This window comes from Pseudomonas sp. EB271-G4-1 (assembly GCF_058791355.1).
The window spans coordinates 1-56925 of record NZ_JBYTEO010000028.1 but is presented as its reverse complement, the minus strand read 5'-3'; the positions used below and the strand labels follow the sequence as shown (position 1 = coordinate 56925).

The 56925-nt window shown below is 60.6% G+C and carries 57 protein-coding genes and 1 pseudogene; 8 read left to right on the top strand and 50 right to left on the bottom strand.

All coding sequences use genetic code 11. The annotated features are described in order from the left end of the window. Positions 1-104 precede the first annotated feature (104 nt). Both AC3WWR_RS15865 and AC3WWR_RS15860 read right to left on the bottom strand, forming a co-directional pair. Positions 105-1034, bottom strand: a complete 930-nt coding sequence (locus AC3WWR_RS15865; protein WP_492598866.1) for an electron transfer flavoprotein subunit alpha/FixB family protein — start codon at positions 1032-1034, stop codon at positions 105-107. After that, positions 1035-1784 carry an electron transfer flavoprotein subunit beta/FixA family protein gene (locus AC3WWR_RS15860; protein ID WP_008017740.1) on the bottom strand — a complete coding sequence of 250 codons (750 nt, stop codon included), beginning with the start codon at positions 1782-1784 and terminating at the stop codon, positions 1035-1037. Positions 1785-2331: 547 nt separating this feature from the next. Between AC3WWR_RS15860 and AC3WWR_RS15855 the strand changes: the two genes are divergently transcribed. After that, on the top strand, positions 2332-3996 hold the full coding sequence (locus tag AC3WWR_RS15855) for an electron transfer flavoprotein-ubiquinone oxidoreductase (RefSeq protein ID WP_020799964.1): 1665 nt from the start codon (positions 2332-2334) through the stop codon (positions 3994-3996). Between the two features lie 184 nt (positions 3997-4180). Here the strand turns inward: AC3WWR_RS15855 and AC3WWR_RS15850 are convergent, their stop codons facing one another. The 6 genes from AC3WWR_RS15850 to AC3WWR_RS15825 form a co-directional block, all read right to left on the bottom strand. Then, positions 4181-4984 (bottom strand): IclR family transcriptional regulator, encoded by an 804-nt coding sequence (locus AC3WWR_RS15850; protein ID WP_020799963.1) that lies wholly within the window; start codon positions 4982-4984, stop codon positions 4181-4183. 60 nt (positions 4985-5044) lie between these two features. Then, entirely contained in the window at positions 5045-6355 is a 1311-nt protein-coding gene (locus AC3WWR_RS15845) for an MFS transporter (RefSeq protein ID WP_020799962.1), read from the bottom strand. Positions 6356-6508: 153 nt separating this feature from the next. Further along, positions 6509-7657: a galactonate dehydratase gene (dgoD, locus tag AC3WWR_RS15840; RefSeq protein WP_020799961.1), complete on the bottom strand. Its 1149-nt coding sequence runs from the start codon at positions 7655-7657 to the stop codon at positions 6509-6511. A 48-nt stretch (positions 7658-7705) separates the two neighbouring features. Further along, the gene (locus tag AC3WWR_RS15835) at positions 7706-8326 is read right to left on the bottom strand and encodes a 2-dehydro-3-deoxy-6-phosphogalactonate aldolase (protein WP_020799960.1); all 621 of its coding nucleotides are present in this window, start codon (positions 8324-8326) and stop codon (positions 7706-7708) included. Positions 8327-8345: 19 nt separating this feature from the next. After that, positions 8346-9338, bottom strand: coding sequence for a 2-dehydro-3-deoxygalactonokinase (locus AC3WWR_RS15830; RefSeq protein WP_168758790.1), 993 nt, complete (start codon positions 9336-9338; stop codon positions 8346-8348). A gap of 191 nt (positions 9339-9529) precedes the next feature. After that, on the bottom strand, positions 9530-10012 hold the full coding sequence (locus tag AC3WWR_RS15825) for a GNAT family N-acetyltransferase (RefSeq protein WP_008065853.1): 483 nt from the start codon (positions 10010-10012) through the stop codon (positions 9530-9532). Between the two features lie 196 nt (positions 10013-10208). Here AC3WWR_RS15825 and AC3WWR_RS15820 point away from each other — a divergent pair, with 196 nt between their 5' ends. The 4 genes from AC3WWR_RS15820 to AC3WWR_RS15805 all read left to right on the top strand — a co-directional run bounded on the left by AC3WWR_RS15820 (position 10209) and on the right by AC3WWR_RS15805 (position 12538). Further along, complete coding sequence (locus AC3WWR_RS15820; RefSeq protein ID WP_492598865.1) at positions 10209-11414, top strand: MFS transporter; 1206 nt, start codon at positions 10209-10211, stop codon at positions 11412-11414. An 86-nt stretch (positions 11415-11500) separates the two neighbouring features. Further along, complete coding sequence (locus tag AC3WWR_RS15815; RefSeq protein WP_033044175.1) at positions 11501-11836, top strand: hypothetical protein; 336 nt, start codon at positions 11501-11503, stop codon at positions 11834-11836. A gap of 39 nt (positions 11837-11875) precedes the next feature. Further along, the gene (locus AC3WWR_RS15810; protein WP_020799956.1) at positions 11876-12130 is read left to right on the top strand and encodes a hypothetical protein; all 255 of its coding nucleotides are present in this window, start codon (positions 11876-11878) and stop codon (positions 12128-12130) included. 27 nt (positions 12131-12157) lie between these two features. Next, positions 12158-12538, top strand: a complete 381-nt coding sequence (locus AC3WWR_RS15805; RefSeq protein WP_033044174.1) for a Rho termination factor N-terminal domain-containing protein — start codon at positions 12158-12160, stop codon at positions 12536-12538. 130 nt (positions 12539-12668) lie between these two features. Here the strand turns inward: AC3WWR_RS15805 and AC3WWR_RS15800 are convergent, their stop codons facing one another. From AC3WWR_RS15800 to AC3WWR_RS15670, 27 genes and pseudogenes are all read right to left on the bottom strand, one after another. Continuing rightward, the gene (locus tag AC3WWR_RS15800; protein ID WP_020799954.1) at positions 12669-13598 is read right to left on the bottom strand and encodes a PfkB family carbohydrate kinase; all 930 of its coding nucleotides are present in this window, start codon (positions 13596-13598) and stop codon (positions 12669-12671) included. Next, positions 13591-15045, bottom strand: coding sequence for a purine-cytosine permease family protein (locus tag AC3WWR_RS15795; protein WP_492598864.1), 1455 nt, complete (start codon positions 15043-15045; stop codon positions 13591-13593). Before AC3WWR_RS15795 ends, AC3WWR_RS15800 begins: the two co-directional genes overlap by 8 nt. A gap of 175 nt (positions 15046-15220) precedes the next feature. Beyond that, positions 15221-16219, bottom strand: coding sequence for an ADP-ribosylglycohydrolase family protein (locus AC3WWR_RS15790; protein WP_492598863.1), 999 nt, complete (start codon positions 16217-16219; stop codon positions 15221-15223). Beyond that, a complete protein-coding gene (locus AC3WWR_RS15785) occupies positions 16216-16929 on the bottom strand; it encodes a GntR family transcriptional regulator (RefSeq protein WP_020799951.1) in 714 nt (237 codons plus the stop codon). Before AC3WWR_RS15785 ends, AC3WWR_RS15790 begins: the two co-directional genes overlap by 4 nt. A gap of 160 nt (positions 16930-17089) precedes the next feature. Next, positions 17090-18058, bottom strand: a complete 969-nt coding sequence (gene araH, locus AC3WWR_RS15780; protein ID WP_032832152.1) for an L-arabinose ABC transporter permease AraH — start codon at positions 18056-18058, stop codon at positions 17090-17092. Positions 18059-18070: 12 nt separating this feature from the next. Continuing rightward, entirely contained in the window at positions 18071-19627 is a 1557-nt protein-coding gene (gene araG / locus AC3WWR_RS15775) for an L-arabinose ABC transporter ATP-binding protein AraG (protein ID WP_033043754.1), read from the bottom strand. 64 nt (positions 19628-19691) lie between these two features. Beyond that, entirely contained in the window at positions 19692-20696 is a 1005-nt protein-coding gene (locus tag AC3WWR_RS15770; RefSeq protein ID WP_020799949.1) for a substrate-binding domain-containing protein, read from the bottom strand. Positions 20697-20795: 99 nt separating this feature from the next. Then, the gene (locus tag AC3WWR_RS15765; RefSeq protein WP_033043753.1) at positions 20796-21614 is read right to left on the bottom strand and encodes an SDR family oxidoreductase; all 819 of its coding nucleotides are present in this window, start codon (positions 21612-21614) and stop codon (positions 20796-20798) included. 268 nt (positions 21615-21882) lie between these two features. Beyond that, on the bottom strand, positions 21883-22758 hold the full coding sequence (locus AC3WWR_RS15760; protein WP_020799947.1) for an SMP-30/gluconolactonase/LRE family protein: 876 nt from the start codon (positions 22756-22758) through the stop codon (positions 21883-21885). 100 nt (positions 22759-22858) lie between these two features. Next, positions 22859-23575: a FadR/GntR family transcriptional regulator gene (locus AC3WWR_RS15755; protein WP_083349644.1), complete on the bottom strand. Its 717-nt coding sequence runs from the start codon at positions 23573-23575 to the stop codon at positions 22859-22861. Positions 23576-23685: 110 nt separating this feature from the next. Beyond that, the gene (locus AC3WWR_RS15750; RefSeq protein WP_033043579.1) at positions 23686-24246 is read right to left on the bottom strand and encodes a DUF1285 domain-containing protein; all 561 of its coding nucleotides are present in this window, start codon (positions 24244-24246) and stop codon (positions 23686-23688) included. Positions 24247-24262: 16 nt separating this feature from the next. Next, complete coding sequence (locus AC3WWR_RS15745) at positions 24263-24871, bottom strand: DUF4823 domain-containing protein (RefSeq protein WP_168758794.1); 609 nt, start codon at positions 24869-24871, stop codon at positions 24263-24265. A gap of 155 nt (positions 24872-25026) precedes the next feature. Then, positions 25027-25995, bottom strand: a complete 969-nt coding sequence (locus tag AC3WWR_RS15740) for a GTP 3',8-cyclase MoaA (RefSeq protein ID WP_020799943.1) — start codon at positions 25993-25995, stop codon at positions 25027-25029. Between the two features lie 138 nt (positions 25996-26133). Continuing rightward, positions 26134-26772: a TetR/AcrR family transcriptional regulator gene (locus AC3WWR_RS15735; protein WP_007945721.1), complete on the bottom strand. Its 639-nt coding sequence runs from the start codon at positions 26770-26772 to the stop codon at positions 26134-26136. Between the two features lie 342 nt (positions 26773-27114). Then, positions 27115-27900 (bottom strand): TatD family hydrolase, encoded by a 786-nt coding sequence (locus tag AC3WWR_RS15730; RefSeq protein WP_020799942.1) that lies wholly within the window; start codon positions 27898-27900, stop codon positions 27115-27117. Between the two features lie 13 nt (positions 27901-27913). Next, positions 27914-27997: pseudogene (locus AC3WWR_RS15725) on the bottom strand (PilZ domain-containing protein); the annotation flags it as partial. Between the two features lie 36 nt (positions 27998-28033). Beyond that, positions 28034-29020 (bottom strand): DNA polymerase III subunit delta', encoded by a 987-nt coding sequence (locus AC3WWR_RS15720; RefSeq protein ID WP_020799941.1) that lies wholly within the window; start codon positions 29018-29020, stop codon positions 28034-28036. Beyond that, positions 29013-29645, bottom strand: coding sequence for a dTMP kinase (tmk, locus tag AC3WWR_RS15715; protein ID WP_020799940.1), 633 nt, complete (start codon positions 29643-29645; stop codon positions 29013-29015). Before tmk ends, AC3WWR_RS15720 begins: the two co-directional genes overlap by 8 nt. Positions 29646-29664: 19 nt before the next feature. Then, positions 29665-30954 carry an endolytic transglycosylase MltG gene (gene mltG / locus AC3WWR_RS15710; protein ID WP_492598862.1) on the bottom strand — a complete coding sequence of 430 codons (1290 nt, stop codon included), beginning with the start codon at positions 30952-30954 and terminating at the stop codon, positions 29665-29667. Positions 30955-30957: 3 nt separating this feature from the next. Next, a complete protein-coding gene (gene pabC / locus AC3WWR_RS15705; protein WP_020799938.1) occupies positions 30958-31773 on the bottom strand; it encodes an aminodeoxychorismate lyase in 816 nt (271 codons plus the stop codon). After that, positions 31773-33017, bottom strand: coding sequence for a beta-ketoacyl-ACP synthase II (gene fabF, locus AC3WWR_RS15700; RefSeq protein WP_033043585.1), 1245 nt, complete (start codon positions 33015-33017; stop codon positions 31773-31775). Before fabF ends, pabC begins: the two co-directional genes overlap by 1 nt. A 110-nt stretch (positions 33018-33127) precedes the next feature. After that, positions 33128-33364 carry an acyl carrier protein gene (acpP, locus tag AC3WWR_RS15695; protein ID WP_003175607.1) on the bottom strand — a complete coding sequence of 79 codons (237 nt, stop codon included), beginning with the start codon at positions 33362-33364 and terminating at the stop codon, positions 33128-33130. Positions 33365-33555: 191 nt separating this feature from the next. After that, on the bottom strand, positions 33556-34299 hold the full coding sequence (gene fabG, locus AC3WWR_RS15690) for a 3-oxoacyl-ACP reductase FabG (RefSeq protein WP_020799936.1): 744 nt from the start codon (positions 34297-34299) through the stop codon (positions 33556-33558). Between the two features lie 16 nt (positions 34300-34315). After that, positions 34316-35254, bottom strand: coding sequence for an ACP S-malonyltransferase (fabD, locus tag AC3WWR_RS15685; protein ID WP_033043587.1), 939 nt, complete (start codon positions 35252-35254; stop codon positions 34316-34318). Positions 35255-35380: 126 nt separating this feature from the next. Continuing rightward, positions 35381-36391 carry a phosphate acyltransferase PlsX gene (gene plsX, locus AC3WWR_RS15680; RefSeq protein WP_020799934.1) on the bottom strand — a complete coding sequence of 337 codons (1011 nt, stop codon included), beginning with the start codon at positions 36389-36391 and terminating at the stop codon, positions 35381-35383. 4 nt (positions 36392-36395) lie between these two features. Continuing rightward, complete coding sequence (gene rpmF, locus AC3WWR_RS15675) at positions 36396-36578, bottom strand: 50S ribosomal protein L32 (protein ID WP_003179396.1); 183 nt, start codon at positions 36576-36578, stop codon at positions 36396-36398. Positions 36579-36591: 13 nt separating this feature from the next. After that, on the bottom strand, positions 36592-37119 hold the full coding sequence (locus AC3WWR_RS15670) for a YceD family protein (RefSeq protein WP_008066540.1): 528 nt from the start codon (positions 37117-37119) through the stop codon (positions 36592-36594). A gap of 105 nt (positions 37120-37224) precedes the next feature. Between AC3WWR_RS15670 and AC3WWR_RS15665 the strand changes: the two genes are divergently transcribed. Next, entirely contained in the window at positions 37225-37803 is a 579-nt protein-coding gene (locus AC3WWR_RS15665; protein WP_033043589.1) for a Maf family protein, read from the top strand. Between the two features lie 86 nt (positions 37804-37889). Here AC3WWR_RS15665 and AC3WWR_RS15660 read toward each other — a convergent pair whose 3' ends face one another. The 3 genes from AC3WWR_RS15660 to rluC are packed head-to-tail and all read right to left on the bottom strand — an operon-like array spanning position 37890 to position 40515. Further along, a complete protein-coding gene (locus tag AC3WWR_RS15660; RefSeq protein WP_020799932.1) occupies positions 37890-38879 on the bottom strand; it encodes a S49 family peptidase in 990 nt (329 codons plus the stop codon). Positions 38880-38903: 24 nt separating this feature from the next. Further along, the gene (locus AC3WWR_RS15655) at positions 38904-39566 is read right to left on the bottom strand and encodes an HAD-IA family hydrolase (protein ID WP_492598861.1); all 663 of its coding nucleotides are present in this window, start codon (positions 39564-39566) and stop codon (positions 38904-38906) included. After that, positions 39553-40515 carry a 23S rRNA pseudouridine(955/2504/2580) synthase RluC gene (rluC, locus tag AC3WWR_RS15650; protein ID WP_033041019.1) on the bottom strand — a complete coding sequence of 321 codons (963 nt, stop codon included), beginning with the start codon at positions 40513-40515 and terminating at the stop codon, positions 39553-39555. The genes AC3WWR_RS15655 and rluC overlap by 14 nt, the downstream gene beginning before the upstream one ends. A 702-nt stretch (positions 40516-41217) precedes the next feature. Between rluC and rne the strand changes: the two genes are divergently transcribed. Further along, entirely contained in the window at positions 41218-44463 is a 3246-nt protein-coding gene (gene rne, locus AC3WWR_RS15645) for a ribonuclease E (RefSeq protein ID WP_492598860.1), read from the top strand. A 224-nt stretch (positions 44464-44687) separates the two neighbouring features. Here rne and AC3WWR_RS15640 read toward each other — a convergent pair whose 3' ends face one another. The 12 genes from AC3WWR_RS15640 to AC3WWR_RS15585 all read right to left on the bottom strand — a co-directional run bounded on the left by AC3WWR_RS15640 (position 44688) and on the right by AC3WWR_RS15585 (position 56150). Then, complete coding sequence (locus tag AC3WWR_RS15640; protein WP_020799927.1) at positions 44688-45278, bottom strand: nucleotidyltransferase family protein; 591 nt, start codon at positions 45276-45278, stop codon at positions 44688-44690. Further along, positions 45275-46258, bottom strand: coding sequence for an XdhC family protein (locus tag AC3WWR_RS15635; protein ID WP_454866247.1), 984 nt, complete (start codon positions 46256-46258; stop codon positions 45275-45277). The genes AC3WWR_RS15640 and AC3WWR_RS15635 overlap by 4 nt, the downstream gene beginning before the upstream one ends. Further along, on the bottom strand, positions 46258-48579 hold the full coding sequence (locus AC3WWR_RS15630; RefSeq protein ID WP_454866248.1) for a xanthine dehydrogenase family protein molybdopterin-binding subunit: 2322 nt from the start codon (positions 48577-48579) through the stop codon (positions 46258-46260). The genes AC3WWR_RS15635 and AC3WWR_RS15630 overlap by 1 nt, the downstream gene beginning before the upstream one ends. Then, complete coding sequence (locus AC3WWR_RS15625) at positions 48576-49046, bottom strand: (2Fe-2S)-binding protein (RefSeq protein WP_020799924.1); 471 nt, start codon at positions 49044-49046, stop codon at positions 48576-48578. Before AC3WWR_RS15625 ends, AC3WWR_RS15630 begins: the two co-directional genes overlap by 4 nt. 248 nt (positions 49047-49294) lie before the next feature. Further along, complete coding sequence (murB, locus tag AC3WWR_RS15620) at positions 49295-50314, bottom strand: UDP-N-acetylmuramate dehydrogenase (RefSeq protein ID WP_033044088.1); 1020 nt, start codon at positions 50312-50314, stop codon at positions 49295-49297. Then, a complete protein-coding gene (locus tag AC3WWR_RS15615; protein WP_020799922.1) occupies positions 50311-50775 on the bottom strand; it encodes a low molecular weight protein-tyrosine-phosphatase in 465 nt (154 codons plus the stop codon). Before AC3WWR_RS15615 ends, murB begins: the two co-directional genes overlap by 4 nt. After that, a complete protein-coding gene (gene kdsB / locus AC3WWR_RS15610; protein WP_020799921.1) occupies positions 50775-51539 on the bottom strand; it encodes a 3-deoxy-manno-octulosonate cytidylyltransferase in 765 nt (254 codons plus the stop codon). Before kdsB ends, AC3WWR_RS15615 begins: the two co-directional genes overlap by 1 nt. Then, positions 51536-51721 (bottom strand): Trm112 family protein, encoded by a 186-nt coding sequence (locus tag AC3WWR_RS15605; RefSeq protein WP_003179363.1) that lies wholly within the window; start codon positions 51719-51721, stop codon positions 51536-51538. Before AC3WWR_RS15605 ends, kdsB begins: the two co-directional genes overlap by 4 nt. Before the next feature lie 25 nt (positions 51722-51746). Beyond that, a complete protein-coding gene (gene lpxK / locus AC3WWR_RS15600; RefSeq protein ID WP_083349648.1) occupies positions 51747-52751 on the bottom strand; it encodes a tetraacyldisaccharide 4'-kinase in 1005 nt (334 codons plus the stop codon). Between the two features lie 5 nt (positions 52752-52756). After that, entirely contained in the window at positions 52757-53185 is a 429-nt protein-coding gene (locus AC3WWR_RS15595) for an ExbD/TolR family protein (protein ID WP_492598859.1), read from the bottom strand. Beyond that, positions 53182-53817 carry a MotA/TolQ/ExbB proton channel family protein gene (locus AC3WWR_RS15590; protein WP_020799918.1) on the bottom strand — a complete coding sequence of 212 codons (636 nt, stop codon included), beginning with the start codon at positions 53815-53817 and terminating at the stop codon, positions 53182-53184. The genes AC3WWR_RS15595 and AC3WWR_RS15590 overlap by 4 nt, the downstream gene beginning before the upstream one ends. A gap of 98 nt (positions 53818-53915) precedes the next feature. Next, positions 53916-56150 (bottom strand): DNA internalization-related competence protein ComEC/Rec2, encoded by a 2235-nt coding sequence (locus AC3WWR_RS15585; protein WP_020799917.1) that lies wholly within the window; start codon positions 56148-56150, stop codon positions 53916-53918. Positions 56151-56286: 136 nt separating this feature from the next. On the opposite strand from AC3WWR_RS15585, the gene AC3WWR_RS15580 reads away from it, so the two are divergent. Next, complete coding sequence (locus AC3WWR_RS15580) at positions 56287-56802, top strand: DUF2062 domain-containing protein (protein ID WP_033044086.1); 516 nt, start codon at positions 56287-56289, stop codon at positions 56800-56802. Positions 56803-56925 lie beyond the last annotated feature (123 nt).

Below are 56925 nucleotides of genomic sequence, written 5' to 3'. Positions count from 1 at the left end.
TGAGACCGTTTATATCCCTGTAGGAGCGAGCCTGCTCCTACAGGTACAGAGGCAAAAAAAAGCCCGACCAAAGGGTCGGGCTCTTTATAAGTGAAGCAGCCGGATTAGACCAGCTTCTCCAACTCAGGGATGGCTTCGAACAGGTCCGCCACCAGGCCGTAATCGGCCACCTGGAAGATCGGCGCTTCTTCGTCCTTGTTGATCGCAACGATCACCTTGGAGTCTTTCATGCCGGCCAGGTGCTGGATCGCGCCGGAAATACCGACGGCGATGTACAGCTGTGGAGCAACGATCTTGCCGGTCTGACCGACCTGCATGTCGTTGGGTACGAAACCTGCGTCGACCGCAGCACGCGAAGCACCCACGGCTGCGCCCAGCTTGTCGGCCAGGGCGTACAGGTGCTTGAAGTTGTCGCCGTTCTGCATGCCGCGACCGCCGGAAACGACGATCTTGGCAGCGGTCAATTCCGGACGATCGGACTTGGCCAGCTCTTCGCCAACGAAGCTGGAGATGCCAGCGTCGTGGGCAGCGCCAACGGCCTCAACAGCTGCGGAACCGCCTTCAGCTGCAACCGGGTCGAAACCGGTGGCACGCACGGTGATCACTTTCACTGCAGCGTTCGATTGAACGGTAGCGATAGCGTTACCGGCGTAGATCGGACGCTTGAAGGTGTCAGCGCTTTCGACCGAGATGATCTCGGAGATCTGGTCAACGTCCAGTGCAGCGGCAACGCGCGGCAGGATGTTTTTGCCGTTGGAAGTAGCGGCAGCCAGGATGTGGCTGTAGCCCTTGCCCAACTCTGCAACCAGAGGCGCAACGTTTTCCGGCAACTGATGCGCGTAAGCGGCGTTGTCGGCCAGCAGCACTTTAGCCACGCCAGCGATTTTCGCAGCGGCTTCAGCCACGGTGCCAGCGCCCTGGCCGGCAACCAGCACGTGGATGTCACCGCCAATCTTGGCAGCGGCAGCAACGGTGTTCAGTGTGGCCGGGGCCACTACTTTGTTGTCGTGTTCAGCAATAACCAAGATAGTCATTTAGATTACCTTCGCTTCGTTTTTCAGTTTCTCGACCAGTTCAGCCACCGACTTGACCTTGATACCCGCGCTGCGTGCAGCAGGCGCTTCGACTTTCACGGTCTTGTTGGTGGAGGCGGTGGAAACGCCCAAAGCGTCCGGAGTCAGCGTCTCGAGAGGCTTCTTCTTGGCTTTCATGATGTTTGGCAGGGACGCGTAGCGCGGCTCGTTCAAACGCAGGTCGGTGGTGACGATGGCCGGCAGCTTCAGGGAAACTGTCTGCGCGCCGCCGTCGATTTCACGAGTAACAGCTACGCTATCGCCGCTGATTTCGACTTTGGAGGCGAACGTGCCCTGACCGTAACCGCTCAGTGCCGCCAGCATCTGGCCAGTCTGGTTGTTGTCGCTGTCGATGGCTTGTTTGCCAAGGATCACCAGCTGAGGCTGTTCCTTGTCGACAACAGCTTTCAACAGTTTGGCAACGGCCAGGGAAGTCAGGTCTTCGGCGGACTCGACGAGGATGGCGCGGTCGGCACCCAGAGCCAGCGCGGTGCGCAGTTGCTCTTGAGCGGTGGACGGGCCTACGGAGACGACGACGATTTCAGTCGCAACACCCTTCTCTTTCAGGCGTACGGCTTCTTCCACGGCGATCTCGCAGAACGGGTTCATCGACATCTTGACGTTGGCAAGGTCGACGCCGGAATTGTCCGCCTTGACGCGAACTTTCACGTTGTAATCCACAACGCGTTTGACAGCTACAAGAACCTTCATGGATTCCTCGTTACTCTCCGGTGAAAAGAAAGTCGCCTAGGCGAACCTGGCGGATAATGCTCATCGGGCGCAAGGGCACCTCCAAAAACGCCGGCAAAAGTGTCAAGTGACCATCGTTCATGATGCTGATGACCGTTTGTCAGCAGCGACTGACGAGTCATTCAATATCGTGACGTGTAGACTGCGCATCAAACCCGCGCGGCGCATCACCTTCTACTGCCATCGCCCTGTCTTTAGAGGTGCTCTTGAAACCAACAGTCAGCCTACGGCGAGCGCAAAACCGCCCGTATCTTGACCGGAACACCTATTCCGGTCAATACGCCAAAATGGCCGTTCATAAGGCGGGTGACTTTGATTTCTCTGGCTTTGAGCCATTTCAAACAAACGTTTGTATTGGACGCTGAGAGTGGTGTAGATATAATGCGCCACCAAAGAGAAAGGTGGTTAATCGATTGTCCTCTCCCGGCGTTGCGCAGGGATTCATGGATGCGACACCCAACCTCCATATTAGAAAAAAAACTGTTGAGCCTTGAGTAGGAGATAACCTGTGGAACGCGAATACATGGAATTCGACGTGGTCATCGTCGGTGCCGGCCCCGCTGGTCTTTCCGCTGCCTGCCGATTGAAGCAGAAGGCCGCCGAAGCCGGTAAGGAAATCAGCGTCTGCGTGGTCGAAAAAGGCTCCGAAGTCGGTGCTCACATCTTGTCCGGTGCGGTATTCGAACCCCGCGCCCTGAACGAACTGTTCCCGAACTGGAAAGAACTCGGCGCGCCGCTGAACACGCCGGTCACCCGCGATGACATCTTCGTGCTGAAAAACGCCGAAAGCGCGCAAAAAATTCCAGACTTCTTTGTGCCCAAGACCATGCACAACGAAGGCAACTACATCATTTCCCTGGGCAACCTGTGCCGCTGGCTGGCCCAGCAGGCCGAGAACCTGGGCGTGGAGATCTACCCAGGCTTCGCCGCCCAGGAAGCGCTGTTCGACGAGAATGGCGTGGTCCGCGGGATTATCACCGGCGATCTGGGCGTTGACCGCGAAGGCAACCCAAAAGAAGGCCTGTACACCCCAGGCATGGAACTGCGCGGCAAGTACACGCTGTTCGCCGAAGGTTGCCGCGGCCACATCGGCAAGCAACTGATCAAGCGCTTCAACCTCGCCAGCGATGCCGACGCCCAGCACTACGGCATCGGCCTGAAGGAAATCTGGGAAGTCGACCCGGCCAAGCACCAGCCAGGCCTGGTGGTGCACACCGCCGGTTGGCCGATGGACATCATGGGCACCGAGAACACCGGTGGCTCGTTCCTCTACCACCTGGAAAACAATCAGGTGGTCGTGGGCCTGATCGTCGACCTGTCGTACAGCAACACCTACCTGTCGCCGTTCGACGAGTTCCAGCGCCTCAAGCATCACCCGGTGCTCAAGCAGTACCTGGAAGGCGGCAAGCGCGTCAGCTACGGCGCCCGCGCCATCTGCAAGGGTGGCCTGAACTCGCTGCCGAAGATGGTCTTCAAGGGCGGCGCGCTGATCGGCTGCGACCTCGGCACCCTGAACTTCGCCAAGATCAAGGGCAGCCACACCGCGATGAAGTCCGGCATGCTGGCGGCTGACGCCGTGGCCGATCGCCTGTTCGCCGAGTCCGAAGGTGGCGATGAACTGACCAATTACGTCGAAAGCTTCAAGAACAGCTGGCTGTACGAAGAACTGTTCGCGAGCCGCAACTTCGGCCCGGCGATCCACAAGTTCGGCGCCATCGTCGGCGGTGGTTTCAACTGGCTGGACCAGAACATCTTCGGCGGCAAACTGCCGTTCACCCTGCACGACACCAAGCCGGATTACGCGTGCCTCAAACTGGCGGCCGACTGCAAGAAGATCGACTACCCGAAACCGGACGGCAAGATCAGCTTCGACAAACTGAGCTCGGTGTTCATTTCCGGGACCAACCATGAAGAAGAGCAACCTTGCCACCTGAAACTGGCCGACGCGAGCATCCCGATCAGCAAGAACTTGCCGCTTTACGACGAACCGGCCCAGCGTTACTGCCCGGCCGGCGTGTATGAAGTGGTGACCAAGGAAGACGGTGAGAAGCGCTTCCAGATCAACGCCCAGAACTGCGTTCACTGCAAGACCTGCGACATCAAGGACCCTGCACAGAACATCACCTGGGTGACACCGGAAGGTGCCGGCGGCCCGACTTACCCGAACATGTAAGCCGAACCACTGAACATCAAGGCTCCCGAATGGGGGCCTTTTTGTTGCCTGCAATTTAGGCAACACCATTAAACCAATGTGGGAGCGAGCCTGCTCGCGAAAGCAGTGTGTCAGTCGATACCCACATCGAATGATAAATCGCTTTCGCGAGCAGGCTCGCTCCCACAAGGATTACCGCATACCGTCAGATTTTGGCGCCCAGCTCCGCCGAAAGTCGGGCCGTAACCCCTTTGATCAAAGGAATGAGCTCGGCCATTTTTTCCAGCGGCATGTACGGCACGGTACTGGCGATGCTGATGCCGGCGACAATGCGTTTGCTGGCATCGCGGATCGGTGCCGCCACGCAGCGGATCGACGGTTCGTTGTCTTCCAGGTCGAAGGCATAACCGCCGGCCACGTACTCGATCATGCGCTGCTGGAACTGTTCCCACGACTGTTCGGGGTGCTGCGGCCAGAACTGGTTTTTCCCACCCACCGGCAGGCTGATTTCGTACAAGCGCTGCCACTCTTGCGGCGAGTCATCGAGCATCAATGCCTTGCCGATTCCCGTACGCGCCAAGGGCATGCGATGGCCGACCCGCGAGCGCATCTCCGGACCGTTGCGCCCCGGGTTCTTGTGCAGGTACAGCACCTCATCGCCTTCGCGGATAGCCAGGTGAATGGTATCGCCGGTCAACGCCGACAGCTCATCCAGATATGACCCGGCCAGGGCCACCAGCGGCAACTCCTCACGCGCCTGAAAACCCAGTTCGATCAACTTGGGCCCCAACAGGTAACCGACCTGCGGCACCACCCGCAGATATCGCTCGTCCACCAGGCAACTGGCCAGGCGATGGGTGGTGCTGCGCGTGGTGCCGATCAACCGGGCGATTTCCTTGAGATCGCGGGCGCCACTGGCCACGGCCTGAACCACACCCAACCCGCGAAGCAGGGTCTGGGTGCCAGTCGGTGCGGCGTCCTTGGCGATTTTTGGGGCGTCTTCCTGCATATCCAGCCTTTACCGTTGAGCGAGTGAACGGGCGGCATTATGGTCGCCCGCGGGTCCCGACTACAACTTGATACGCTCGACCTTGCCCACCAGCAAGATGTAGGAAAGTGCACCGATCAACGCCAGGACCGAGATATAGGTAATGGCCGGGGCAAAGGAATCACCGCTGGCAAGGAAGCCGATGACGATCGGCGTGGCGATGGCCGACAGGTTGCCGATGAAGTTGAATACCCCACCGGTCAGCCCAAGCAGTCGCGCCGGAGCCAGGGTCGACACCAGCGACCAGGTGATCGAAGCCAGGCCGTTGCCGAAAAACGCCAGCGCGAGGAAGGCAATTACCAGCGGCGTCGACTCAACGAAGTTGGCGCCAATGATCGAAGTGGAAATCAGCAGGCCACTGATGATCGGCAACTTGCGGGCGAAGCCCACGGAGTAACCACGACGAATCAGAAAGTCCGAGAAGAAACCGGAGCACAGCACGCCGACGAACGCCGCGAGAAACGGCAGCGATGCCAGCAGTCCGGACTTGATGAAATCCATGCCGCGGTATTTCACCAGGTAGGTCGGGAACCACGTCAGGAAAAACCACAGGGTCGAGTTGAGGCAGAATTGGCCGAGGTAAATGCCCCAAAGTTTGCGCTTGGTGAGGACAATTCCCAGGTCGGTCCAGCTGAATTTGGCTTTGACCCTGGCTTGTTCGGCCTGGATGTCCACCAGCCCGCCGCCTTCGCGGATCAAGTCGATTTCGGCGTCGTTGGCGCCTTTGAAATCCCGGGGCTCGCGATACACCGCGTACCAGATCACCGCCCAGAGAATGCCCACTGCGCCGGTGGCCACGAACACCATGTGCCAGCCGAATTCATGCTGCAGCCAGGCCAATACCGGCGTCAGGAAAGCCAGGCCGACGAACTGTCCAGACGTGTAGAAACCGATGGCCGTGGCACGCTCACGCTCCGGGAACCAGGTGGTAACCACGCGACTGTTGATCGGATAGGCCGGCGCTTCCAGGGCACCGACCGCCATGCGCAATACGAACAGGGCGATGAAGCTGCCCGCGAAACCGAGCATGACCGTGGCAATCGACCATAACAGGAGTGCAGCGGTATACAGAATGCGCGGCGGCACCCGGTCCACCAGCCAGCCACCGGGAATCTGCATGGCGGCGTAGGTCCAGCCGAAGGCCGAGAAGATCAGGCCGACGTGTATTGGATCGATGCCCAGGTCGCTGGTCAGCGCTGGCGCAGCGATCGACAGGTTGCTGCGGTCCAGGTAGTTGATCACCACGGTGATGAACAACAGGACCATGATGAAAAAACGCTTGCGGCTGGGCGCCGCCAACGACGCCTGCCCGGTGAGGGTTTGCGGTTGCATGGGGAGTGCCTCTTTTTATGTTTATTGAGGTCGTGATCGTTCCCACGCTCTGCGTGGGAATGCAGCCAGGGACGCTCTGCGTCCCAAAAGCGGACGCAGAGCGTCCAGTGAGGTATTCCCACGCAGAGTGTGGGAACAATCACCGCGCAGGCATTACCACTCGGCAAAACTGCCGTCGGCATGGCGCCAGATCGGGTTGCGCCAGCGGTGGCCGACGGCGGCGCGTTCGATCACATATTCTTCGTTGATCTCGATGCCCAGGCCCGGGCCGTTCGGGATTTTCACGAAGCCTTGGTCGTAGTCGAACACCCGTGGATCCTTCACATAGTCGAGCAGGTCGTTGCTCTCGTTGTAATGGATGCCCAGGCTCTGCTCCTGGATGAACGCGTTGTAGCAGACAGCGTCCAGTTGCAGGCACGCCGCCAGGGCAATCGGACCCAGCGGGCAATGCAGCGCCAACGCCACGTCGTAGGCTTCGGCCATATTGGCGATCTTGCGGGTTTCGGTGATGCCGCCCGCATGTGAAGCATCCGGCTGGATGATGTCGACGTAGCCCTCGCTGAGCACGCGCTTGAAATCCCAGCGCGAGAACAGCCGCTCACCCAGGGCAATCGGCGTGCTGGTCAGCGGTGCCAGCTCCTTAAGCGCTTCGTAGTTTTCGCTGAGCACCGGTTCTTCGATGAACATCAGCTTGTACGGATCGAGTTCCTTCATCAGCACCTTGGCCATGGGCTTGTGCACCCGGCCATGGAAGTCGACGCCAATGCCGACGTTCGGCCCGACCGCATCACGCACGGCAGCGACGTTGGCCAGGGCCAGGTCGACTTTGTCGAAGGTATCGAGGAACTGCAGCTCTTCGGTGCCATTCATTTTCACTGCGGTGAAACCCCGACTGACCGCTTCTTTCGCCGCTCGCGCAGTGTCTGCCGGGCGGTCGCCGCCGATCCACGAATACACGCGGATCTTGTCCCGCACCTGTCCACCCAGCAGGTCACTGACCGACACACCCAGCGCCTTGCCCTTGATGTCCCACAACGCCTGGTCGATGCCGGCCAGGGCACTCATGTGGATGGCGCCGCCACGGTAAAAGCCACCGCGGTACAGCACGGTCCAGATGTCTTCGATATTGCGTGGGTCTTTGCCGATCAGGTAGTCGGACAATTCTTCAACGGCAGCCGCGACAGTGTGAGCGCGGCCTTCGACTACGGGCTCGCCCCAGCCGGTCACGCCTTCGTCGGTCTCGACCTTGAGGAAGCACCAGCGTGGCGGAACGATGAAGGTGGTCAGTTTGGTGATTTTCATCTGTCGGTCTCTCTTGTTAGATCCAGCGCTCGCAGCGCCAAAAAAGTCTTAGCGAAGGGCTTTCCAGGCAGCCACGTAGGCCTTGGCATTGGCCGCCACTTGCTCAGGGGTCATGCCCGGCTTGAACAACCCGGACCCGAGGCCGAAGCCTTTGACGCCCGCGTCGATAAACACCTGCATGTTGTCCGGGGTAATGCCACCGACGGGCGCCAGGATCGTTCCCGCCGGCAGCACCGCGAGCCAGGCCTTGACGACCGCCGGGCCCATTTGCTCGGCCGGGAACATCTTCAGCACATCAGCGCCCTCGGCCAGTGCCGCGAAGGCCTCGGTCGGGGTGGCGACACCGGGCGACAGATAAAGGCCAGCCGCTTTCGCCGCGCGCAAAACCTTCGGATCGCTGTGGGGCATGACGATCACCTGGCCGCCGGCCGCTTTCACTTGCTCGACCTGTTGCGGCGTCAGCACCGTGCCCGCGCCAATCAGGCAATCGGCGGGCAACGTACTGCGCAGGATGCGAATGCTTTCATACGGCTCCGGGGAGTTGAGCGGCACTTCGATGACGCGAAATCCGGCTTCATACAGGACTTCGCCGATAGCAGCGGCTTCTTGCGGGCGCAGGCCACGCAGGATCGCGATCAGCCCGTTTTGCGCCAGTGCGTGTTTGAGCATGTCAGGACTCCAGTCAGGGTTAACGATGTGGCGTGGGCGAGATCAGGCCGGCAGCCAGTGCCAGCTGCCACAACCCGCGTTCGGTGGCCTGTTCGGCCAACGTCACCCGCGCAAAACCGCAGGCATCGAGCGCGCGGCTGTAGCGGCTGCACAGTTGGGAATTGCCAATCAGGATGATCGAAGGCAGGTGCACGCTGTTGCGTCGACGCCGTTGCACGCAGGCCAGGGCCGACAGTTCATGGCCGATCAACAGGCCGGACAAGTAATCCGCTTGCGCCGTGGCGCTGAGCTCGCCGGTCAGGCCGAGGCTGCGGGCGCTGAACAAGGTCGACAAGGGGCCTATTTCGCCGTCTGTCGACAACGCCACCTGTACGCCGCGATCGAACGCATCGCCATCGAATGACGCGCCGCGCTGCTGGGTACGCCCCAGAATGCTGTGTTCGCTGAGCACGGCGAAGACTTCACCGGTCATGAAGGTATCGAAATGCACGATGCAGCCGTCGACCACTTCCACCCATTTCGAATGGCTGCCCGGCAGGCCGATCAGTAGATCGGCGCCCGCCTCGCCTGCGATGTTCTGCAGTACGCCGAGCACTTGGGTTTCTTCGCCGCGCATCACGTTCGGCAAGTGCGAACGCTGGATCACCCCCGGCACGATGTGTACATCGACACCGCGAAGACTGCGAACGGTTTGCAGGGAAGTGCCGAGATTGGCGACGTTCGCCGGCGTGTCGCGATAAGCCGCCTCGCGCCAGCCCTGGGCGCTGCCCACCATGCCGCAGGCGATCACTGGCAAGTCGGGCTGTTCGTCGAGCCAATCGCCACAGGCCTGGTCAAAAGCCAGTTCAAAACCATCGACGCACTCTCGGCCGTTGATCATTCGCGCAGCCTTGGGCAACTGCATGATCCCCGACGACAGCGAGCGCTGTTCGAGCACCTGGCCGCCCGCGGCAAGTTTGTAGGCACGTAATGAGGTTGTCCCCCAATCGAGCGCGATTAATTGCGCCTGCATCGCTTCACCTGTTCTGTTTTTGGCAGTGAGTGAGGCGGACTATAAACCTTGGTGCCGCAAGATCTCAATATATAAATATCAATCCCATATATTGAGACAAGACAAAAAAAGATCGCAGCCTTCGGCAGCTACAGAATCGGGTTTACACGCGATTCATGGCGCCGCCGAAGGCTGCGATCTTTTAAACGGTATCAATTACCCTCGGCAAAATCCCGCAAGACGGCCCCGTCCATGCGGTAGCGCACCCACTCTTCCTGCGGCTGCGCGCCCAGGGATTTGTAGAAGTCGATAGCCGGGGTGTTCCACTCCAGCACGCTCCATTCGAAGCGCCCACAGTCGTTGGCACAGGCGATTTTCGCCAGGTGACGCAACAAGGTTTTACCCGCACCGCCACCGCGCTGTTCAGGTGTGATGTACAAATCTTCGAGGTACAGGCAGTTGCTGCCCAGCCACGTGGAGTAGCTGAAAAAAAACACCGCAAAACCGATGGGCACACCCTCGCGCAGGCAGATCAGGCCATGGGCCGTCGCCCCTTCACTGAACAGGCTGCGTTCGATGTCGGCGACACTGGCGATGACTTCATGGCGAGCACGTTCGTAGTCGGCCAGTTCAGTGATGAACGCGAGGATTTGCGGCGCGTCACTGGGGGTTGCCGGGCGGATTTCGATCGTCATGGACGTGCCTTGTCAGAAGTTGAAAACGCCATACTAAGGCGCCGCGAGAATTGTGGCGAGGGAGCAGGCTCCCTCGACCCCCATGCACCTTACTCCGGTCCACGCTAACCCTGGCATCGCGAACCTGAGACCTAACATGAACGCCTTGCATGATAGATAGATGACCTGCGTATTTATCGGGTCAAGGAACCGCGACATGTCCACTGCCACACCCCCAGTCTCCAGCAAATTGTTCGGCCTCTTTTGCCTGGCCAGTTACCTGCTCTCGCTGTCCTACGGTTCGACCTTTTTGCTGTCGCTGCTGATCGGCTCGCGCGGCGGCAACGAACACGACGCCGGCAGTGTAATTTCGGCGGCGATGCTGAGCACCTTTGCTGCGGTGATTGCGTCCGGTCACTTGTCCGACCTGCTCGGTGCCGCACGTTCGGTCGCGCTGTTCGGCCTATTGCTGGTGGTGGCCAGCCTGGGCTTCGCCTTGACGCCGGGCTTGGGCCATCTCCTGCTGTTTTTCGGGCTATTGCTGGGGTTGGGTTGGGGGGTGTTCTACACCCTCGGGCCGATCATTGTCGCGAGCCTGGTCACTCCCGTGCAACGGGCCAAATACTTCGCACTGCTGTCGGGCAGCATGATGACCGGGATCGGCAGCGGGCCCTTGCTGGGTCGCGTCGCAAGCGCCCTCGGCTTCCCGGTGACAGCCGCGTTTTATCTCGCTGCACTGGCCAGCCTGATCGGGGTTTTGCTGCTCTGGCAGCTCGATCGGCATCTGAAAAATGCATCGCTGGAATCGACGGCGGTTTCGCGGATTTCCTGGCGTGCAACGGCCCAGGTGCTGTCCTCCAGAGCGGTGTTTCCAATCATCATGGTCGGCCTCGGCGGTTGCGTTTTCGGTGGCTTGTCGAATTTCCAGACCAGCTACGCAGCGGCGCGCTCGCTCGACTATTCGCTGTTCTTCCTGGGCTTCATGGGCGCGGCGATCAGCAGCCGCATGCTGATCGCAGGTTTCGTGGTCAAGCGTGATCCGTTGCGCGCTTCCTGCCTGCTGTCAGGCCTGATGCTGGGCTCGATCCTGCTGTTCGGCTTCGTGGTCGATGATGGCTTGAGCTACGTGGTCGCGGCGGCCATGCTCGGGGTCGGCTACGGGCTGACTTACTCGGTGATCAATGGCCTCGCCGCCAATGAAGCGCCGACCGGGACCACTGCGCAATCCTTGCTTTTGTTCAGCCTGTCGTACTTCATCGGCGTGTTCGGCTTTCCGTTGCTCGCCGGGAAAATCATCGTCGAACAAGGCATGGCCAACCTGCTACTTACCGTCATCGCGATCGCCCTGCTCAATTGGCTGATCACCCTGGGCCGATTGATCTGGCGTCACGTCTGCTCAACCCAGGCGATGCAACGAGTCTAGACCGTTCGTCGCTGATCAGGCACCAATTCAAAACGGGGGCGGACCAACATCAGGTAAGGACTCTTAATCAATGGAGACACCGCGCCATGCTCCCGACCAGGTTGACCGCCCTCGCCCTCGCTGTCCTGATGTCCCCGCTTGTCATCGCTGCCACGACCGCGTCCGGCACCGGCCCGACCAACCCGGTCGAAACACCCAGAGTTCCCGCCCTCCAGAGCGCCCCCGTGATCAACATCAACGGCACGGGCGTCGACAGCAACTTGCCGCCGTCGACCGGCACCGATCCGCGGATCCAGGGCAACGATGCAGGCCGCCAGGGCGGCCTGAACCTGCCCGATACCAAGACGCCCGATAAAGCCAGCCCCGGCATAGGTTCTACCACCACCGAAAGCCCGGGCTCAATAGGTGGCGCAAGCCAGTAGCTCGCCACTCTACCGACTCATCACAACGAAGAGGTAACCATGAACGCCGATAAAAACCTGGAAAAAGAAGTCCTGACCCGCCTGCTGCACGCCCACCCCAGCGGTCTGGGCAAGGAGGTGCTGGACAATTACCGTGGGGAGAAAGTCGTGGCCAGTACCCTCGCTGCACTGCAGGAGCGTGGACTGATCCAGCACGGCAACGTGCAATGCAACGAAGCCGGCGAACACTCGCTGAACCTGCCGATCAAACTCAGCGCTGCCGGCGTTGAAGCGGCACGCAAGCTGGATGTTTGAACCCACCAAGAAGCCAGGAGAAATCCCATGCCTCGTGGAAGCAAAGACAAATACACCGCCGAGCAGAAACGCAAGGCTGAACATATCGAAGACAGTTACGAGCGCAAAGGCGTGTCTAAGGACGAAGCCGAAGCGCGTGCCTGGGCGACCGTGAACAAACAGTCCGGCGGTGGTGAGCGTGCCGGTGGTTCAGGGCGCAAGAAGCCGGCCCGCGCCAAAGCGCAAGATCGAGAGGAATCGTCGCGACGTGCGGTGCTCAGCCGTGAAGGTCATTCGCGCAACAGCAAGGCTTCGCGCGAGGTGCAGACCGTCGAAAGCCTGATGAAAGAAGCCCGGGCGAAGAATATTCCGGGCCGGTCCAGCATGCGCAAGCAGGAGTTGATCGAGGCGTTGCGCAAGGCTGGCTGATATAGGTTGAATTCCAGGGCCTCTTCGCGAACAAGCCCGCTCCCACATTTGATCGCGTTTCTTCAGGTAGAATCCGGTCGAAATGTGGTAGCGAGCCTGCTCGCGAAGGCGTTCCGACGAAAGCGGTAGATCAGGCGCCGATACTCTTGCGGATCAACTCATCCACCTCAGCAGCCCCAGGCGAAGTCGCCGGCCCCCACCGGGTCACCGACAGCGCCGCGGCCGCATTGGCCCGTTGCGCGGCATCAAGCGCAGACAACCCCTGCGCCAACCCCGCCACGAACACCCCGGCATGGGCATCGCCGGCGCCATTGCTGTCTACCGCCTGCACCTTGAAGCCTGGTACATGTCGACGTTCGCCCGGCTGCTGAATCCAGCATCCTTGCGGCCCGTCGCGAACGACCATGAGCACATCGCGCGGCAAATATTCGACCAGACGATCCAACGCCTGGTCGATTTTCGTCGCGCCTGTAATCTTCAACGCTTCGGCGCTGTTACTGGTCCACACGTCGATGCGCGCCAGCAACGCCTGCATCAGCGGCGCATCCGGGGAATCCACCAACGGCCCCGGATCGAACACCACATTGATCCCGTTCGGCAACGCCAGCACCCAATCCACCAGCGCCCGCGCCTTCCCCGCCTGCAGGAGGCTGTAGCCGCTGACATAGACATAATCGCCCGCCTCGACCGGCACACTGCCCAGGTCTTGCGCAGTCAATTCGCCTTCGGCACCGATGTAGGAAACGAAACTGCGTTCGGCCGAGGCGTCGGTGATGGCGACGCATAACCCGGTATCGCGCTCGGCGCGCTCAGCAATGCCGATCCGGATGCCTTCGGCGTTCATTGCTTCACGCGCCAGGTCGCCGAATCGCCCGGTGCCGTGGCGACCGAGGTAGACCACCGAAAGACCATTGCGCTGGGCGGCTGCCATCACATTAAAACCGCCGCCAGCCTGGAAACTCGCGGACTGCGCCAATACATCGCCCCCCGCTTGCGGCAGTTTATCCACGGCCATCACCAGGTCGATGATGACCTGGCCGGTGTGCAGCAACTTAGGCATGAGCATTCTCGATCAACGCGGCCCGACGATCTTTCGCCCCGCCGAGCACCCGATAAATGCCACCGGCGACCACGAAGGTCACGATCCAGCCGAGACCGTTATGCCCCAGCCACGAGTCGGACAGGAAGCCTTTGAACCAGACGTTTTCTGCCGTGGTGCCGATGGTGGTGAAACTGAAACCGAGCACGATCGCCACCGCCCAGGCACCGAACGCGCGCCACTCGACGCCGCCGTGATACCAGTAGGCGCTACGCGGGCTGACGTCCAGCAGGTCCTTGGGGCTGTAGTAATGACGATGAATCAGATCGACCACGAAGATCCCTACCCATGCCGTGATCGGCACTGCCAACAGGGAAATGAAGGTGATGAACGGGCCGTAGAAACTGTCGGCGATCAACATGAAGTAAATCGAACCGGCGAAAATCGCCACGATGTCCACCACCACGGCGTAGACGCGCTTGACCTTCAGGCCGAGGGTCAGCGTGGTCAGGCCGGCGGAATACACCGACAGGTTGTTCGACAGCAGCAGGCCACCGAACGCGGTGATCAGGTAGGGCACGGCCATCCAGGTCGGCAGCATGTCGCGGATGGCGATGATCGGGTCGGCGGCCTGGGCCAGGTCGTTGTTGCCCACCGACAACAGGCCTCCGAGGGTGATCAACAGCACCAGTGGAATGCCCGCGCCGAACGCCGCTGACGCCACCAGGCGCACGGCCTTCACGCTGCGGTGCTGGTAGCGCGACATGTCCGCGCCAGCGTTGGCCCAGCCGATCCCGGTGCCGGCCGCCATGGTGCCGATACCGATGATCATCGCGCTCATCGGTGCCGGCGTGGCGTTGAACACCGCGCTCCAGTCGATGGTGGCGCAAAGGAAACCGCCGACCAGGATATTCAGTGCCCCGAACACATAGGTCGCCCATTTCTGGATCACCAGCAATGTGGCGTGACCGAGGCCGGACACCGACAAGGTCAGCAGCACGAAAATCGCGATGAACAGCAGGGTCAGCAGTGGCGCGCTTTTGGCCTCTACCGGCGAACCAAAGAGAATCGAGCACAGCGACAGCAGAACGAACGCGGCAGTGGTGGTATTGACGGTTTCCCAGCCCAGGCGCGACATCAGCGATACCAGGGTCGGGCCGATATTGCCGCGCACGCCGAAGATGGCGCGGGACAGGGTCAGGCTTGGCGCGCGGCCACGACGACCGGCGATGGATATGATCCCGACCACCGCGAAGGAACCGGCGGCACCGAGGATCGCGACGATGACTGCCTGCCAGATCGCCAACCCGCGAAACGCCACGAGGGTCGCGCCCAGCGGCAGGCCGAGAATGGAAATGTTGGCAGCGAACCAGACCCAGAACAGCTGCAGCGGATAACCATTGCACTCGGCCTCCGGCACCGGTTCGATGCCGCGGGTTTCCAGTTGCCCGGCGTTCGATGAACTCATGAAAAATGCTCCTGTTGCCATTTTTGTGGTTGTGGGCAATTCAGATATTGGGTGGCCCGCGACAATCCCCTGTAGGAGCTGCCGCAGGCTGCGATCTTTTGACCTTGATTTTCAGCGACCTCAAGGCCGCCAAGATCAAAAGATCGCAGCCTGCGGCAGCTCCTACCGGGGCTCCTCAGCGCAGGGTGAGGAGTCCTTTGACGAGGGGTTCAAGTTCCAGATCATTGACCGCCTTGACCTTCTCGATCATCACCACCGGCCAACTCTCCAACCCAAGGCAAGCCCCGAGCATCGCCCCCAGAATCGCCGCGATGGTGTCGGTGTCGCCACCCAGGCTGGCGGCCATGCACAGTGCATCAAAGGCATTCACTTCACCTATGGCCACTTGCTGGGCCAGGGCAAACGACACCACCACCGACTCCTGGGAAGCCACCGAGGTGCCGATCACGTCGTACAGCACATCGGCGAGCAACGCCTTGTCACTGTCGACGCTGATGCTGCGCGCCCAACTGATGCGCGAAGCGATTCGTCCGCCGGCTACCCAGTGACCATGGCCTTCGGCTTGCTGGGCGATTTGCTGGCCGAGGTTCAGCGCCTCGCCCAGGTCCATGCCGTTGATGCCGGCGGAAACCACCGCCGCCACCGCCGCCGCGCTGGAAATGCCCAGCGTGGTGTTGTGGGTGACCTGGCAGGCCTGCACCACGGCATCGATGAAGCGCTCGGCTTTGGACACATCCGCGGCAATCCCGACCGGCGTGATCCGCATCGCCGCGCCATTGGTAGTGCCGTACCGACCGGCTTCTTCGGGCGAGTGGCCGGCGAGGATCATTTCGATCGCGCGCTTGGTCGAAGGGCCGAGCAAGTCCTGCGAGCCCTTGGCCTGCATCACGGCTTCCCATTCGATCAAGCGCTGTGCGAGTACCGCGGGTTGGATGTTGCCTTGACCTTCGACCAACAATTGACCGACCAGAATGGCTTGTTCGGTGTCGTCGGTGATCGAGCCCTTGGGCATATTGGCGGCGATCGGCTGATCGGGACCGGCATCTTCAAGGCCGGTGATCTCGCCAAAGCGCGCCTGAATCTGGCTGCGGCTAAGGGATTGGGTCGGCATGCCAAGCGCATCGCCCAGGGCCAGGCCGTAAAACGCGCCTAGCGCACGATCGAGCGCAGTCATTTCGATGGTCCGAATTGCAGGTGCAGGCGAAAATGCACAGGATCGAGCAGGCTTTCCACCTGTTCCATGAAACGGTTTTTCCGGTCATAGGTGGTGCGCAAGGCCTTAAGGAAAACCGTGCCGACCGGCCGCCCCAACAGTTCGGCATCGGTGGCGTTCAACGGCTCGGCGCCGATCCATTGATCACCGCGCTCGCCGATATAGCCATAGGCGGCCAACGTGATGGTCAGCGAGTTATCGATCAAGCCAACCCGCGGCAGGCTTTCCAGGCCGCCGGTAGCAGGCATCAATGAGCGTTCAAGGGAGACCAGCGTGCCATCGTTGGAGCGGCGGCGACGGTCCAGGGTGATGAACTGGTCAGTGCCGAAACGCGGTAGCAGGTCGGGACGGCTCACGGCTTCCAGCCGCAACACTTCGGTATTGACCAGTGCGCCGCTGTCGGCAAGGGCCTGCGCCCAGCCGCTGCGCTGATCCAGTACCACCCCGTCGAAGGTGACGATGGAACCGACCCCGCTTTGCGTCGCAATGTAGTTGCGCCGTTTCAACTCGGCCAGCGCTTCACGCAAGGTTCCTCGGCTGACTTTGAATTCTTGAGCCAACTGATGCTCGCCCGGCAGATGAAAACCGTCCTCCATGAGGCCGCTTTCGATGCGCCGGATGAGTTCGTCGACCACCCGTTGTTTCTTGTCGAATCGTACCTGTCTAATCATGTACAAATTGATACCCGAAACGAGTTGCGACGGGCAAGGAATATTTACGGGAGATGACAGAAGGGATCGTTCCCTCGCTCTGCGTGGGAATGCAGCCCGGGACGCTCTGCGTCCCTTTCGAGAGCTGGAACGCGGAGCGTGGGAACGATCAGTTGTGGGGTTAACGCTGCTTGAGGCGGTCGATGACGACGGCCAGCAGTAGGATCGAACCGCGAATCACATACTGATAGAAGGTATCGATGTTCTTCAGGTTCATCGCGTTCTCGATGATCGCCAGGATCAACACCCCGGCAATCACATGCCGGATCATGCCGATCCCGCCACTGAGCGACACGCCGCCGAGCACGCAGGCCGAGATTACCGTCAGCTCGAAGCCCTGCCCGATCATCGGCTGACCCGAGGTCATGCGCGATGCCAGGATCACCCCGGCCAGTGCACCGATCAGGCCGTGCACGGCGAAGATGATGATCTTGGTCCGGTCAACGTTGACCCCCGCCAGCAGCGCCGCTTCCTGGTTGCCGCCGATGGCCATGGTGTTGCGCCCGTAGGTGGTGTAGTTGAGTAACCAGCCAAAGAACAGGAAGCAGACGATGGTGATCAGGATCGGCACCGGAACGCCGAACAACTGGCCGTTGCCGAACACGAAGAACGACTCCTGGGACACCCCCACCGCCTTGCCATTGGCAAAGATGTAGGCCAGGCCGCGCACGATCTGCATGGTCGCCAGCGTGGTGATCAGCGCATTGACTCGCAGCTTGGCAATCACGATGCCGTTGATCAGGCCGACGATCAGCCCCATCGCCAGCGCCGCGCTGACACCGAGAAAGACGCTGTCGGTGTCGCGCATCACCACGGCGGCAACCACCCCGGCGCAGGCGATCACCGACCCCACCGACAAGTCGAAATGCCCGGACGCCAGGCAGTACAACATGGTGCATGCCGCGATCCCGGTGGTGGAAATCGCCAGGCCCAGGCCGCGCATGTTCAATGGCGAGAGGAAGTTGTCGATCAGCAAGGTGCAGAGCACGAAGATACCGACGGCCGCCAGCAGCATCACCCAGTCATCGAGAAAGCGCCGCAGGTCCAGGGGTTTGCGTGCAGTCGGCAGGGTTTCGTTTTGGGTTGTCATCATAGTCACCTCTCAGTTCGCCACGCCGTCAGCGCGTTGGCGCGGCAAAGCCAGTTGCAGCAGGTTGGATTCATTGGCCTGTTCGCGGCTCAGTTCGCCGCGCAGTGCGCCTTCGCACAACACCAGGATGCGGTCGGAAATGCCCATCACTTCCATCAGGTCGCTGGACACCACGATCACCGCAATGCCGCTGGCGGCCAGGTTATGGATGATCTGGTAGATTTCGGCCTTGGCGCCGATGTCGATGCCACGGGTGGGCTCGTCGAGCAGCAGGACTTTCATTGGCATCGACAGCCAGCGACCGAGAATGGCCTTCTGCTGGTTGCCACCGGACAGGAACTTGATCTGTTGCCCGGCGTGTGGCGTTTTTACCTTCAGCGCCTTGATCTGCTTGTCGGCGTTGCCCTTCTCCCACAGGCCACGCAACAGGCAACCAAAGGTTGAATGCGCACCACGGGCGCTGATGTTGATGTTCTCGGCGACGCTTGCCAGCGGCAGGATGCCCTCCTTCTTGCGGTCTTCGGGACAGAGCAGGATCCCGGCCGCAATCGCATCCCGGGGCGAGCGCAGTTTCAGTTCATGGCCGCGCAGTTCAAGACGGCCGGCGCTGTTGCGTTCCAGCCCGCTAAGCAGGCGAAACAATTCCGTGCGCCCCGCGCCGACCAGGCCGAACAAGCCAAGGATCTCGCCCTTGTGCGCATCGAAACTCACCGGTTCGCGCAGGCCTGGCCCGAGCAGGCGGTCGACCTTCAACGCCACCGCGCCGCGCTGGCGCGGGCGGTAATCGTAGATGTCCTGAATGTCCCGACCGACCATACAGGTGACCAACTGATCATGGGTCAACTCGCTCATGTCTTCGAAGGTGCGCACGTAACGGCCGTCCTTGAACACCGTCACCGCGTTGCAGATGCGGAACACTTCCTCCATGCGATGGGAGACGTAGAGCACCACTTTGCCTTCATCGCGCAGCCGACCGATGATCGCCATCAAGCGGTCGATCTCCCGCGCCGAAAGACTGCTGGTAGGCTCGTCGAAAGCAATGACATGCGCGCCACGGGACAAAGCCTTGGCGATCTCGACCAGCTGCCGCTGACCGAGCGACAGGCGCCCGACTTTCTCCTGCGGGTCGATTTCGTCGGCCAGGCCCCTGAGACAGGCCAAGGCTTGCTGGCGCAAAGTTGCGCGATTGATCAAGCCGAAACTGGCCGGCAAGTGACCGAGAAACAGATTTTCCGCCACGGTCATTTCCGGCACCAGGTGCAGTTCCTGATGAATCACCGCGACCCCGCTGCCAATGCTGTCGGCCGTGGACTTGAACGCCATCGTCTGGCCGCCTATCTGCAGGTCGCCACTGCTCGGGGTGTAGGCGCCGCCGAGGATTTTCAGCAGGGTCGACTTGCCGGCACCGTTCTCGCCCATCAAGGCATGAACCTGCCCCGGATGGGCGACGAAGTTAATGTTGTCCAGCGCCTTCACACCGGGAAAGGTTTTGCCGATCCCGTTGAAGCGCAAGCTGCCACTGCCACTCAAAGAGCTGCCGGTGTGTTGTTGTACTTGTGTTTGCGCCATAACCACCTCATCGCACAGATCAGGCAACCCCGTTGCCAGGGTCACCGATGAAATCAACCGGCCCTCAGTTCCACAGGCCGATCTTTTCCAGTTCCTGCTTGAAGTTGTCTCGCGTGATCAGTGTCACGTCGTCCATGGCGGTGTATTTCGCCGGTTCTTTGCCGCTGGTGACCCACTCGTACATCATGCTGGCGGTGTTGTAGCCCTCGATGTGCGGGCTTGGCAGCATCGACCCGTAGAAGCCGCTGTCGGGTTTCTTAAGCTCGCCAATGGCGTCGGTGCCGTTGATGCCGATGCCGATCACGTTCGCCGCGGCAAAGCCGGCGGCTTCCGTGGCACGCACGCCGCCCAGCACGGTGTTGTCGTTCATGCCGCCGATGATCAGGTTCTTCGCCGCGCTCGGTAGCTTCACCAGTGCCGAGTTGGTGGCGTCCATGCTGCCCGGTACGTCGAGGGTTTTCAGGGCCGTGAACAGGATGTGGTCTTTGGGCATGCCGGCATCTTCCAGCGCCTTGACCGAGCCGTCGGTGCGTTTCTTGCCGGTGTCGAGCTCGTTGAAGGTGTTGATCACCGCATAGGTGTCTTTCCACTCCCAGCCGCGCTTCTTCGCCTCGGTGGCCATGGCGCTGCCCTGCTTCTGGCCGACTTCAAAGGCGGCCATGCCCAGGTAAGGGACGTCCTCCATGAACTTGCCGCTGGCATCGACGAAGCGGTCATCCACGGCGATCACTTTCAAGCCATTGAGCTTGGCCTTGGCCATGATTGCAGGGCCCAGGGACACGTCCGGCGGGCAGATCACGAAACCCTTGGCACCGTTGGCCGCCAGGCTGTCGATGGCCGACAGGGTTTTCTCACCGTCAGGCACGGCGATCTTGATCAGGGTGAAGCCCTTTTCCTTGCCAGCCTTTTCAGCGAAGGCCCATTCGGTCTGGAACCAGGGCTCCTCCGCTTGCTTGACCAGGAATCCGATTTTCACTTCCTCAGCCGCCAGCAGCGTGCTGCTCAGGCTGAACGCGCTGACCGCCACGGCGGCGCAGCATAGGGAACGGATGGCATGACGACGATTCATAAGCTGACTCCTTGTTGTTTTTGTTGAGCGTAGTGCCAATAGTCATATCGTATGATGATTGAATTTCAGGCGCAGTTTTGCACCTGAGACCCGGATGACCTAGTCGTGGTACATCACTGAGCGCCCGCCATCGATGGTGATGCACGAAGCGTTGATGAACGGTGCTTCATCACTGGCCAGGAACACCGCGGTCATGGCCACCTCGATTGGCTGGCCGATGCGCCGCGGCGGGTGCAGGTCGAAGGCGCGCTGACGTTCGGCATGGGGGTCGGCAAAGCCGTTCCAGTAGTCGACGTTCAATTGGGTTTCGATGTAGCCCGGCGCGATGGCGTTGACGCGAATGCCCTTGGGTGCGTATTCGATACCCAGGGCGCGGGTCAGGCCGAGCAGGCCGTGCTTGGCTACCGGATAAGGGAAGCAGCCTGGAATGATGTGGGTGGAATGGGTGGAAGCGATGTTGATGATGCTGCCGATGCCTTGCTCGATCATCTGCGGCAATACAGCCTTGCAACCGTACCAGGCACCGTCCAGGTCAATGGCGAAGCAGCGACGCCAGTCTTCCTCGGTCATTTCCAACGGATCTCGGAACACGTTGACCCCGGCGCAGTTGACCAGCACGTCGATCCGCCCGTGAAGCTCAACCGCCAGCCTGGCCATCGCCTGCAAGTCCTGCTGCTGGGAAACGTCGGCCTTGATCGCCACCACGTCAGCCCCTTTGCTCCGCCACTGTACCGCGACGTTTTCGACTTTTTCGGCCTGGATATCGCTGATGACCAGCTTGGCTTGCTGGGAAGCGAAGGTTGCAACGATCGCCTCGCCGATGCCCTGGGCGGCGCCGGTCAACAGTACGACTTTGTTTTTCAGGCGCTCGCCCTTGGGTGCCTCGGGCACCGGCGGTAACGAAAGAGGTTCAGCCATGGATCAGGACTCCTGTTCGAAAGCACGACGAAAACCGGACGTCAGGTCCGGTCAAAAGGGCGTTGAGGAAGAAACAGGCAGGCGCGAAACGTTTCAGCATCGGGGTGCTTTGAAACGCGGACTCCACGAGGGAGTGCGGGGGAATATCGCTGCATCACTTCACCTGTTTTGTTTTTGTAAGTGTGAATGCGTGTAACTGATGGCGCCGACTATAAACCCGACGCGCAGGAAATCTCAATATATATATTCGCATCCCATATTTAGGGATTTAACCTGAAAATCGGCTACAGGACTTTCCTGCAACGTCGACGCGAATCGCCAGCACTGCCCCATCCAGCGGATGCCCAAGGGGGCTCGCGGCGCTGGTGATGTACAGGGTTTTCAAGTCCGCATCGCCAAATACGCAACTGGTCGGACGGCTGACGGGCAGTTCGATTACCCGATCGACCTGCCCGTCAGGTGTCAGCCTGAGCAGGCAACTGCCGTCCCATCGGGCATTCCAGACAAAACCCTCGGCGTCCATTGCCGAGCCGTCCGGGCCGCCGAGTGGATGAGGACCGAACCAGGCCTGTGCCGGGTCAAGATGGCCATCGGCACGAATAAAGTATCTGCACAACGTGCCGTCGAGACTGTCACCGAAATAGACGGTAGTGGCGTCGTCGCTCCACAACAATGTATTGGGGATACCCAGTCCACGCAGCAGTGGCGTGACCCGCGCATCGCTATCGATTCGGAACAGGCAACCGCAACGCCGTTCGACGGGCAGGTCTTCGCCCTGCTCGCCGATGTTGTTCTGCATGGTGCCAAGCCACAGCCTGCCCTGGGCATCGCAGCGGGCTTCGTTCGCGCGGTTACCAGGCTGCGGATCCGCGACGCAAAACAAGCTCAGTCGCGGTTCCAACCCCGGGGAATCAAGGTCAAGCCGATACACGCCGCTGCTCAAGGTCACCAGCGCATCACCGCTCGCACAGGGGATGAACGCCGACACATGCTCCGGCATCTGCCAGATCTGCACGTTGGCGCCGATCAACCGCAGCGCCTGTTTGCCGGCAATGTCCACCCAGTACAGCGCCTGGGTCGGCGCATCCCAGAACGGACCTTCGCCGAGTTGCGCCCGGTGCTCGGTAACCGCAGTCAACGTCATGAAACCTCCTGCTTTTTTATTGTTTTTCGGTAGGAGCCGGCTGGCTGGCGATAGCGTCCTTCAAGAGCCGCATCGCCAGCAAGCCAGCTTCTACAGGTTGTCAGCCGGCTTTTTTTCCGGCCATGACCTGCGGGTAATAGCGCTTGATCGCCAGGTCGGCGTTATCGATCAGGGTCATGCAGGCCCACACACCCCGCGCGGTGTCCCGGGCGGCGATGGCGTCGGCCATGTCTTTATGAATGGGCAAGGTGCGGCGCAGCTCGTCGGGGTTGGCGGCGGACACTTCGAAACACACTGCCAACAGCGCGCCCAGGGCCGGGACCATTTGCTCGATGAATTGATTGTGGCTGGCAGCGAGAATGCACTCGTGGAAGAGCTGGTCGGCGCGGTTGTAATCGACTCCGCTGTCCACCGCTCGCGCCAATGCGTTGTAGGCTCGTAAAATGGCATCGAGCTGTTCGGCGGTCGCACGCTCGCAAGCCCAGCGCACGGCCATCGGTTCGATGGTGCGGCGCAAGTCGAGCAAGTCATCGACGAAGTTTTCCGGCAAGCCGCTGCGTGACAGCCAACCTACGACCTGTGGATCGAAGAGGTTCCAGCGCCGTACCGGCAACACCCGCGTACCGACTTTCGGCCCGACTTCGAGCATGCCCTTGGCAACCAGGGTCTTGATGGCTTCGCGGATAACGGTGCGACTGACACCCAGTTGTTCGCCGAGGTCAGCTTCGACCTTGAGCGTCTCCCCCGGCTTGACGTGCCGGGCAGCGATCCAGCAGCCCAGCCAATCGACCGTCGAGGCGTGAAAACTGCTGGACATGGACACCTCAAAACCGTTTGTGATGGGTGTCCACGCTAATCATCATATGATTGGCTGTCAATTTGATTTTGTGAGGAACTGCCGAAATCGAAATCATTGTGGGGGAAGTGTCAGGGCTCAAGGCCGATGGGGAAGAACTCTCCACCGCTCCACACGCCTAGCCATCGCTGCCCGTCGATCTCCCGCGTCACCGCCAGCTCTACCAGTTGGTAGAACACATTGCGATGGATCAGCGCTTCGAGATTGGTGCGCACATGCACGTAAGGCGCCGGCTCTTGAGTGGCTGGATCGATCACCACGCGAATCGGGTGCTCGGGACCGGCCTCGGTGGTTTCGTCGACATTGGTGGTGAAGCGCAACACCTGCGCCTCGCCCTCGCCGTCCACGTCCACCGCAATCGCCACGAAAGGCGCATCGTCGACCTTGATCCCGACCTTCTCGACCGGAGTGATGAGGAAGTAATCATCACCGTCGCGGCGAATGATGGTGGAGAACAGCTTGACCATCGGCTTGCGTCCGATCGGCGTGCCCAGGTAATACCAGGTGCCGTCGCGGGCGATGCGCATGTCGATGTCGCCGCAAAAATCGGGGTTCCACAAGTGGACCGGTGGCAAGCCTTGGGTCTTGGGGATTTGCCCCAGCAGGTCATTGGCTTTTTGCGGGCCACTCATGGTGCTCTCCTTGAAATTACTGGTCGCTGAGCCCCAACAGGCTACGCGCGTACTGCTGCAGCGGCGGGCCCATCAGGTCTTCGGGTTTTTCGTCATGGAATGTCAGTAGACCGCCACGACTGTTGATACGTGCAGTATCAATCAAATACTGGGTGCTGGTCTCGATCAACATGATCTGAATCACGCCGGTATCGATACCAAGGCGATCCACGGCCTCCTGATCCAGCCATTCATCCGAGTTGCCAATGCGGTCATCGGACTTGGCGAAACGGGTATAGAGCAGGTAGTGGGCACCGACGGCACGGGCTTCGCCCATGGCCTGGTCAAGGCCTTGCGGTGTGCGGGCGCGGCGGACCATCGGGAAATACTCGACGAAACCATCGAAGGCGACTTCGGCGATCACATTGGGGCGCGGGTAGACGGCGCTGCCCGGCGGCATAAAGGCGCCCTGGGCAATGTAGACGAACGAGTCTGGCTGGATACGCAGGTTATTCACCCGGCGGCTGTCGCTGTGGTCCAGCAGGCCGGCGTCACTCATGTGGTAGCGAGTCCCTTCGGCCATGTCGCTGACATTCATGCAGCCACCGAGCGCCATAATGGCCAGCAGCAAAACCAGGCTACGCATCCTATCCTCCAGGGGCCGGTGACGGAAAACCGGCGAATGGCCGTAGGATGCAGCTTTTGCGCCAGCTCAAGTGCGTCGCCGCTTGATAAATCGCATTCGCGAGCAGGCTCGTTCCCACAAGGGTTGGCGCCATACCTGCTCGCGAAGAGGCCGACTCAGCCGCCGATAATCTTCATGACGGTCGCACCACCGGAAAACGCCACTTCCTGCTTGTCGCCCAACGCCTTGACCAACAACCGCTGTAACGCCGGAAGCGCCTGATGACGCGGCTTGTCCAGCAGATCGCCAACATAGTGGCGATTGCTTGACGACAAACAGCCATGCAGCCAGCCCGTGGACGACAGGCGCAACCGCGAGCAGGTGCGGCAGAACGGCACGCTTTCATTGGCGATCACGCCGAAATGCCCCAGCCCCGGAATTTCATAACGCACAGCGGTGGCATCGACAGGCGCATCGGCCTGGAGATATTCATAGCGCTCGCCGATCAGGCCCAGCAGCTGTTGCAGGCTGACAAACTGCTGCAGGAAGGCATTGGAGTCGCTGGCCAGGTGGCCCATGCGCATCAACTCGATGAAGCGCAGTTCATAACCGCGTTCCAGGCAGTAATCGAGCAGCGGCATCACCTGATCGAGGTTCTGGCCGCGCAGCGGCACCATGTTGACCTTGACCTTCATGCCCGCTGCACGGGCCTGGTCCATGCCATCAAGCACCGTCGCCAGATCACCGCCACGGGCAATGCCGCGAAACGCAGAAGCGTCGAGGGTATCGAGGGAAACGTTGATGCGTCGAATGCCGGCATCCACCAGGATCGGCAGCTTCTTCGCCAGTAGCTGGCCGTTGGTGGTCAGGCTGATGTCCTGCAGCCCCATCTGGCCGACGGCCGCCATGAAGGCTTCGAGTTTCGGACTGACCAGCGGTTCGCCACCGGTGATGCGCAAGCGCTCGATACCCGCCGCTTCGATCAGGTACGCGACGCCACGCGCCATGGCTTCGGCCGACAATTCATCCTGCGCAGCCACCAGCCGCTTGCCGTTGGGCACGCAGTAGGTACAAGCGTAATTGCAGGCTGAGGTCAGGCTGACTCGCAAATTGCGAAAACGCCTGCCTTGTCGGTCAACGATCATGATCACTCCGGCGCAAGAATATTCGGGCTTGCTAAAACTTGACTCACAAATCAAGTTTTAGCAAGCCCTCTGCCTGAGTATATTCCTGCGCTGCTGCGCCATGTAGCGAAATAACGAGCAATAAGGTGGCTGAATGGCTCAGCTGCTCGGGGTATCGCTGTCCCGCTTGCGCTTGTTGCCCATGCGCACGCCGATGTCCATCAGGAACTGGAAGAAGCCTTCCTGGTCTTCCAGCACATTGCTCCAGAACGGCGAGTGGTAGAGCGCCACGGCTCCGTGCACCAGCGCCCAGGACGCGCAGTAATGGAAATAAGGTGGCACGTCTTCAAGCTTGCCTTCGCTGATCCGGCCCTTGATAAGCAAGGTCAAGCGTTCGAAGTTCGAGGCGCGGATCTTGTGCAGCTCCTCGACCATCTCCGGCACCTGGTTGCCCTTGACGACCTTTTCTTCCAGGCGGTCAAACAACCGGTACCGCTGCGGGTCGCGCATGCGGAATTCGAAATAGGCGCGGGACAGGGCCTCCTTGTCCTTGTCGACATCGGCCGAATGCAACAGCTCGTTCAAATCGCGCTCATAGTCGAGCATCAGGCGCAGATAGATTTCGGCCTTGGACTTGAAGTGCTTGTAGATCGTGCCTTTGCCGATACCGACAGCATCAGCAATCATCTCGACGGTGACACTGTCTTCACCCTGGTCGAGGAACAGCTTGAGCGCGGTATCGAGAATTTCTTGCTCGCGGCGACGAAACTCACGGACCTTACGAGGTTCTTTATGCATAAGAAAAGGTCTGTAGGGGTCAAAATTCGAAGCCGCGTATTATGCCTAAATTGCGCAAAAATGCACGGATCATCCGACCATATCTGTGTTTCTTGATGATTTCTCGCAACATCGTCTGTTGATGAGAACTCTTCTGAAGCGCCCGTATTCCAAATATGTTTAAAAACCACGGCCTACAAACTGGACGGTGCGAAATACTGATCAATACTTGAACTGTCGGCGGGGCATCTCCCCCAAGTGTCACGCCGATATTGGTACCAACGGACCGCGTGCCATTGTTTTACTCCTAATGGTCTTAACCCGGATTCACCCCCCAGAACCCGGGTTTTTTTTGCCTGCGATTTAGCCTTTTACATGCGCCAACGGAAACAACCGCTTGAAGTTCTCAGTGGTCTGCTCGGCAAATCGCTCGTAGGGCTCACCCCGCAACATTGCCAGAAATTCCGCTACTTCGCGCACGTACTGCGGCAGGTTCGGCTTGCCACGGTAAGGGATCGGCGCCAGGTACGGTGAGTCGGTTTCCACCAGCAAACGATCGGCCGGCACCTTGCTTGCCACATCGCGCAACGCGTCGGCGTTGCGGAATGTGACAATCCCGGACAGGGAAATGTAGTAACCCATGTCCAGGGCGGCTTTCGCCATGTCCCAGTCCTCGGTGAAGCAGTGCAGCACGCCTGCCTGGGGCAGCGCCGCCTCATGCAGCAGGTTCAAGGTATCGGCGCGTGCGCCTCGAGTGTGGATGATCACCGGCTTGCCGGTCTGCTGCGCTGCTTGCAGGTGCAATCGGAAAGATTGCTGCTGCAACTCCGCCGCTTCCGGCTCGTAGTGATAATCCAGACCTGTTTCACCGATCGCCACCACGCGCGGATGGTTGAGCTCGTGCAACAGCCAGTCCAAGGCAGGCGCCGCCCCCGGCTGCACATCCAGCGGATGCACGCCGACTGAACAATCGACATCGTCATAGCGCTCGGCCAGGGCTTTGACATCGGCCGCGTTGTCAGCGCTGACGCCGATACACAGGAAGTGCCCTACCCCACGCTGGCGGGCCGCATCCAGGGCGGCATCCAACGAGCCGTCATGGGCGGCAAGGTCGAGGCGATCAAGGTGACAATGGGAATCTACGAGCATAAAGGGCTGCAACTTACATCGTATGAGTGGGACGGTCGGATTTCAGTGGTCCGGCCAGGTAGGTTTCGATTCGACTGCATGCAGTATTATCGCCTTCAATGACGGCTGATGCGCAGACTCCAGGCGCAGGCGGTCACCTCTGGGCAGGCAGCGTCGCCCATTGCACCAGCAGCGCCTCCAGCAACAACACCCGGTTGAGGTTGGCTTTACTCAATACCTTCTGGCGCTGGGCGAGAATCCAGTCCTGGATATTCAGGACTTTGTCCTGAGCGGTTTTTTGCGCCAGGTACTGGATCACCTTGCGCATGTCCGTCAGCCCCAACCCTTCTTCATCCTGGGTCAGCTGATAGCGCAGGATCAGGCTCGACCAATCACAGAACCAGTCGAACAGCAGCAACAACGGAATCGCATTCCAGCCTTCGGCCAACTGTGTCGGCGATTGTTGCTGCTTGAGCAACTTCTTCACCCCATCGACCACTTGCGCGCGCTGCTCGCGCACGCCCTGGGCGCTCAGGTTCACGGCGGCCAGAGGCGAACCGGCTGCCAGCGTCAGCAACTCGATGCGCTCTTGCGGCGAACAGTCCGGCAAGGCCGTGGCCAGCCAGTCCAGACTCATGGCCTCGCCCGGCAGCGGACAGGCTTGCTGCACACAGCGACTCTTGATGGTCGGCAACAGCCGACTGGGCTGGTGGCTGACCAATAGTAATACCGTGTCGCCAGACGGTTCTTCCAGGCTTTTGAGCAAGGCGTTGGCGGCGTTGATGTTCATCGACTCGACCGGTTCGATCAACACTACTTTACGCCCACCCAGTTGCGCGGTCTGCACCACGAAACTGACCAGGTCGCGCACCTGGTCGACCTTGATTGCCTTGTCGGCTTCTTCCGGCTCCAGGATGTAGTTGTCGGGATGACTGCCGGCCTTGAGCAACAGGCACGACTTGCATTCGCCACAAGCGCCCTGCGGGGTCGGACGCTGGCACAGCAAACTGGCCATCAAGCGTTCGGCCAGGGCCCGCTTGCCGATTCCGGCCGGGCCATGCAGCAAATAAGCATGGGCGTGTTGCGCACGACCCGCCAGTTGCTGCCAGAGGCTGTCTTGCCATGGATAGGCTTCAGCCACGGCTCAGCTCCAACAGGCGTGGCAGCAGGGCATCCAGGGATTGCTGGACCTGTGCCAACGGTTGTGCGGCGTCGATCAGCACGTACCGCGCAGGCTCCGCTGCTGCGCGCTTGAGGAAGGCACTGCGCACGGCATCGAAAAAGGCCCGGCCCTCCAGCTCAAAGCGATCCAGACGTCCACGGGCACTGGCGCGCGCCAGCCCCACTTCCACCGGCAGGTCGAAAATCAACGTCAGGTCAGGGCGCAGATCGCCTTGGACAAAGGTTTCCAGCGTCGCAATACGTTCCAGCGACAAGCCGCGGCCACCGCCCTGGTAGGCGTAGGTCGAATCGGTGAAGCGATCACATAACACTACGGCACCGCGGGCCAGCGCCGGGCGTATGACTTCGGCCAAGTGCTGGGCGCGCGCCGCGAACACCAGCAACAGTTCAGTGTCCGGGTTCATGACCTCATCGACCGGCGCCAACAGCACTTCGCGAATGCGTTCGGCCAGCGGCGTGCCGCCCGGTTCGCGGGTCAGCAGCACCTCGATACCGGCAGCGCGCAGGCGTTCGGCCAGGTATTCGCGATTGGTGCTCTTGCCGGCGCCTTCCGGGCCTTCCAGCGTAATAAACAAGCCAGTCACAGGCAGTCCTTAGTCAGATTCATTGCGGGCTTTGCGGTGGTGTTGTGTTCGGTTCGGATTGCGGTTCCGGCGTTGCAGCAGGTTCAGGCACGGGATCTTGCGCGGGCACCGCAGGTGCAGCCTCGGGCGCTGAGTCTGGCGCTGAGTCGGGCGAAGCCGCCGGGACAGGGGGCTGGGCTTCGGAAGCCTCGGGCTGCGTCGTTTCGGTTTGCGGCACCTCCATTGGCGGTGCATCGGTTGGCGACGCCTCGGAATCCGGCGTTTCGGGCGAGCCCACCGGTGCCGGACTGGAGCGATAATCGGCGCGACGCTTGAGCTGGAACTCTCGCACGGCATTATTGTGCGCGTCCAGATCATCGGAGAACACATGGCTGCCGTCGCCGCGAGTGACAAAGTAGAGGCTGGTGCCTTCCACCGGATTGAGTGCCGCGTGGATGGCTTCGCGGCCGACCATGGCAATCGGTGTCGGCGGCAAGCCGGAAATCATATAGGTGTTGTAGGGGGTCGCTTCCTTGAGATGGGCGCGAGTCAGCTTGCCGTTGTAACGGTCACCCAGGCCATAGATCACCGTTGGGTCCGTTTGCAACAGCATGCCGATCTCCATCCGACGCACGAACACGCCGGCAATTTGCCCGCGCTCCTGTGGCACGCCGGTTTCCTTCTCCACCAGCGAGGCCATGATCAGGGCTTGATAGGGACCGGAGTAAGGCAGGTCGGCGGCACGCTGACTCCACTCCTTGGCCAGTACGTCGTCGAGGCGCTGGTAAGCGGTTTTGAGCAATTCGGCGTCGGTCATGCCACGCACGAAGCGATAAGTGTCGGGAAAGAATCGTCCCTCGGGAAAAATCCCGCTATGGCCGAGCTTGTCCATGACCTGGCTGTCGCTCAGGCCTTTCAAGGTTTGCTCGAGCTTTTCTTCCTTGGCCAGGGCCGCACGGACCTGATGGAAATTCCAGCCTTCGACCAGGGTCAGGCTGTATTGCACCATTTCCCCGCGCTTCCACAGATCGATCAGACCTTCGACGGTCATGCCGGGCGTCATGCGGTACTCGCCGCTGTGCAACGGCTGCTTGGGCAAATTGAAGCGCCAGTAGACGCGCAGCCAGAACGCGTCCTTGATGACGCCGTCGGCTTCCATTCGCAGGAAAGTGCGGTTCGGGGTAGTGCCCTTGGGCACCTCCAGCAATTCTTCCTGTTTGATATTCAGCGGCTGTACCAGCGCCGAATGAATTTTCCAGGCAGAAGCACCTAACATCAGCCCCGCCAGAACCAGTCCGGTTTCCAGCAGCAGCAAGAATTTACGTCTCACGTATCAAGCATCCAGTAGCGCGCGGGCAATGGTTTGGAGTTTACGGGTGAGCGGCCCAACCGGCCAGCTCAGTGCGGCATAGGCGCGCACCGGCCAAACGCCATACACGCTGTTGCAGACAAAAACTTCGTCAGCGCCTTGCAGCTGCTCAAGCGTGATATCGGTGATTTGCAGGGGGATACCTAAAGATTCCGCCTGAGACAATAATTCGGCACGCATCACACCTTCTACGCCGCAGCTGCTCAAATCTGCGGTGATCAACACGCCGTCATGCACCAGGAACACGTTACTGAACACGCCCTCGATCACGCGACCGGCTTGATCGAGCATCAAGCCTTCAGCATGTTCGGTGTCCTGCCATTCGGCACGCGCCATCACCTGCTCAAGACGGTTCAAGTGCTTGAGACCTGCAAGAAGGGGTTGAAAGGAAAGTCGCGTGGTACACGGGAACAGGCGAATGCCTTGCTCCGCATGAGCCTGCGGGTAAACCGCAGGAGGGTTACCCGTCAGGATACGACGGGCCTGGGCCGAAGGATCGAAAGCATAACCGCGCAGGCTGTCGCCGCGGGTAATGATCAGTTTGAGTACGCCGTCGTTCAGTTGCTCGGCATAGGTCAACACCTCCGAAACCACGGCAGCATGATCCAGATTGATTGCCAACCGCCGGCACCCCTTGGCCAGCCGCACCAGATGACGATCCAGCAGGACCGGAAAGCCATCATGCACGGCGATGGTCTCGAACAGACCGTCGCCGTAGGCCAGGCCGCGATCCTTCAGCGACAATGCGTCAGCCGGCTGACCGTCGACCCAGCTGTCCATCAGCCTGCAAACCGGCGAAACACCAGCGAGCCGTTGGTGCCGCCAAAACCGAAGGAGTTGGACACGACCACATCGATATCCATGTTGCGCGCGGTGTGCGGCACGAAGTCGAGGTCGCAGCCTTCGTCCGGCTCATCGAGGTTGATGGTCGGTGGCGCCACCTGGCTGTTGATCGCCAGCACGCTGAAGATGGCCTCGACCGCGCCCGCCGCACCCAGCAAGTGACCGGTCATCGACTTGGTCGAGCTGACGGCCAACTTGTAGGCGTGCTCGCCAAACACCGACTTGATCGCATTGACTTCAGCGAGGTCGCCAGCCGGCGTCGAGGTGCCGTGGGCGTTGATGTACTGCACTTGATCGCCATTGATCCTGGCATCACGCAGCGCATTGGTGATGCAACGTGCAGCCCCCGCGCCATCGGCTGGCGGCGAAGTCATGTGGTAGGCATCGCCACTGGTACCGAAACCGATCAGTTCGGCATAGATGGTAGCGCCACGGGCCTTGGCGTGTTCCAGCTCTTCCAGCACCAGCGCACCGGCGCCATTGGACAATACGAAGCCATCACGGCCCTTGTCCCATGGGCGGCTGGCGCGGGTCGGCTCGTCGTTGCGGGTCGATAGCGCGCGTGAAGCGCCGAAACCACCCATGCCCAGTCCGCAGGCTGCCATCTCGGCACCGCCGGCGATCATCACGTCGGCTTCGTCGTACATGATGTTGCGAGCAGCCATGCCGATGCAGTGCGTACCGGTGGTACACGCCGTGGCGATGGCATAGTTAGGCCCCTGTGCGCCCAGGTGGATGGACAGGAAGCCGGAAATCATATTGATGATCGAGCCAGGCACGAAGAACGGGGAAATCCGTCGCGGGCCGGTCTCATGCAAGGTACGACTGGTTTCTTCGATGTTGGTCAGTCCACCGATACCCGAACCCATGGCCACGCCGATGCGCTCGCGATTGGCGTCGGTCACTTCCAGACCGGCATTGCGCACTGCTTGAAAACCTGCGGCCAGACCGTACTGAATGAACAGGTCGAGCTTGCGAGCTTCCTTGACCGACAGGTAATCCTCGACTTTGAAGTCCTTTACCGAGCCGCCAAAACGGGTGGAATAGGCAGAAAGGTCGGTGTGTTCGATCAGACCAATGCCACTGCGGCCAGCCAGAATGCCCTGCCAGCTGCTCGGCACATCCGTGCCCAGTGGCGACAACATACCCATACCGGTGACTACGACGCGTCTACGCGACACAGCACTCTCCTTTTTTTCAAATGACGACTTTGCATCAGGCCTAAAGAAAAAACCGCACGCCATGATGGCAGTGCGGTTTTTCCATGACAGCGAGCAACGATTACAAACTATTACGCCTGGTGGCTAGTTACGTAGTCGATTGCAGCTTGTACGGTAGTGATCTTCTCAGCTTCTTCGTCAGGGATTTCGGTCTCGAATTCCTCTTCCAGAGCCATCACCAGCTCAACGGTGTCAAGGGAGTCAGCACCCAGGTCTTCAACGAAGGAAGCAGTGTTGACCACTTCTTCTTCTTTAACGCCCAGTTGCTCGGCAACGATTTTCTTGACGCGCTCTTCGATGGTGCTCATACCTTGTTTTCACTCCTAATGGACAAATTCAGGCAGCTGGCCAGTGGGTAAGTGTATAGAAAGACTTTTCAGCTTTTCAACTGAAAGCTTCACTCCTCAAACCCGGTGACCCACTGCCTATAAATAGATTGCAGCTTTATAACGGATTTTAGACAGCTCGTATGACATTTTTTTGAAACGATCCGTCACATTTAACTCATGTACATCCCGCCGTTCACCGGGATTGTAGCCCCAGTAACGTAAGCCGCACCGTCCGACGCAAGAAAAGCGACCACGGACGCGATCTCTTGAGCTTGCCCCAGACGACCCAGCGGAATCTGCGTCTGCAAGGCTTCACGCTGTGCCTCGGGCAGTTCGCGGGTCATATCGGTATCGATGAACCCAGGGGTTACCGAGTTTACCGTAATCGAACGCGAACCGACTTCACGCGCCAGAGAGCGGCTGAAACCTTCCAGGCCGGCCTTGGCGGCAGCGTAGTTTACTTGGCCTGCGTTGCCCATGGCACCCACAACCGAGCCAATACTGATAATTCGTCCCCAACGGGCCTTGGTCATACCGCGCAAAACGCCCTTGGACAGGCGGAACAGACTGTTCAGGTTGGTATCGACCACGTCATGCCACTCGTCGTCTTTCATGCGCATCATCAGGTTATCGCGGGTGATGCCGGCATTATTGACCAGGATCGCCGGGGCACCGAACTGCGCCTGAATGGTCGCCAGGACAGCCGCCACGGACTCGTCGCTGGTGACATTGAGCTCAAGGCCAGTGCCCTGAATGCCGTTTTCCTTCAAAGTGGCGGCAATGCGCTCGGCACCAGAAGCGGAGGTCGCGGTGCCCACAACGATGGCGCCCTGACGACCCAATTCCAGGGCGATAGCCTGGCCGATGCCGCGGCTCGCGCCGGTGACCAGTGCAACTTTACCTTGCAGACTCATGCAAGCTTCTCCTGATTCAGGCCAGCGCTGCACGGGCGGCAGCGAAAGCGTCTGGGGTATTGAGATTGGAAGTCGATACGCCTTCGGCGCAGCGCTTGTTCAGACCGGCCAGTACTTTGCCCGGGCCGCATTCCACTAGATTGGTCGCGCCCTTGGCGGCCAGGGTCTGTACGGATTCTACCCAGCGTACTGGCTTGTACAATTGCTCGAGCAGATCACGCTTGAGGGTTTCCAGATCCGCCGGCACCTGGGCGCTGACATTCTGTACCACCGGGATCTGCGGAGCCTGCCAATCGATCGCGGCGATCGATTCGGCGAAACGCTCGGCCGCCGGACGCATCAGTTCACAATGCGACGGCACGCTGACCGGCAACGGCATGGCGCGCTTGGCGCCACGTGCCTTGCAGCCCTCAATGGCACGTTCCACCGCGGCCTTGGCGCCGGCAATGACCACTTGCCCCGGGGAGTTGAAGTTGACCGCGCTGACCACTTCGCCTTGTGCCGCTTCGGCACAGGCAGCCAATACGTCAGCGTCTTCCAGGCCGAGGATGGCAGCCATGCCACCCTGCCCCGCCGGAACAGCTTCCTGCATCAGCTGGCCACGGCGCTCGACGAGTTTCACTGCATCAGCCAGGCTCAGGCTGCCAGCAGCCACCAAGGCACTGTATTCGCCCAGGCTGTGACCAGCCACATACGCCGGGCGCGCGCCGCCTTCAGCCAACCACAGACGCCACAGGGCGATCGAAGCGGTCAAAATTGCCGGCTGGGTCTTATCGGTCTGGTTGAGTTGTTCTTCCGGCCCTTGCTGGGTCAGCGCCCACAGGTCGTAACCCAGGGCATCGGAAGCTTCTTTGAACGTGTCGAGGACGACCGGGTGTTGCGCGCCCAACTCGGCCAGCATGCCGAGGGACTGCGAACCCTGTCCCGGAAAGACGAATGCGAGGGAAGCAGACATGTAACAAGCCCCTAATGATCTTGTCGTCGGAGAATTGACGTCCCGCTCAGGGGGACGCAAGAAACTGAGAGTTGGATGGCCATTTGAACCAAGCGGTCACATTTAAGCATTGTCCGACGAAAACGCCTAAAGCAACAAATCCTCCAGACGACCGTGGATGCGCTCCGGCAGGTTTTCCTGGATCTCGATCAAGGCACGGGAAATTGCACTCTGAAACCCCTGCACCCCCGCAGAACCGTGGCTCTTGACCACGATGCCCTGCAAACCAAGAAAGCTCGCGCCGTTATGTCGCGCCGGCGCCAGGTCAGCTTGCAAACGCTTCATCAGGGGCAGGGCCAAGGCTCCCACCATGCGTGACGGCAGGTTTTTCTTGAACAACGCCTCGATGCGCCCGGCAATCATGGTGGCCAACCCCTCGCTGGACTTGAGCAGGATGTTGCCGACAAAACCGTCGCAGACCACCACATCCGCTTCGCCACGGTACAACCCGTCGCCCTCGACAAAACCGATGTAGTTGATGCCACGGGCACTTTGCAGCAAGGTTGCAGCCAGCTTGACCTGCTGATTGCCCTTGATGTCCTCGGTGCCGATGTTCAGCAATGCGACGCGCGGACGCACGATACCCAGGGTCTCGGCCGCAACCGAGCCCATCACTGCAAACTGCAACAGATGCTCGGCGCTGCAATCGACATTGGCGCCCAGGTCGAGCAACTGGCAATAACCTTTCTGCGTCGGGATCGCCGCTACCATGGCCGGCCGATCAATGCCCGGCAAGGTCTTGAGCACAAAGCGCGACAGCGCCATCAGCGCCCCGGTATTACCGGCACTGACACAAGCCTGGACCTTGCCATCGCGCAGCAACTCAAGCGCCACGCGCATCGACGAGTCGGGCTTGCCGCGCAGGGCCTGGGCAGGTTTTTCGTCCATGGTAATGACTTCGGACGCCGGAGTAATCGACAGGCGCGCGCGATCCACAACCGATTGGCCAGCGATCAATTCTTCAAGGAGGGAGGGTTGACCGACGAGGGTCAGGTACAGCGAGGGCGTAGCAGACAGGCAAGCAAGACTGGCCTGGACAATGCTGCGGGGACCGAAGTCCCCGCCCATTGCGTCAATCGCGATGACTTGAGCGGACAAGTGATTACTCGTCAGCGCCCTTGTCGATCACTTTACGGCCACGGTATACGCCTTCTGGCGATACGTGGTGACGCAGGTGAACTTCACCGGTGGTTTTTTCTACAGACAGGGTGCTAGCCTCGAGAGCGTCGTGCGAACGGCGCATGTCACGGGCAGAGCGGGATTTTTTGTTCTGCTGAACAGCCATAATTGATTAACTCCTAAACGTTTGGGTCACGCTTTAACTGCGCCAATACACTGAACGGGTTGGACCGCGTTACCTCGTCCTCGCTCGGTTCGGGCTCATCTGCTCCCGCCGGCTGCTGGCATTCTTCCGGATGATGAGCAGGCACAATGGGCAAGGCGAGCAGAAGCTCCTCCTCGATCAGTGACTGCAGATCCAATGGATCTTCGCCCAGTTCCAGCACGTCATAACCTTTCGGCAACGACTGGGTATTCGCACCCTCCTTCACCACAGCGTAACTGCATTCGCTATGGATCGGCAGGGTGACCAGCTCAAGACAACGCTGGCAAACCATTTTGACTTCAGTGTCGATAAAGCTGTGGATGACCACAGATTTACGTTCATCTCGTTCAAAAACGAATTTAGCCTGCACCGTACCGACATTGTCGGAAAGCGGGTCGCAGAGTCTCTTCAAATCGGCCAGCAGCATTTCACCTTGGAGGGTGGTGCCACGATCAGCCAATTTGCGCGGGTCAACGTGAGGTGGAATCGGGTCATTCAACATAGGCGCAGCATTATAGGGATGCACCCGCCCATGTCAAAGGAAATTCAGCCCTGTCCGTCACTTGGAAGCCCCGATAGAATTCATGCCTGCCATTTGGAGTTGCGCATGCTGCCTTTATTACTCGCTTCAAGCTCGGTTTATCGCCGGGATTTGCTGGCCCGCTTGCAGCTGCCATTCAGCTGCAGCTCGCCGGACATCGATGAAAGCCATCGCCTCGGTGAATCCGCCGTCGAGCTGGTCAAACGCCTCGCCGAAGAGAAAGCACGCGCACTGGCCGCCAGCCATACCGCTCATCTGATTATCGGCTCAGACCAGGTCGCGGTGCTTGGCGAGCGAATCGTCGGCAAGCCCCACACTTTCGAAAAGGCCCGCGAGCAACTGCTGGCTGCAAGCGGCGCCAGCGTGACGTTCCTGACCGGGCTCGCCCTGCTGAATAGCCAGACCGGCCATTGCCAGGTCGACTGCGTACCCTTCACGGTGCACATGCGCACACTCGACAGTGAACGCATCGAACGCTACCTGCGCGCCGAACAACCCTACGACTGTGCTGGCAGTTTCAAGGCCGAAGGCTTGGGGGTAAGCCTGTTTCAGCGCACCGAGGGCCCCGACGCTACCAGCCTGGTCGGCCTGCCGCTGATTCGCCTTGTCGATATGCTTCTAACCGAAGGCGTGCAAATCCCCTAAAAGCAAAAGATCGCAGCCTGCGGCAGCTCCTACAGGTGATCGGTGTAGGAGCTGCCGCAGGCTGCGATCTTTTGACTTTAAAAAACTTAACGCAACGACGGACCGTTAAACCCCATCCACATTGCCAAGTGCTCAGCCACGCTGGCGCCGAGCTTTTTCGAGAAGCGATCGAACGGCGATTCCTGAACGGTGAAGTCCACCAGCTCTTTTTCGCCGATCACATCCCGCGCGACATAACTGGCATTACCCAGGCCGTCGATCAAGCCCAGCGGCAGCGCCTGCTCACCCGACCAGACCAGCCCGGAGAACAGCTCCGGATGCTCCTTGTCCTTCAGGCGATCGCCACGACCCTGCTTGACGCTGCTGATGAACTGTTTGTGGGTGGTATCGAGCACACCCTGCCAGAACGCCGTTTCTTCAGGCTTCTGCGGCTGGAACGGGTCGAGGAAGGATTTGTGCTCGCCCGAAGTGTAGGTGCGACGCTCCACTCCCAGCTTCTCCATGGTGCCGACAAACCCGTAGCCGGCCGCCGTTACCCCGATGGAGCCCACCAGGCTCGCCTTGTCGGCATAGATTTGGTCCGCCGCACTGGCAATGTAATACGCGCCGGAAGCACCCAGGTCGGAAATCACCGCGTAAAGCTTGGTATCCGGATGCAGTCCACGCAGTCGGCGAATCTCGTCATAGACATAGCCTGACTGCACCGGACTGCCGCCCGGGCTATTGATGCGCAGGATGACACCCTTGACCTTGTCGTCTTCGAAGGCGGCTCGCAGGCTACCGACGATGTTGTCGGCACTGGCCGGCTCCTTGTCGGCGATCATGCCGTCGATCTCGATCAACGCGGTGTAGTTACCACTGCGGGTTGCAGCCTTCTCGATATCCATCAGAGGCGTAAACAGCGCCAACGCGACAAACAGGTACACGAAGGTCAACAACTTGAAGAAAATCCCCCAACGCCGGGAGCGACGCTGCTCCTGCACACCGGCCAGCAGGGTCTTCTCCAACAGCTTCCAGCTTTTTTCGTCACCGCTCTCTGCGCTCGCCTTGGCGGGCGCTTTCCATTCGTCGGCCATGCCATTTACCCCAGCAATAACGTATTAGGCCCGCTGACCCAGCCAGGCGTGCAATTGTGAAAAACGATCGATAGCCAGTCGTGGCTCGAACAGCTTCAGCGCTTCAATCGATTGCGCGCCGTAGCTGACCGCCACCGAATCCATGCCGGCATTGCGCGCCATCTGCAGATCGAAGGACGAGTCGCCAACCATCAGGGCCTGATCCGCACGCACATCACAATGCGCCAGTATCTGCTCAAGCATCAGCGGATGGGGCTTGCTGGCTGTCTCGTCGGCAGCCCGGGTGATATCGAAGTAATTTTCCCAACCGTGAGACTTCAGCACCCGATCCAGCCCGCGACGGGCCTTGCCCGTGGCCACGGCCAGGTGATAACCCTCGGCACGAAACGCCTCGAGCGACTCGACCACGCCCTCGAACAAGGGCGAAGGTACCGCTTCCGAGGCGATGTAGTGATCGGCGTAGTGCTGACGAAACGCTACAAGTTCGGCATCGCCGATTTCCGGATACAGGGTACGAATCGCCTCCGGCAGACCCAGGCCGATGATGCCCTTGACCGCAAGATCATCGCACTGCTCGAACCCAGACCGCTGCGACGCCACGTGCATCGCCTCGACAATCCGACCAATGGAATCGGCCAGCGTGCCGTCCCAATCGAAAATCAGCACCTTGTAATCAGATGGGTGCACTCAGGCGCTCCACGGTTTTAGCCCACATTTCGTCGACAGGCGCCTGCAATTTCAATTCGCCACCATCCGGCAACGGCACAGTCAGCATGTAGGCATGCAGGAACAGGCGCTTACCGCCCAGATCGCGAATTTCCTTGCTGAAACCTTCGTCACCATACTTGCTGTCGCCAGCGATGCAATGCCCGGCGTGCAAGGTGTGCACACGAATCTGGTGAGTCCGGCCAGTGATCGGCTTGGCTTCGATCAGGGTGGCAAAGTCACCGAAGCGGCGCAGGACCTTGAACACGGTCACGGACTCCTTGCCCTCCTCTTCGTCGACCTCGACCATGCGTTCGCCGGAGCGCAGGTTGCTCTTGCCCAACGCCGCACGAACCTGCTTGATCGAGCTCGCCCAGTTACCGCGCACCAGCGCCATGTAGCGCTTGTCGACGCCATCACCGCGCAATGCGGTGTGCAGGTGGCGCAACATGCTGCGCTTCTTGGCGATCATCAACAGGCCGGACGTATCACGGTCGAGACGGTGAACCAGCTCAAGCTCCTTGCAATCGGGGCGCAGCTGACGGAAGGCTTCGATCACCCCGAACGTCAGGCCGCTACCACCGTGAACCGCAATGCCGGCAGGCTTGTTGATCACGATCAGGGCCTTGTCTTCAAAGACAATCGAGGCTTCCAGGCGCTGCAACAGCCCCTGGGCCAGCGGCACCGGCTCGTCGCGCTCAGGCACGCGAACCGGCGGCACGCGCACGATATCGCCCGCCTGCAGCTTGTATTCGGGCTTGATCCGACCCTTGTTCACTCGCACTTCGCCTTTACGCAAAATGCGGTAAATCAAGGTCTTGGGCACGCCTTTGAGCCGAGCGAGAAGGAAGTTATCAATACGTTGGCCGGCATATTCCGGCGAGACCTCAAGCAGTTGTACGCCTGGAGTCGGGGGGGTAGTCGTCGTCATGGCGCGGATGATAACAATTTTTTATGGAATTGAAGCACTTAATCATTGCTGCTATAGTCGCGAACGCCGCCAAAAGCGGCCTGGCCAGCGGACCAACGGTCAAAAACCGGCCCTGACCAACGCAATTCACCAGGACGCGAGGCCGTCCTACGGGGTTTTCGCTACGTAACGGTGGAGTTTGCAACTGTAACAAGCGCAGGTGACATGAGGCCTGAATCAAACCGCAAAGCAGAGTTTCCACTCGCTTTTCGAGCCAATATTCATGGCCAGTTCACAAAGTGCAGTCAGCTGCGGATGACCCCGAGCGAAACGCTTCGGAAACAACGCCTAAATTAGCCATGATGCGTGACCTCCCCTTTCGGAGCTCACGGTAAATGCCAACCCGCTGCGGATTCTGCGCGCGGCAGCACCCGAATTATCAGGGATACGTGTAGGGTGGAGATGCACAACCGCTGGCCTGTGTAGCAATAGGCTTTATCAAGACGCTTCATCTCGTCCACAGCCGCCGGTTGATTCCTCCTCCTGACTGAGTGCTTAAGTAGCCACAGCAAGCAGGACGCGTACGTCGCGACGAAGGCCCACATTGGCCGGACATCGCTGGACACGGGAATGGCCAACCACTCCCGACGCACCTGACACCGACCATGAGAAGTCGTGTGTGCCGAACGCCGTTTCCGGCAGCCCGGAAACCGACGGTACTACATGAAAAGAATGCTGATTAACGCAACTCAACCCGAAGAGTTGCGTGTTGCACTGGTAGATGGCCAGCGCCTCTACGACCTGGACATCGAATCCGGTGCACGCGAGCAGAAGAAGGCCAACATCTATAAAGGCCGGATTACTCGCATCGAACCAAGCCTGGAGGCTGCCTTTGTCGATTTCGGCTCTGAGCGCCACGGCTTCCTGCCCCTCAAAGAAATCTCCCGCGAATACTTCAAGAAAACCCCTGAAGGCCGCGTCAACATCAAGGACGTCCTGAGCGAAGGCCAGGAAGTCATCGTTCAGGTCGAAAAAGAAGAGCGTGGCAACAAGGGCGCCGCCCTGACTACGTTCATCAGCCTGGCCGGTCGTTACCTCGTGCTGATGCCGAACAACCCGCGTGCCGGCGGTATCTCCCGTCGCATCGAAGGCGAAGAGCGCAATGAATTGCGTGAAGCGCTGAACGGCCTGGTTGCCCCGGCCGACATGGGCCTGATCGTGCGCACTGCCGGCCTGGGTCGCAGCAGCGAAGAAATGCAGTGGGACCTCGACTACCTGCTGCAACTGTGGACCGCCATCAAAGAAGCTTCGCTGGATCGTTCCGCGCCGTTCCTGATCTACCAGGAAAGCAACGTGATCATCCGCGCGATCCGCGACTACCTGCGCCAGGACATCGGCGAAGTGCTGATCGACAGCGTTGAAGCCCAGGACGAAGCCCTGACCTTCATTCGCCAGGTGATGCCGCAGTACGCCAGCAAGATCAAGCTCTACGAAGACAGCGTTCCGCTGTTCAACCGCTTCCAGATCGAAAGCCAGATCGAAACCGCTTTCCAGCGCGTCGTCGAACTGCCTTCCGGCGGCTCCATCGTGATCGATCCGACCGAAGCCCTGGTGTCCATCGACATCAACTCGGCGCGCGCCACCAAAGGTAGCGACATCGAAGAAACCGCGCTGCAGACCAACCTTGAAGCCGCCGAAGAAATCGCCCGCCAGTTGCGCCTGCGCGACATCGGCGGCCTGATCGTCATCGACTTCATCGACATGACCCCGGCCAAGAACCAGCGTGCCGTGGAAGAGAAAGTCCGCGAATGCCTGGAAGCCGACCGCGCTCGCGTGCAAGTTGGCCGCATTTCGCGCTTCGGCCTGCTGGAAATGTCCCGTCAGCGCCTGCGCCCATCCCTGGGTGAAAGCAGCGGCATCGTTTGCCCGCGCTGCAACGGCACCGGCATCATCCGTGACGTTGAATCGCTGTCTTTGGCGATCCTGCGCCTGATCGAAGAAGAAGCCCTGAAAGACCGCACCGCCGAAGTTCGTGCACAAGTGCCGATCCCGGTGGCCGCGTTCCTGCTCAACGAAAAGCGTAACTCGATCACCAAGATCGAACTGCGTACCCGTGCCCGCATCGTCATCCTGCCGAACGATCACCTCGAAACGCCGCACTTCGAAGTTCAGCGCCTGCGTGATGACAGCCCGGAAGCGGCGATCAACCAGTCCAGCTACGAAATCGCCGCTGCCGCTGCCGAAGTGGAAGAAGTGCAGCCAGCTGCCGCGACCCGCACCCTGGTACGCCAGGAAGCCGCGGTCAAGACGGCTCCCGCCCGCGCCAACGCTCCGGTGCCGACCGAAGTCGTCGCCGCACCGGTTCCCGCACCTGTCGCCGCGCCAGAGCCAAGCCTTTTCAAAGGCCTGGTGAAGTCGTTGGTCAGCCTGTTCGCGTCCAAGGAAGAGCCTGTCGCTCCGACCGTGGTTGAGAAACCGGCTACCACCGAGCGTCCCGCACGCAGCAACGAGGAACAACGTCGTACCGGCCGCCAGCAGAGCCGCACCCGTAACGGTCGCCGCGATGAAGAGCGCAAGCCTCGTGAAGAGCGCGCGCCCCGCGAAGAACGCGCCCCACGCGAGCCGCGCGAAGAGCGCCAGCCACGCGAAGCACGTGAACCACGCGAAACCCGCGAAGAAACGCCAGTCGTAGCCCGCGAAGAACGTGCTCCACGTGAAGAACGCGCTCCGCGCGCGCCACGTGAAGAGCGTACTCCGCGTGCCCCGCGCGAAGATCGCAAGCCACGTGGCGAGCGTGAGGAGCGTGTGCGTGAACTGCGCGAGCCGCTGGACGCTGTCGCTCCTGCTGCCGCTGCTGTCGCTGCCGCGACCACTGAAGAACGCCCGGCCCGCCCGCCACGCGAAGAACGCGCTCCACGCCCACCGCGTGAAGAACGTCAACCGCGTGCCGAGCAAGCGGCTGCCGTAGCCGAAGAAGAGCTGACCGGTAACGAAGAGCAACTGCAGGAAGAGGGTCAGGAAGGCGCCGAAGGCGATCGTCCACGCCGCCGCTCCCGTGGCCAGCGTCGTCGTAGCAACCGCCGCGAGCGTCAGCGTGATGCCAACGGCAACGTGATCGAAGGTTCGGATGAGTCCGAAGCCGGCGATAACACTGAAGCGCCAAGCACTGCTGACCTGGCCGCCGGCCTGGCTGTTACCGCAGCCGTTGCCAGCAGCGTGATCAGCGCTCCGGCCGAAGCACAGGCCAACGAGCAAGCCGAACGCGCCACCGCCGCCACCCTGGAAACGGCCCCGGCCGAAGCGCCAGTGGTGGAAGCGACGACTCCGGTCGAAACCACAGCTTCGCCGGAAATCGAAGTGGCAGCAGCGCCAGAAGCACAGCCAGTGGTTGAAGCTGCAGCTGAGCCAGCCGTGGTTGCAGAACCGGTTGCCGACACCGCGACTGAAACCGTGACCGAGGCCGTTCGTGAAGTTCGCGAAGAGCAAACCGCGTTCAACTGGGTTGCCGAGCCAGCCGTAGCCGAAACCCCTGCTCCAGCGCCGGTTGCTGAAGCCGAGGTGGCGCAAGCGTTGGTCTCCGAGCCAGTGGTTGCCGCTGCCGAGCCAGCTCCAGTGGTTGAAGCGCCGGTTGTTGCCCCAACGCCTGCTCCAGTGGTTGAAGCCGCGCCAATCAGCGCCCTGACGCCAAGTGGCCGCGCACCGAACGACCCACGTGAAGTGCGTCGCCGCAAGCGTGAAGAAGAGCGTCTGCAGAAGGAAGCCGAACTGGCGGCCGCTGCTGCCCAGGTTGTTGCTGCCGAGCCAGCTCCGGTTGCCGCCGAAGTGGTCGAGGCATCTGCCCCGGCTGCTGAAGTCGCTGCCGAGCCGGTTGAGTCGGTGATTGCCGAAGCACCTCGCTCCGTTCAGGAAGCGGTTGAGCAACACGAGAAAGCCCAGGAAAAAGAGCACGAGCCTAAACCTCTCGTCTGATTCCCTCGGCCATTGAAAAGCCCCGCCCGGTGAACCCGGGCGGGGCTTTTTTTTTGGTTCTTCACACAACCCTGGGAAACATGATCGTTTATACCTCTGTAGGAGCGAGCATGCTCGCGATGATCTCAAATGCACCGCGTGTATCCAGGTTCCCCGCGTCATCGTTGACGTCCATCGCGACGGTGCGACGATTCGACATGCTCGCTCCTACAGAGAATCTGCGATTATTTGAAGGTCAGCTTCTCAGGCACATCCACATCCCACAACACACCGGGGTCATCCACCCTCACTTCCACCACCCGTCCCTGAGCAAACAACCCCTTGGCGCCGCGATCGCCTGATAACGCCATCAATCCCGGAGCAAAACTGCGTCCAAAGCCCACCGGATGCCCGTACTCACCCTCCTGTACCGGCACGCTGACGCAGTCATCGGCTATCTGATCCACAACGCGTTCGATACTCGATGGCAGGATGAACGGCATATCTCCCAGCACCATCAGCCAACCATCAAGTTGAGCGCCTGCCGCCACCCCTGTCGCAATGCTGTCGCCCATTCCGGTCGTTTCGATCAGGACAATCTCACAGCCATAGGCCTTGCCCATGCGACTTACTTGCGGACGATCGGCCGTGGTCACCAGAAAGCGCTTATCCAGCGCGGAAGGTAGATTCACCAGGACTTGCTCGATGACCGATCGAACCGCGCCATCACGCCCCATGCAGTCAGCCAGCAGCTTGTCCTTGTCGTCGCCCGCGACTTGTCGGAAACGATTGCCCTGCCCCGCCGCCAACACGATCACCCCGATGGATTGACTCATACACCCTCCCGCAGCGGTTTCTTCTGCTTGAGCTCGATACCATTCTTGATCGCCACAATCTCTGCCATCAGCGACAAGGCGATTTCCGCCGGGCTGTGGCTGCCAATGTGCAAGCCGACCGGGCCGTGCAACCGCCCGATGGCCTGTTGCGACAGACCGAGCAGAGCCAGGTTGTCCCGGCGCTTTTGGCTGTTGACCCGGGAGCCGAGTGCGCCAACATAAAAGGCCCGGGAGTCGAGGGCCGTCAGCAAGGCCATATCATCCAGGCGCGGATCATGAGTCAGCGCAACGATAGCCGTGCGCTCGTCGGTCTGGATGCTCACTACCGCCTCATCGGGCATGCCCGAGACAAATCGACCGTGCTGTTCCTCCCAGCCGTAGACGAATTCGCTGCGCGGATCGCAAATCAGCACTTCAAAATCCAGCAGCCGCGCCATCTCGGCGACAAAGCGAGACAACTGCCCGGCGCCAATCAACAACAAGCGCCAACGCGGGCCATAAATGGCCCGCAGGGTCTGGCCATCGAAAGCCAGCACATCGGTCTTGGCGGCGGGCCGCAAAATGACGTCCCCGGTCGCGATATCCAGCGAACGCGCGACGATTTCATGGCCTTCGCAGCGCGCCAGCAACTCCGCGACCCACGCAGGATCGCCAACGCGCTCCTCGGTCAAACGCAAAGTGCCGCCGCAGGGCAAACCGAAGCGTGCCGCCTCCTCACGGGTGACGCCATAGGTGATCAGTTGCACCGGCGGTCCGTCGGCCGCAATGCGACCGTCATGCAAACGGGCAATCAGGTCGTCTTCGACACAACCACCGGACACCGAGCCAATCACCACGCCGTCCTCGCGCAATGCCAGCATTGCGCCAGGCGCCCGGGGCGCAGTACCCCAGGTCTGCACGACGCTGTACAACATCACCCGCTGGCCAGCGCGACGCCATTCCAGGACGCTGCGCAGGACATTGAGATCGGCACTGTCCATCACACCTCGACCTTCTGCCAACCCTGCAATTGATAACGGACCGGCAGGCTGCGGATACGCTTGCCGGTGGCGGCGAAGATCGCATTGCACAGTGCCGGGGCAATCGGTGGCACACCCGGTTCACCGACACCGCCCAACGGCACGTTGCCCGGCGGCGTTACCAGGTGCACCGCGACCTCCCTGGGCGCCAGGGACATGCGCGCCACTTCGTACATGTGGAAGTTGTCCTGCTGGACCTTGCCATCCTTGAAGCTGATTTCGCCCAGCACCGCATTGCCCAGGCCCATGACGCAGGCACCTTCGAACTGCGAACGAATCCGCTCGGGGTTGATCTGCGGCCCGCAATCCACGGCAATGTCAGCTTTGTGCACGATCAAGGTGCCATCGTCCTTGACTTCGACTTCAATCACTGCCGCCACGTAGGTCACGAAACTGTAATGCACCGCCAGGCCCAAGCCTCGGCCCTTGGGCAACTCACGTCCCCAACCGGCGGCCTTCGCGGCAGTTTCCAGTACCGTGCGCAGGCGAGCGGTATCGATCGGATAACGCTCGGGCGATTCACCGTAGTTCCATTCTTCACTCAAGGTGCGCGGATCGATCTGACGGTCGGGGCCGAGCAATCTGACCTGGTACTTGAGCGGGTCTTCTCCGGCCTTGTGCGCCAGTTCATCGATGAAGCTCTGGATCGCAAAACCGTGGGGGATGTTCGATACCGAGCGATACCAGCCAACCCGCGTATGGACGGTGGCCTCGGGGTTTTCCAGGCGAATGTTGGGAATTGCGTAGGCCATGTTGGTGAAGCCCATCCCCAGTTCGAAGGCGGCCTCATGGTTCATGCCCGGCGCGAACAACGCGGTAATGCTCGGCGCCACCGTGCGGTGCAGCCAGCCGGAGGGCAAGCCGTCCTTGTTCAGGCTGGCCTTGAGGTATTCGGCCGACACCGTGTGAAAATAGGAACAGTGAATATCGTCTTCACGGGTCCATTGCACCCGCACCGCCTTGCCGGGGAACTCCTTGGCCAGGATGGCCGCTTCGATAATGAAGTCAGGTTTGGACTTGCGCCCGAAGCCTCCGCCCAGCAACGTCACGTTGAAGGTGACTTTATCGAATGGCACGCCCAGGCGTTCGGCGATCCGCTCGCGGGTGACCTGTGGCGCCTGGCTTGGCCCCCAGGCTTGGCACACACCGTCCTTGTAGCGAGCGATGGCAACCATCGGCTCCATTGGCGATTGTGACAGGTGTGGCAAATAGTAGGAGGCTTCCAGCATGCTGGCGGCATTGGCCATGGCGTCGTCGATATTGCCGGTATTGCGCACCACTTTGCCCGGCTTGAGCGAAGCGGCCTCGAGTTCCTTGCGGTACGCGATCGAGTCGTAGCTGGCGTTGGGGCCGTCGTCCCATTCGATTTTCAACGCATCGCGACCCTTGATCGCCGCCCAAGTGTTGTTGGCCACCACCGCGATGCCGCCCAGGGGTTGAAACTCCGAGGGCAGTGGACGGCTTTCAATCTGGATGACCTTGACCACTCCCGGCACTTTCATCGCAGCGCTGCCATCGAAGCTCTTGACCTTGCCGCCATATACCGCCGGCCGGGCAATGACGGCGAACAGCATGCCATCGAAATGCACGTCTGCGCCGTATACCGCGCGGCCGTTGACGATATCGTCGCCATCGATGGCCCTGGTGCCTTCCTTGCCGATGTAGCGAAACTCCGAGGGCTGCTTGAGTCGCAAGCTGTCCCGGGCCGGCACGGCCAAGGCGCCGGCTGCGGCGGCCAGAGCGCCATACTCCAGTTCGCGACCGGAAGGCTTATGGATGACTTTATGCAGCTGCGCATGGCATTCGCCAACCGGCACTTTCCACTGGTCGGCGGCGGCCTGTTCCAGCATGGTCCGGGCGGCGGCGCCACAGCGGCGCATCGGTTCGTACCAGTGACGCATGCTGCGCGAACCATCGGTGTCCTGGTTGCCGAACCGCACTTCATCGCCCGGCGCCTGTTGCACCTTGACCCGCGCCCAATCGGCTTCCAGCTCGTCGGCCACCACCATGGTCAGGCTGGTCCGTACGCCCTGGCCCATTTCCGAACGGTTGCAGACAACCGTCACCGTGCCATCAGTGGCGATGCTCACATAAACCTTGGGATCGTCGATCCAGCCATTGGGCATGCCATCGGCACCAAACTTTTTCTGCGCCTCTTCGGCAAACGCGTCTTGCCAGCCCCAACTCGCGGCAACCACCAGCGCACTGGTGGCGCCCACGCCCTTGAGGAAGCCCCGCCGACTGAGGTTGCTCAGGGCGAAATCATTCGGTAACCGGCTCATGCCTTGGCCTCCTTCAGGTGAGTGGATGCCTGGCGAATGGCGGTCTTGATACGGTTGTAGGTGCCGCAGCGGCAGATGTTGCCAACCATCGCCTCTTCGATCTGTTCATCGCTGGGGTCGGGATTGGTCTTGAGCAGCGCAGTGGCGGACATGATCTGCCCACCCTGGCAGTAACCGCATTGAGCCACGGCCGTATCGAGCCAGGCTTGCTGCACGACTTTGCCGACCGGGTCGGCGTGAAGGTTGTCGATGGTGGTGACATTCTGGCCGACGACCGAGCCAACCGGCGTGATGCAACTGCGCGCCGGAGCACCTTCGATATGAATCGTGCAGGCGCCGCAAAGGCCCATGCCACAGCCAAACTTGGTGCCGTTGTAACCGGCCACGTCGCGAATTGCCCAGAGCAAGGGCATATCCTCGGTGACATCGAGTGGATGGTCTTGACCGTTGAGTTTCAGGGTAATCATGGGCACGCCCGCATAGTTATAAAGGTCATGGGGTCGAGCAATCTGCCACCGGGAGGTCGGCGGTTGGCATAACGCAGATCTACTCAGGCTAATAGGGCTCTCTTATGCCGGACGGAGACGTCTGCACCGGGCCTTTGATGGAACAAATGCAATGTATCGTTAGCTCGCTCAGTTAACCCAGCATTAACAAAAAAGCCCTGCACTTTTCATCAGTGCAGGGCTTTGAAGTCCACCTTGAAAGCGTAGCCTCAATAGCGGTTCGGCTCCATTTCCAGGTCGACATGGAAACGTTCTGAAATGTCTTTCTGGATCCGCTGCGCCAGGTGCAGCAATTGCAGCCCCGTCGCACTGCCGTAATTGACCAGCACCAGTGCCTGCATTTTATGCACGCCTGCATCGGCATCGCGGAAGCCTTTCCACCCTGCCCGCTCGATCAACCAGCCGGCAGCCAGCTTCATCTGCCCGTCGGGTTGCGCGTAGGCCACCAGGTCCGGGTATTCACCCTTGAGCTGTGCGACCAGTGCCGCTGGGACCAAGGGGTTTTTGAAAAAGCTGCCGGCATTGCCGAGCACCGCCGGGTCCGGAAGCTTCTCGTTGCGAATGCTGCAAATGGCCTGACTGACGTCCGTGGCCGTCGGATGATCGATGCCCTGCTCGGTCAGGCGCTGACGTACAGGACCGTACTCCAGATGCAGGTGGGCGGTGCGATCGAGGGTGAAACGCACGCGCAGGATCAACCAGCGCCCAGGCTCCTGTTTGAACACGCTGTCGCGGTAAGCGAAGTTGCACTCTTGCAGACTGAAGTCGCGCAGTTCGCCGGTCTGGCGATCCAGGGCGGTCAGGCCGGCGAACACATCCTTGATTTCCACGCCATAGGCGCCGATGTTCTGCATGGGGGCCGCGCCAACGGTGCCAGGAATCAGGCTGAGGTTTTCCAGGCCTGACAAGCCCTGCACCAAGGTGTGTTGCACGAATGGATGCCAGGGCTCGCCCGCCTCGGCCTCGATCACGACTTTGCTGCCATCGTCGCTGATCACGCGTATTCCGCGGGTGGCCATGCGCAGTACCATCGACTCAATGTCAGCGGTCAGCAGCAAGTTGCTGCCACCGCCGATCACCAGCAAGGGCACCTGGTGTTCCCGCGCATAGGCCAGGGCCTCACGCACATCGGCGTCGCTATGGGCCTCGGCAAAAAGACGGGCCTGGACATCCACTCCAAAGCTGTTGAACGGCTTGAGCGAAACCTGGGATCGCAGTTGCAAACTCATAACCGTTCCTTCAGTTCGATCACCAGCAGGTCACTGGCGCGCTCGATCAAGTCCAGCACGTGCTCGAAGCCATGTTCACTGTCGTTGTACGGGTCCGGGACTTCCTCGACCTGCGACGGGTAGCGGCGCAGGAACAGGTCCAGCTCCGCCTTGCACTTGGGCGGTTGCAGATCCATGAGGTTGCGCAGGTTACTGTTGTCCATCGCCAGGATCAGGTCGTACGTGGCGAAATCGGCACGGGTGACCTGTTGGGCGCGTTGGGCGGACAAATCGTAACCACGGCGTTTTGCCGCCGCCTGGCTGCGCTTGTCCGGCGCGCTGCCCACGTGCCAGTCGCCGGTGCCGGCAGAGGCCACTTCGACTTGATCGGCCAGCCCCGCTTCACGCAGTTTATGCCGCAGAACGCCTTCGGCCGTGGGTGAACGACAGATATTGCCCAGACAGACAAACAGAACCCGCATCAGGCCTCCAGCAGGCGACGAACGCGCTCAAGGTCTTCAACGGTATCGACGCCGGCAGGCGGCGCGATCAGTGCATCGGCGACGTGGATCCGTACCCCGTGCCACAAGGCACGCAGTTGTTCCAGGCACTCGGTGTTTTCCAGCCAGCAAGGGCCCCAGCTGACGAAGTCATGCAGGAAACCGGCGCGGTAGGCATAGATGCCGATGTGGCGGCGATACGGCACGCCTTCGGGCATTTGCTCGAGGCTCTTGGCGAACGTGTCCCGTGCCCACGGCAACGTGGCGCGACTGAAGGTCAGCGCCAGGCCATTGAGGTCACTGACGACCTTGACCACGTTGGAGTTGAACAGGCTCTCCACGTCTTCGATCGGCTCGGCCAACGTGGCCATGCGCGCTTCGGTGTGGGCAGCCAGGTTGACGGCCACCTGGTCAATGACACTCGGCGGTATCAACGGCTCGTCACCCTGGACGTTAACCACGATCGCGTCTGGCGCCAGGCCCAGCTTTGCCGCGACTTCAGCCAGGCGATCGGTTCCGGAGTTGTGGTCTTCGCGAGTCATCACCACTTCGGCACCAAAACCTTCACAGGCCTGGGCGATGCGCGCATCGTCCGTGGCAACCACCACGCGCTCTGCGCTACTTTTGCACGCCTGTTCCCAAACGTGCTGGATCATCGGCTTGCCAGCGATCGACAGCAGCGGTTTGCCCGGCAGGCGGGTGGAGGCGTAGCGCGCAGGAATAACAACGGTAAAGGCTGAAGTCATTTATCCAGACGCTCGTCGGTGGTCAGGGTACGGGCTTCGGATTCGAGCATCACCGGGATGCCGTCGCGAATCGGGTACGCAAGACCAGCGCCCTTGCTGATCAGCTCGGTCTTGTCAGCGCTGAGCTTGAGCGGACCTTTGCAGACCGGGCAAGCGAGGATATCGAGCAATTTGGTGTCCATGAACATTCCCTGGATAGAAACGGATTTAAGGCAAAAGACGAGCCGGCAACAGGCGCATCAACTGTGTATCGAACCAGGCCGTGAAGGCTGGCGATGGCACAGCGTCGACCGCCAGGTACCACCAGTCGGCGGCGGCGAAGGCACGGCACTTCACCGCATCCTTTTCGGTCATCACCAATGGCAATGACGGGTTGAAATTCAAGGCCTGCACACTGTATTCGGCGTGGTCGGCGAATGCATGCGGGACTGGCTGCCAGTGTAGCGTTTCGAGGGTCCTGAAGAAACGCTGCGGGTTACCGATCCCGGCCACCGCATGCAACGCCTGGCCCGCGGGAAAGTGATCGAGCGGGCGCCGTTCGCCGCTTTGCAGGTTGACCAGCGCCGTCGGTTGTAACTGGAAGGCAAAGCCGTCGCCACTGTCAGCCGTTGCGCCGTTGTAGAGCACCGCATCGACACTTTGCAGACGTTCGACCGGTTCACGTAGCGGCCCGGCCGGCAAGCAGCGGCGGTTGCCCAATCCGCGGGCCGCGTCGATCAGTACCAGCTCCAGATCCCGCGCCAGGCGGTAATGCTGCATGCCATCATCGGACAGGATCAGGTCCAGCGACTCACTGTCCAGCAGGGCTTTGACCGCGCGACTGCGATCCGGATCGATCATCAACGGCACGCCGGTGCGCTGCACGATCAACAGCGGCTCATCGCCAGCGATGTCGGCGCTTTGATCCGCTTCGACCCGCCATGGCAATTGCGCTGGCTTGGCACCGTAACCCCGGCTGACCACGCCAACCCGCAGGCCACTGCGTTGACAGTGCTGGATCATCCACAGGATCAGCGGTGTCTTGCCGGTGCCGCCCACGGTGATGTTGCCCACCACGATCAGCGGTACCGGTGGTTGATAGATCTCACCCTCGCCCGCCAGAAAGCGCTTGCGCTTGTTGTTGACCACGCGGCGGTACAACCACTCCAGCGGCTGTAATAGCTTCAGGGCCGGATGCCCCCGGTACCAGGCAGCGAGCAAGCGTTCGGACATGCTTTTCAAGGCGCGGGCGGCGCCGCCTCGACTGTGGTCATGCGCAGATGGCTGAAGCCGAGCTTGCCGGCAGCGTCCATGGCGGTGATGACCGACTGATGCTGGGATTTTCCGTCGGCGCTGATGGACAGCGGTCGACTGGTATCGCCATTGGACTGTTTCTGCAGGGCATCCATCAGCGTTGCCAGGTCACTCTTGGGCAATACCTGGTTGTTCACCGAGAATATGCCATCGGCACTGATCGCGATGTCCAGTTGCCGGATCTGGTCATCGGAAGGCGCTCCGCTGACCGCTTCGGGCAGATCGACGCGCAACTGGGTTTCACGGGTGAACGTCGTGGTCACGACGAAAAACAGCAGCAGGATAAACACCACGTCGATCAGTGACGCGAGGTTGATGTCCACATTCTCCCGTTGCTTGCGGCGGAATTTCACGCTTTGCCCCCCGCCAGGTCCACGTCACGGTCACCCTGCACGACTTCGACCAGCTTGATCGCTTCCTGCTCCATGCCGACCACCAGTTCATCGATCCGGCGTTGCAGGAAACGGTGGAAGAATACCGACGGGATACCGACCATCAAGCCGGCGGCCGTGGTGATCAGCGCTTTGGAGATACCCCCGGCCAGTACCGCCGCATTGGTGGTCATGCCCGTGCCCATGAACGCACTGAAAATATCGATCATGCCCAGCACCGTACCCAGCAGCCCCAGCAATGGCGCCATGGCAGCGATGGTACCGAGGGCATTGATGTAGCGTTCCAGCTCATGGATGACCCGCGCGGCGGCCTCTTCGATGCACTCCTTCATGATCTCGCGACCATGCCGGGAGTTCGCCAGGCCAGCGGCCAGGATCTCGCCCAACGGCGAATTGGCGCGCAGTTCCTTGAGCTTCTCCTTGTTAAGTTGCTTGTCCTTGATCCAGACCCAGACCTGCCCGAGCAAATGCTCCGGGGTCACGCGACTGGCCCGCAGGGTCCACAGACGTTCGGCAACGATAGCCATTGCCGCGATGGAACTCAGGATGATCGGCAGCATCATCCAGCCGCCGGATTTGACCAATTCCCACACAGTGACAGTCCCCTCGAAAAAGTGCGCCACTCTAACATAGGGGGTGGGCTCACCGAAGACTGTGATGTCGCATCCGGTCGGCCTTTGATCACCCAAGGTTATTTGCCCGAGGGTGGGGGATCGCGCCAGAAGCGCCGTTCTTGACGCATCGAGCGCGGTGGTTCGAAACGCCCCAGTTGCAGATGAACGGCGCCTTGCTGCGCACTGTCGTAGATGTCCATCGCGCGATGTCGATAGCGCTCAATCACCACCGGATGAGGATGACCGAAGGAGTTGCCCTGTCCACGGGAAATCAGTGCTGCCTTGGGCTGTAGAACGTTGAGCAGCGCCATCGACGACGAACTGCGACTACCGTGGTGCGGTGACTGCAACCAATCGGTAGGCACGGCCAATGGGCTGGCGAGCAACGCGCGCTCGGCGTGGGTGTCGATGTCACCGCTGAGCAGCAATCGCTCGCCATTGGCTTCGATCTGCAACACACAGGAGTTCTGGTTGCTGTCCCTGGCCTGCGGCCAGTGCCACAGTTGAAAGTTGACCCCGTCCCACGTCCACTGCCGACCGCTCTCACAGCCCTCGGCCTGCAACTCGCCAGGCAGGTCGGCAGGTTCGCCACTGAGCACCCGTTTCACCGGCAATCCATTGGCCACTGCCCGGGCGCCACCGGCATGATCGGCATGGGCATGGCTGATCAACATCAGGTCGAGCGCCTTCACACCCAGCTTGCGCAGTGCGGGCAGGACCACCCGTTCACCCTGGTCAAGACCACGCAAACGCGGACCAGCGTCATACAACAGTGTGTGATGGCGCGTGCGCACCATGATCGCCAGCCCTTGGCCCACATCCAGCTGCCAGACCTCGGCAATGCCTTCGGGCAGCACCGGCCGCGGAGGAAAAACCAGTAGTAACAGCAAAGGCCAGCCTAACGGTCGCATCGGTACGCCACGCGGCAGCAGCAACAAAAAGGCGCCCAACGTGCCGATGGCCCAGACCCATAGCGGGATGGCCGCGGGCACCCAGGCGGGAACCTTGCCGGCGACCAATGCCAACCCGGTGAACAGCCAGTCTATCAAGCCGCCCGCCAGCCACAGCAGCCACTCGCCGACGTAGGGCACCGGCAGCAAAAGTGTCCCGAGCAATGCAGGGGGCAGCACCACCAGGCTGATCCAGGGTACCGCCAGCAGATTGACCAGCGGCCCGCTAAGGCTGATCGGCAATCCCAGGACCAGCAAAAACGGTCCAAGGCCAATAGCGATCAGCCACTGGGCACGGGTCCAGGTTTGCCACCATGGCCAAGGCCCCAGGCGCCCACCGAACGTGAAGATAAGCACCGCCACCGCCGCGAAGGACAGCCAGAACCCCGGTTGCAGACTCGCCAACGGGTCCATCAGCAAGACGCCATTGAGCGCCAGCAACAGTGGCCACCAGGCACCCAGGTGGCGAAAACGCAGGCGCCATAGCAGCACCAGGCCGATCATCAGGCAGGCTCGGCGGACCGGCACTTCGAAGCCAGCCAGCAGCCCATAGCCAAGGGCGGCCACGAAAGCCAGGCTGCAGGCCCAAGGCAACCATGGTAGACGGGCTGGCCACAAGCCGTAACGGGCAAGCCCGGCGATCAACAGATAAACCAGTCCCGCCAACAAGCCGACGTGCTGCCCGGAAATCACCAACAGGTGCACGGTGCCAGTGTCTTGCAACACCTGCCAGTCTTCGCGGCTGAGCCCCGCGCCGTCTCCCAGCACCAGCGCAACCAGCACGCCAGTTCGACCTTGCGCATCCACGGCCTGCAGCCTCTGGCGGATACCGTCGCGCCAGGCCCACCGGGCTGGTGCAAGCCGCTCCCCGGCCTTGACCGTCCCGGTCGCACCGATGCGTTGCGCCAACAGCCAGGCCTCATAGTCGAAGGCATGCGGATTGAGCAACCCCACGGGTCGCTTCAGCTTGACCGCGAGCCGCCAGCGTTCGCCGCTGTTTACCGGCGGACCGTCATACCAGGCCAGACGCAACTGTCGCGGCAGGTCGGTACGGCGTGACCGACTGTCAGTCAGTTCGAAACGCACCACCCCCTCACCATTCTGTGGCAGCCCGCTGACACGCCCTTCGACCCAACGCGTTTCCCCGTCGAGGGCCGGCGACAGCCGATCATCCAGGGCCCATTGGGCATGGGCACAGGCCCAACTCAAGCCGAACAGGAAAAACGCAGCCGGATACGTCCTGAACGGCAGCAACATCAAGCCTGCCACCGGCATCAACAACCACAACCAGACCGGCGGTAACACCGGTAAAAAACGCAAGGCCAGCAAGCCCAACGCCAGCGCCATCATCCCTGTGCGCATAAGCCCGTCCTTGAGAGTCCAGTCCCTAGGCATAGTCGGCCCGACGCACGTCCGTCGTTAACAATTGTCACAAAGTCTGAATGGGTGCCTCATGGAATCCAGACATACTTGCCACCTTGATCGACCGAGAAGCCTTATGCCCCGGCGCTTATTCAAACGCTACATGCCAGACCCGACCAGCATCAGGGAACACAAGTCCTTACGCTTTCTCGGCACCCTGCTGCATGACCCGAACCTCTGGCACCTCAATCGCCATTCCGTCGCCCGGGCCATGGCAGTCGGCTTGTTCGCGGCATTCCTGCCGATTCCGATGCAGATGCTGGTCGCTGCGGTTCTCGCGATCATCGTGCGCGGCAACATGCCGATTGCGGTCAGCCTGGTCTGGTTGACCAACCCGATCACCATGCCGGCGGTGTTCTTCTGTACTTATCAGACCGGTGCCTGGTTGATGGATGTTCCCGCACGGCATCTGCCGGACGAGCTGACCTGGGAATGGATCAGCGGTGAACTATCGACCCTGTGGCAGCCATTTTTGCTGGGGTCGGTGGTGGTAGGCGTTGTGCTTGGGGCGTTGGCTTATTGCCTGGTGATGATGTATTGGCGCTGGTGGGTGGCGCGGCAGTGGCGGCGGCGTAAGCGAAGTCGGATGTGAGAGGCGGTTTGATGCGTACATATCCGTTGCTGCGGTAACGGCCACCTATGGTTTCGCTCTTACAGCGACTCCCTTTTTCAAACGCCAAAAAGGAAGCAAAAGGCTTTGCCCCACCACTCGGTG

Coding starts and splice junctions, on each gene's coding strand:
- AC3WWR_RS15820 (WP_492598865.1), top strand. CDS start 10,209: ATGTCCACTGCCACACCCCCAGTCTCCAGCAAATTGTTCGGCCTCTTT.
- AC3WWR_RS15825 (WP_008065853.1), bottom strand. CDS start 10,012: ATGACGATCGAAATCCGCCCGGCAACCCCCAGTGACGCGCCGCAAATC.
- AC3WWR_RS15860 (WP_008017740.1), bottom strand. CDS start 1,784: ATGAAGGTTCTTGTAGCTGTCAAACGCGTTGTGGATTACAACGTGAAA.
- AC3WWR_RS15785 (WP_020799951.1), bottom strand. CDS start 16,929: ATGATTAGACAGGTACGATTCGACAAGAAACAACGGGTGGTCGACGAA.
- AC3WWR_RS15790 (WP_492598863.1), bottom strand. CDS start 16,219: ATGACTGCGCTCGATCGTGCGCTAGGCGCGTTTTACGGCCTGGCCCTG.
- AC3WWR_RS15665 (WP_033043589.1), top strand. CDS start 37,225: ATGCTGCCTTTATTACTCGCTTCAAGCTCGGTTTATCGCCGGGATTTG.
- AC3WWR_RS15770 (WP_020799949.1), bottom strand. CDS start 20,696: ATGAATCGTCGTCATGCCATCCGTTCCCTATGCTGCGCCGCCGTGGCG.
- araG (WP_033043754.1), bottom strand. CDS start 19,627: ATGGCGCAAACACAAGTACAACAACACACCGGCAGCTCTTTGAGTGGC.
- AC3WWR_RS15580 (WP_033044086.1), top strand. CDS start 56,287: ATGCCCCGGCGCTTATTCAAACGCTACATGCCAGACCCGACCAGCATC.
- murB (WP_033044088.1), bottom strand. CDS start 50,314: ATGAGTTTGCAACTGCGATCCCAGGTTTCGCTCAAGCCGTTCAACAGC.
- AC3WWR_RS15740 (WP_020799943.1), bottom strand. CDS start 25,995: ATGATCGTTGACCGACAAGGCAGGCGTTTTCGCAATTTGCGAGTCAGC.
- araH (WP_032832152.1), bottom strand. CDS start 18,058: ATGACAACCCAAAACGAAACCCTGCCGACTGCACGCAAACCCCTGGAC.
- AC3WWR_RS15760 (WP_020799947.1), bottom strand. CDS start 22,758: ATGACGTTGACTGCGGTTACCGAGCACCGGGCGCAACTCGGCGAAGGT.
- AC3WWR_RS15660 (WP_020799932.1), bottom strand. CDS start 38,879: ATGGCCGACGAATGGAAAGCGCCCGCCAAGGCGAGCGCAGAGAGCGGT.
- fabD (WP_033043587.1), bottom strand. CDS start 35,254: ATGTCTGCTTCCCTCGCATTCGTCTTTCCGGGACAGGGTTCGCAGTCC.
- AC3WWR_RS15630 (WP_454866248.1), bottom strand. CDS start 48,579: ATGAGCCGGTTACCGAATGATTTCGCCCTGAGCAACCTCAGTCGGCGG.
- fabG (WP_020799936.1), bottom strand. CDS start 34,299: ATGAGTCTGCAAGGTAAAGTTGCACTGGTCACCGGCGCGAGCCGCGGC.
- AC3WWR_RS15670 (WP_008066540.1), bottom strand. CDS start 37,119: ATGTTGAATGACCCGATTCCACCTCACGTTGACCCGCGCAAATTGGCT.
- AC3WWR_RS15735 (WP_007945721.1), bottom strand. CDS start 26,772: ATGCATAAAGAACCTCGTAAGGTCCGTGAGTTTCGTCGCCGCGAGCAA.
- AC3WWR_RS15765 (WP_033043753.1), bottom strand. CDS start 21,614: ATGGCTGAACCTCTTTCGTTACCGCCGGTGCCCGAGGCACCCAAGGGC.
- AC3WWR_RS15845 (WP_020799962.1), bottom strand. CDS start 6,355: ATGCAACCGCAAACCCTCACCGGGCAGGCGTCGTTGGCGGCGCCCAGC.
- AC3WWR_RS15800 (WP_020799954.1), bottom strand. CDS start 13,598: ATGCCTAAGTTGCTGCACACCGGCCAGGTCATCATCGACCTGGTGATG.
- AC3WWR_RS15750 (WP_033043579.1), bottom strand. CDS start 24,246: ATGAGTGGCCCGCAAAAAGCCAATGACCTGCTGGGGCAAATCCCCAAG.
- AC3WWR_RS15795 (WP_492598864.1), bottom strand. CDS start 15,045: ATGAGTTCATCGAACGCCGGGCAACTGGAAACCCGCGGCATCGAACCG.
- AC3WWR_RS15830 (WP_168758790.1), bottom strand. CDS start 9,338: ATGCAGGCGCAATTAATCGCGCTCGATTGGGGGACAACCTCATTACGT.
- pabC (WP_020799938.1), bottom strand. CDS start 31,773: ATGGACAGCTGGGTCGACGGTCAGCCGGCTGACGCATTGTCGCTGAAG.
- lpxK (WP_083349648.1), bottom strand. CDS start 52,751: ATGTCCGAACGCTTGCTCGCTGCCTGGTACCGGGGGCATCCGGCCCTG.
- AC3WWR_RS15745 (WP_168758794.1), bottom strand. CDS start 24,871: ATGCGTAGCCTGGTTTTGCTGCTGGCCATTATGGCGCTCGGTGGCTGC.
- AC3WWR_RS15640 (WP_020799927.1), bottom strand. CDS start 45,278: ATGAGTCAATCCATCGGGGTGATCGTGTTGGCGGCGGGGCAGGGCAAT.
- rluC (WP_033041019.1), bottom strand. CDS start 40,515: ATGACGACGACTACCCCCCCGACTCCAGGCGTACAACTGCTTGAGGTC.
- dgoD (WP_020799961.1), bottom strand. CDS start 7,657: ATGAAAATCACCAAACTGACCACCTTCATCGTTCCGCCACGCTGGTGC.
- AC3WWR_RS15615 (WP_020799922.1), bottom strand. CDS start 50,775: ATGCGGGTTCTGTTTGTCTGTCTGGGCAATATCTGTCGTTCACCCACG.
- AC3WWR_RS15805 (WP_033044174.1), top strand. CDS start 12,158: ATGCCTCGTGGAAGCAAAGACAAATACACCGCCGAGCAGAAACGCAAG.
- AC3WWR_RS15755 (WP_083349644.1), bottom strand. CDS start 23,575: ATGTCCAGCAGTTTTCACGCCTCGACGGTCGATTGGCTGGGCTGCTGG.
- AC3WWR_RS15605 (WP_003179363.1), bottom strand. CDS start 51,721: ATGGACACCAAATTGCTCGATATCCTCGCTTGCCCGGTCTGCAAAGGT.
- acpP (WP_003175607.1), bottom strand. CDS start 33,364: ATGAGCACCATCGAAGAGCGCGTCAAGAAAATCGTTGCCGAGCAACTG.
- AC3WWR_RS15730 (WP_020799942.1), bottom strand. CDS start 27,900: ATGCTCGTAGATTCCCATTGTCACCTTGATCGCCTCGACCTTGCCGCC.
- AC3WWR_RS15815 (WP_033044175.1), top strand. CDS start 11,501: ATGCTCCCGACCAGGTTGACCGCCCTCGCCCTCGCTGTCCTGATGTCC.
- AC3WWR_RS15635 (WP_454866247.1), bottom strand. CDS start 46,258: ATGGACAGTGCCGATCTCAATGTCCTGCGCAGCGTCCTGGAATGGCGT.
- rne (WP_492598860.1), top strand. CDS start 41,218: ATGAAAAGAATGCTGATTAACGCAACTCAACCCGAAGAGTTGCGTGTT.
- AC3WWR_RS15835 (WP_020799960.1), bottom strand. CDS start 8,326: ATGCTCAAACACGCACTGGCGCAAAACGGGCTGATCGCGATCCTGCGT.
- AC3WWR_RS15865 (WP_492598866.1), bottom strand. CDS start 1,034: ATGACTATCTTGGTTATTGCTGAACACGACAACAAAGTAGTGGCCCCG.
- AC3WWR_RS15585 (WP_020799917.1), bottom strand. CDS start 56,150: ATGCGCACAGGGATGATGGCGCTGGCGTTGGGCTTGCTGGCCTTGCGT.
- AC3WWR_RS15850 (WP_020799963.1), bottom strand. CDS start 4,984: ATGCAGGAAGACGCCCCAAAAATCGCCAAGGACGCCGCACCGACTGGC.
- kdsB (WP_020799921.1), bottom strand. CDS start 51,539: ATGACTTCAGCCTTTACCGTTGTTATTCCTGCGCGCTACGCCTCCACC.
- rpmF (WP_003179396.1), bottom strand. CDS start 36,578: ATGGCTGTTCAGCAGAACAAAAAATCCCGCTCTGCCCGTGACATGCGC.
- AC3WWR_RS15625 (WP_020799924.1), bottom strand. CDS start 49,046: ATGATTACCCTGAAACTCAACGGTCAAGACCATCCACTCGATGTCACC.
- AC3WWR_RS15810 (WP_020799956.1), top strand. CDS start 11,876: ATGAACGCCGATAAAAACCTGGAAAAAGAAGTCCTGACCCGCCTGCTG.